46 protein-coding genes, 3 pseudogenes and 1 riboswitch are annotated in these 52,889 nt (G+C 69.5%); of the genes and pseudogenes, 23 read left to right on the forward strand and 26 right to left on the reverse strand.

Annotated features, from left to right (window positions below; translation table 11 throughout):
• On the forward strand, positions 1-1,235 hold a 1,235-nt coding region (locus tag ABZT02_RS42515), incomplete at its 5' end, for a cytochrome P450 (protein WP_356027987.1).
• A 4-nt stretch (positions 1,236-1,239) separates the two neighbouring features.
• Here ABZT02_RS42515 and ABZT02_RS42520 read toward each other — a convergent pair.
• Entirely contained in the window at positions 1,240-2,205 is a 966-nt protein-coding gene (locus ABZT02_RS42520; RefSeq protein WP_356027989.1) for a helix-turn-helix domain-containing protein, read from the reverse strand.
• Between the two features lie 92 nt (positions 2,206-2,297).
• Between ABZT02_RS42520 and ABZT02_RS42525 the strand changes: the two genes are divergently transcribed.
• Positions 2,298-2,522: a hypothetical protein gene (locus tag ABZT02_RS42525; protein ID WP_356027992.1), complete on the forward strand. Its 225-nt coding sequence runs from the start codon at positions 2,298-2,300 to the stop codon at positions 2,520-2,522.
• Here ABZT02_RS42525 and ABZT02_RS42530 read toward each other — a convergent pair.
• The 8 genes from ABZT02_RS42530 to ABZT02_RS42565 all read right to left on the reverse strand — a co-directional run bounded on the left by ABZT02_RS42530 (position 2,489) and on the right by ABZT02_RS42565 (position 12,712).
• Positions 2,489-2,983 carry a hypothetical protein gene (locus ABZT02_RS42530; RefSeq protein WP_356027994.1) on the reverse strand — a complete coding sequence of 165 codons (495 nt, stop codon included), beginning with the start codon at positions 2,981-2,983 and terminating at the stop codon, positions 2,489-2,491. The genes ABZT02_RS42525 and ABZT02_RS42530 overlap by 34 nt on opposite strands.
• 103 nt (positions 2,984-3,086) lie before the next feature.
• Entirely contained in the window at positions 3,087-5,144 is a 2,058-nt protein-coding gene (locus ABZT02_RS42535; RefSeq protein ID WP_356027996.1) for a putative Ig domain-containing protein, read from the reverse strand.
• Positions 5,145-5,482: 338 nt separating this feature from the next.
• Positions 5,483-6,490, reverse strand: coding sequence for a ribonucleotide-diphosphate reductase subunit beta (locus ABZT02_RS42540; RefSeq protein WP_356027998.1), 1,008 nt, complete (start codon positions 6,488-6,490; stop codon positions 5,483-5,485).
• Positions 6,491-6,546: 56 nt separating this feature from the next.
• A complete protein-coding gene (locus tag ABZT02_RS42545) occupies positions 6,547-8,913 on the reverse strand; it encodes a ribonucleoside-diphosphate reductase subunit alpha (protein WP_356028001.1) in 2,367 nt (788 codons plus the stop codon).
• Positions 8,914-9,060: 147 nt separating this feature from the next.
• Positions 9,061-9,143, reverse strand: a riboswitch (cobalamin riboswitch).
• A 77-nt stretch (positions 9,144-9,220) separates the two neighbouring features.
• Positions 9,221-9,724, reverse strand: coding sequence for a GNAT family N-acetyltransferase (locus ABZT02_RS42550; protein WP_356028003.1), 504 nt, complete (start codon positions 9,722-9,724; stop codon positions 9,221-9,223).
• A 104-nt stretch (positions 9,725-9,828) separates the two neighbouring features.
• Positions 9,829-11,454, reverse strand: a complete 1,626-nt coding sequence (gene mctP / locus ABZT02_RS42555; RefSeq protein ID WP_356028006.1) for a monocarboxylate uptake permease MctP — start codon at positions 11,452-11,454, stop codon at positions 9,829-9,831.
• Positions 11,451-11,702: a DUF3311 domain-containing protein gene (locus ABZT02_RS42560; RefSeq protein WP_356028009.1), complete on the reverse strand. Its 252-nt coding sequence runs from the start codon at positions 11,700-11,702 to the stop codon at positions 11,451-11,453. The genes mctP and ABZT02_RS42560 overlap by 4 nt, the downstream gene beginning before the upstream one ends.
• 245 nt (positions 11,703-11,947) lie before the next feature.
• Complete coding sequence (locus tag ABZT02_RS42565; protein WP_356028011.1) at positions 11,948-12,712, reverse strand: GntR family transcriptional regulator; 765 nt, start codon at positions 12,710-12,712, stop codon at positions 11,948-11,950.
• A 306-nt stretch (positions 12,713-13,018) separates the two neighbouring features.
• Here ABZT02_RS42565 and ABZT02_RS42570 point away from each other — a divergent pair, with 306 nt between their 5' ends.
• The 4 genes from ABZT02_RS42570 (at position 13,019) to ABZT02_RS42585 (ending at position 18,100) form a co-directional block, all read left to right on the forward strand.
• Complete coding sequence (locus ABZT02_RS42570) at positions 13,019-14,302, forward strand: extracellular solute-binding protein (RefSeq protein WP_356028014.1); 1,284 nt, start codon at positions 13,019-13,021, stop codon at positions 14,300-14,302.
• A gap of 479 nt (positions 14,303-14,781) precedes the next feature.
• Positions 14,782-15,768 (forward strand): sugar ABC transporter permease, encoded by a 987-nt coding sequence (locus ABZT02_RS42575; RefSeq protein WP_356028016.1) that lies wholly within the window; start codon positions 14,782-14,784, stop codon positions 15,766-15,768.
• Positions 15,765-16,607, forward strand: coding sequence for a carbohydrate ABC transporter permease (locus ABZT02_RS42580; protein WP_356028019.1), 843 nt, complete (start codon positions 15,765-15,767; stop codon positions 16,605-16,607). The genes ABZT02_RS42575 and ABZT02_RS42580 overlap by 4 nt, the downstream gene beginning before the upstream one ends.
• Before the next feature lie 8 nt (positions 16,608-16,615).
• Positions 16,616-18,100 carry a glycoside hydrolase family 3 protein gene (locus ABZT02_RS42585; protein ID WP_356028021.1) on the forward strand — a complete coding sequence of 495 codons (1,485 nt, stop codon included), beginning with the start codon at positions 16,616-16,618 and terminating at the stop codon, positions 18,098-18,100.
• 67 nt (positions 18,101-18,167) lie between these two features.
• Here ABZT02_RS42585 and nagB read toward each other — a convergent pair whose 3' ends face one another.
• Positions 18,168-18,953: a glucosamine-6-phosphate deaminase gene (nagB, locus tag ABZT02_RS42590; protein WP_356028023.1), complete on the reverse strand. Its 786-nt coding sequence runs from the start codon at positions 18,951-18,953 to the stop codon at positions 18,168-18,170.
• Positions 18,954-19,231: 278 nt separating this feature from the next.
• Between nagB and ABZT02_RS42595 the strand changes: the two are divergent.
• A pseudogene (locus ABZT02_RS42595) lies at positions 19,232-19,542 on the forward strand (glucosamine-6-phosphate deaminase); the annotation flags it as partial.
• Between the two features lie 165 nt (positions 19,543-19,707).
• On the opposite strand, the gene ABZT02_RS42600 reads toward ABZT02_RS42595, so the two are convergent.
• A complete protein-coding gene (locus ABZT02_RS42600; RefSeq protein WP_356028026.1) occupies positions 19,708-20,460 on the reverse strand; it encodes an SDR family oxidoreductase in 753 nt (250 codons plus the stop codon).
• A gap of 93 nt (positions 20,461-20,553) precedes the next feature.
• Here ABZT02_RS42600 and ABZT02_RS42605 point away from each other — a divergent pair, with 93 nt between their 5' ends.
• Both ABZT02_RS42605 and ABZT02_RS42610 read left to right on the forward strand, forming a co-directional pair.
• Complete coding sequence (locus ABZT02_RS42605; protein ID WP_356028028.1) at positions 20,554-21,195, forward strand: TetR/AcrR family transcriptional regulator; 642 nt, start codon at positions 20,554-20,556, stop codon at positions 21,193-21,195.
• 376 nt (positions 21,196-21,571) lie between these two features.
• Positions 21,572-23,047 (forward strand): PAS domain-containing sensor histidine kinase, encoded by a 1,476-nt coding sequence (locus tag ABZT02_RS42610; protein WP_356028031.1) that lies wholly within the window; start codon positions 21,572-21,574, stop codon positions 23,045-23,047.
• Between the two features lie 204 nt (positions 23,048-23,251).
• On the opposite strand, the gene ABZT02_RS42615 is transcribed toward ABZT02_RS42610, so the two are convergent.
• The gene (locus ABZT02_RS42615) at positions 23,252-23,509 is read right to left on the reverse strand and encodes a WhiB family transcriptional regulator (protein ID WP_006142322.1); all 258 of its coding nucleotides are present in this window, start codon (positions 23,507-23,509) and stop codon (positions 23,252-23,254) included.
• Positions 23,510-23,830: 321 nt separating this feature from the next.
• Positions 23,831-24,799 (reverse strand): diacylglycerol kinase family protein, encoded by a 969-nt coding sequence (locus ABZT02_RS42620; protein WP_356028033.1) that lies wholly within the window; start codon positions 24,797-24,799, stop codon positions 23,831-23,833.
• 170 nt (positions 24,800-24,969) lie between these two features.
• Here ABZT02_RS42620 and ABZT02_RS42625 point away from each other — a divergent pair, with 170 nt between their 5' ends.
• Positions 24,970-25,419 carry a hypothetical protein gene (locus ABZT02_RS42625; RefSeq protein WP_356028036.1) on the forward strand — a complete coding sequence of 150 codons (450 nt, stop codon included), beginning with the start codon at positions 24,970-24,972 and terminating at the stop codon, positions 25,417-25,419.
• A gap of 405 nt (positions 25,420-25,824) precedes the next feature.
• Here the strand turns inward: ABZT02_RS42625 and ABZT02_RS42630 are convergent, their stop codons facing one another.
• From ABZT02_RS42630 to ABZT02_RS42640, 3 genes are all read right to left on the reverse strand, one after another.
• Entirely contained in the window at positions 25,825-26,970 is a 1,146-nt protein-coding gene (locus tag ABZT02_RS42630) for an RNA polymerase sigma factor SigF (protein ID WP_356028039.1), read from the reverse strand.
• Positions 26,971-26,987: 17 nt separating this feature from the next.
• The gene (locus ABZT02_RS42635) at positions 26,988-27,401 is read right to left on the reverse strand and encodes an anti-sigma regulatory factor (protein WP_004925829.1); all 414 of its coding nucleotides are present in this window, start codon (positions 27,399-27,401) and stop codon (positions 26,988-26,990) included.
• A gap of 260 nt (positions 27,402-27,661) precedes the next feature.
• Positions 27,662-27,922 (reverse strand): UBP-type zinc finger domain-containing protein, encoded by a 261-nt coding sequence (locus ABZT02_RS42640; protein ID WP_355751043.1) that lies wholly within the window; start codon positions 27,920-27,922, stop codon positions 27,662-27,664.
• Between the two features lie 85 nt (positions 27,923-28,007).
• Between ABZT02_RS42640 and ABZT02_RS42645 the strand changes: the two genes are divergently transcribed.
• Entirely contained in the window at positions 28,008-29,606 is a 1,599-nt protein-coding gene (locus tag ABZT02_RS42645) for a Na+/H+ antiporter (RefSeq protein ID WP_356028042.1), read from the forward strand.
• 26 nt (positions 29,607-29,632) lie between these two features.
• Here the strand turns inward: ABZT02_RS42645 and ABZT02_RS42650 are convergent, their stop codons facing one another.
• Together ABZT02_RS42650 and ABZT02_RS42655 are read right to left on the reverse strand one after the other, a co-directional pair.
• The gene (locus ABZT02_RS42650; protein ID WP_356028044.1) at positions 29,633-30,526 is read right to left on the reverse strand and encodes a pyridoxal-phosphate dependent enzyme; all 894 of its coding nucleotides are present in this window, start codon (positions 30,524-30,526) and stop codon (positions 29,633-29,635) included.
• A gap of 22 nt (positions 30,527-30,548) precedes the next feature.
• The gene (locus ABZT02_RS42655; protein WP_356028046.1) at positions 30,549-31,139 is read right to left on the reverse strand and encodes an N-acetylmuramoyl-L-alanine amidase; all 591 of its coding nucleotides are present in this window, start codon (positions 31,137-31,139) and stop codon (positions 30,549-30,551) included.
• Between the two features lie 312 nt (positions 31,140-31,451).
• Here ABZT02_RS42655 and ABZT02_RS42660 point away from each other — a divergent pair, with 312 nt between their 5' ends.
• The 3 genes from ABZT02_RS42660 to ABZT02_RS42670 all read left to right on the forward strand — a co-directional run bounded on the left by ABZT02_RS42660 (position 31,452) and on the right by ABZT02_RS42670 (position 35,063).
• The gene (locus tag ABZT02_RS42660; RefSeq protein WP_356028049.1) at positions 31,452-32,858 is read left to right on the forward strand and encodes a family 2B encapsulin nanocompartment shell protein; all 1,407 of its coding nucleotides are present in this window, start codon (positions 31,452-31,454) and stop codon (positions 32,856-32,858) included.
• Positions 32,859-33,025: 167 nt separating this feature from the next.
• A complete protein-coding gene (locus ABZT02_RS42665; protein WP_356028052.1) occupies positions 33,026-34,288 on the forward strand; it encodes a family 2 encapsulin nanocompartment cargo protein polyprenyl transferase in 1,263 nt (420 codons plus the stop codon).
• A 169-nt stretch (positions 34,289-34,457) separates the two neighbouring features.
• Complete coding sequence (locus ABZT02_RS42670; RefSeq protein ID WP_356028054.1) at positions 34,458-35,063, forward strand: GNAT family N-acetyltransferase; 606 nt, start codon at positions 34,458-34,460, stop codon at positions 35,061-35,063.
• Positions 35,064-35,128: 65 nt separating this feature from the next.
• Here ABZT02_RS42670 and ABZT02_RS42675 read toward each other — a convergent pair whose 3' ends face one another.
• The gene (locus ABZT02_RS42675) at positions 35,129-35,725 is read right to left on the reverse strand and encodes a TetR family transcriptional regulator (RefSeq protein ID WP_356028056.1); all 597 of its coding nucleotides are present in this window, start codon (positions 35,723-35,725) and stop codon (positions 35,129-35,131) included.
• A 117-nt stretch (positions 35,726-35,842) separates the two neighbouring features.
• Here ABZT02_RS42675 and ABZT02_RS42680 point away from each other — a divergent pair, with 117 nt between their 5' ends.
• The 5 genes from ABZT02_RS42680 to ABZT02_RS42700 all read left to right on the forward strand — a co-directional run bounded on the left by ABZT02_RS42680 (position 35,843) and on the right by ABZT02_RS42700 (position 38,744).
• Positions 35,843-36,427 (forward strand): dihydrofolate reductase family protein, encoded by a 585-nt coding sequence (locus ABZT02_RS42680; protein ID WP_356028059.1) that lies wholly within the window; start codon positions 35,843-35,845, stop codon positions 36,425-36,427.
• Positions 36,428-36,485: 58 nt separating this feature from the next.
• Positions 36,486-36,683, forward strand: a complete 198-nt coding sequence (locus ABZT02_RS42685; RefSeq protein WP_356028061.1) for a hypothetical protein — start codon at positions 36,486-36,488, stop codon at positions 36,681-36,683.
• A 94-nt stretch (positions 36,684-36,777) separates the two neighbouring features.
• Positions 36,778-37,191 carry a YciI family protein gene (locus tag ABZT02_RS42690; protein ID WP_356028063.1) on the forward strand — a complete coding sequence of 138 codons (414 nt, stop codon included), beginning with the start codon at positions 36,778-36,780 and terminating at the stop codon, positions 37,189-37,191.
• A gap of 14 nt (positions 37,192-37,205) precedes the next feature.
• A complete protein-coding gene (locus ABZT02_RS42695; RefSeq protein ID WP_356028066.1) occupies positions 37,206-38,402 on the forward strand; it encodes a sigma-70 family RNA polymerase sigma factor in 1,197 nt (398 codons plus the stop codon).
• Between the two features lie 9 nt (positions 38,403-38,411).
• Complete coding sequence (locus ABZT02_RS42700; RefSeq protein ID WP_356028068.1) at positions 38,412-38,744, forward strand: DUF952 domain-containing protein; 333 nt, start codon at positions 38,412-38,414, stop codon at positions 38,742-38,744.
• 222 nt (positions 38,745-38,966) lie between these two features.
• On the opposite strand, the gene ABZT02_RS42705 is transcribed toward ABZT02_RS42700, so the two are convergent.
• Genes ABZT02_RS42705 through ABZT02_RS42715 form a run of 3 tightly spaced genes read right to left on the reverse strand, consistent with a single transcriptional unit; the run spans position 38,967 to position 40,586 of the window.
• Complete coding sequence (locus ABZT02_RS42705; protein ID WP_356028070.1) at positions 38,967-39,713, reverse strand: VOC family protein; 747 nt, start codon at positions 39,711-39,713, stop codon at positions 38,967-38,969.
• A gap of 54 nt (positions 39,714-39,767) precedes the next feature.
• Positions 39,768-40,181 (reverse strand): VOC family protein, encoded by a 414-nt coding sequence (locus ABZT02_RS42710; RefSeq protein WP_355751004.1) that lies wholly within the window; start codon positions 40,179-40,181, stop codon positions 39,768-39,770.
• A gap of 9 nt (positions 40,182-40,190) precedes the next feature.
• Positions 40,191-40,586, reverse strand: coding sequence for a helix-turn-helix transcriptional regulator (locus ABZT02_RS42715; RefSeq protein WP_356028073.1), 396 nt, complete (start codon positions 40,584-40,586; stop codon positions 40,191-40,193).
• A 195-nt stretch (positions 40,587-40,781) separates the two neighbouring features.
• On the opposite strand from ABZT02_RS42715, the pseudogene ABZT02_RS42720 reads away from it, so the two are divergent.
• The 4 genes and pseudogenes from ABZT02_RS42720 to ABZT02_RS42735 all read left to right on the forward strand — a co-directional run bounded on the left by ABZT02_RS42720 (position 40,782) and on the right by ABZT02_RS42735 (position 44,637).
• Positions 40,782-41,014: pseudogene (locus tag ABZT02_RS42720) on the forward strand (hypothetical protein).
• 25 nt (positions 41,015-41,039) lie between these two features.
• Positions 41,040-41,912, forward strand: coding sequence for a polyphosphate kinase 2 (gene ppk2, locus ABZT02_RS42725; RefSeq protein WP_356028076.1), 873 nt, complete (start codon positions 41,040-41,042; stop codon positions 41,910-41,912).
• 149 nt (positions 41,913-42,061) lie between these two features.
• Positions 42,062-43,837 carry an aminotransferase class I/II-fold pyridoxal phosphate-dependent enzyme gene (locus ABZT02_RS42730; protein WP_356028078.1) on the forward strand — a complete coding sequence of 592 codons (1,776 nt, stop codon included), beginning with the start codon at positions 42,062-42,064 and terminating at the stop codon, positions 43,835-43,837.
• Positions 43,834-44,637: a phosphatidate cytidylyltransferase gene (locus ABZT02_RS42735; RefSeq protein WP_356028080.1), complete on the forward strand. Its 804-nt coding sequence runs from the start codon at positions 43,834-43,836 to the stop codon at positions 44,635-44,637. The genes ABZT02_RS42730 and ABZT02_RS42735 overlap by 4 nt, the downstream gene beginning before the upstream one ends.
• Positions 44,638-44,893: 256 nt before the next feature.
• Here ABZT02_RS42735 and ABZT02_RS42740 read toward each other — a convergent pair whose 3' ends face one another.
• The 4 genes and pseudogenes from ABZT02_RS42740 to ABZT02_RS42755 all read right to left on the reverse strand — a co-directional run bounded on the left by ABZT02_RS42740 (position 44,894) and on the right by ABZT02_RS42755 (position 52,850).
• On the reverse strand, positions 44,894-45,127 hold the full coding sequence (locus tag ABZT02_RS42740; protein ID WP_356028083.1) for a hypothetical protein: 234 nt from the start codon (positions 45,125-45,127) through the stop codon (positions 44,894-44,896).
• Positions 45,128-45,331: 204 nt separating this feature from the next.
• On the reverse strand, positions 45,332-51,478 hold the full coding sequence (locus ABZT02_RS42745) for a DNRLRE domain-containing protein (protein ID WP_356028085.1): 6,147 nt from the start codon (positions 51,476-51,478) through the stop codon (positions 45,332-45,334).
• Positions 51,479-51,942: 464 nt separating this feature from the next.
• Positions 51,943-52,228: pseudogene (locus tag ABZT02_RS42750) on the reverse strand (RNA-binding protein).
• Between the two features lie 121 nt (positions 52,229-52,349).
• Positions 52,350-52,850: an NUDIX domain-containing protein gene (locus tag ABZT02_RS42755; protein WP_356028088.1), complete on the reverse strand. Its 501-nt coding sequence runs from the start codon at positions 52,848-52,850 to the stop codon at positions 52,350-52,352.
• Positions 52,851-52,889: the final 39 nt, after the last annotated feature.

A 52,889-nucleotide genomic window follows, 5' to 3' on the forward strand; every position in this document is an offset into this window, starting at 1 on the left:
TGCGGCGGCACGGCGATGTCGTACGCCTCAGGCTCGGCCCGAAGACGGTGTACGCGCCCACCACCCCCGAACTGACCGGAGCCGTGGCGCTCAACCCGGACTTCATCATCGCCGGTCCGCTGTGGGAGTCCCTGGAGGGACTGGTCGGCAAGGAGGGCGTGGCCACCGCGAACGGCCCGCAGCACCGGCGGCAACGGCGCACCATCCAGCCCGCGTTCCGGCTCGACGCGATACCTGCGTACGGGCCGGTCATGGAGGAGGAGGCGCAGGCGCTGGCCGAGCGCTGGCGGCCGGGTGAGACCGTCGACTGCACCTTGGAGTCCTTCCGGGTCGCCGTGCGCATCGCGGCCCGCTGTCTGCTGCGCGGCGACTACATGGACGAGCGCGCCGAGCGGCTGTGCGTCGCTCTCACGACCGTCTTCCGGGGCATGTACCGGCGGATGGTGATACCCGCGGGGCCGCTGTACCGGCTGCCGCTGCCGGCCAACCTCGCATTCAACCGCGCGTTGGCCGATCTGCATCTCGTGGTCGACGAGATCGTCGCCGAACGCCGGGCATCCGGTCAAAAGCCGGACGATTTGCTGACGGCATTGCTGGCGGCGAAGGATGCGAATGGCGACCCCATCGGGGAACAGGAGATCCACGACCAGGTCGTCGCGATACTCACCCCCGGCGGCGAAACGGTCGCGTCCACGATCATGTGGCTGCTTCAGGTGCTCGCCGAACATCCGGAACACGCGGACAAGGTGTGCGCGGAAGTCGAATCGGTCACCGGTGGCCGTCCTGTGGCATTCGAGGACGTCCGGTCGCTCAGGTACACGAACTATGTGGTGGTCGAGACCATGCGTTTGTGGCCCGCGGTATGGATTTTGACGCGGCGGGCGGTACGGGACACAGAACTCGGTGGCTATCGCATTCCGGCCGGGTCCGACATCGTCTACAGTCCGTACGCGATCCAGCGCGATGCGAAGTCCTTCGACGACAGCGCGGTCTTCGACCCCCTGCGCTGGAGTCCCGAGCGGGCCAAGTCGGTTCCGAAACACGCCATGAGCCCGTTCAGCACCGGCAATCGCAAGTGCCCTAGCGACCACTTCTCGATGGCCCAGCTGACGCTGCTCACGGCGGCGCTGGCCCGGAAGTACCGCTTCGAGCAGGTGGCCGGCTCGGACGACACCCCCCGCCCCGGCATCACCCTGCGGCCGAACCGGCTCCTGGTGCGGCCGGTGGCCCGGTGACGGGTCAGGCGGCCGCCTCCGGGCCCTGGAAGGTGCGCCGGTAGGCGTTCGGAGTGGTGCCCACCGCGCGCAGGAACTGGTGACGCAGCGCGGCAGCCGTGCCGAAGCCCGCGCGGCCCGCGATCGCGTCCACCGTCTCGTCCGTCGCCTCCAGCAGCCGCTGGGCCAGCAGCACCCGCTGGCGCAGGATCCAGCGGTAGGGAGTCGTACCCGTCTCCTGCTGGAAGCGGCGGGCGAAGGTGCGCGGGGACATGAGCGCCCGCTCGGCGAGCTGCTCGACGGTGACCTCCTCGTCGAGGTGCCGCTCCATCCACACGAGCACCTCGCCGACGGTGTCGCACTTCGACGCGGGCAGCGGCCGCTCGATGTACTGCGCCTGGCCGCCGTCCCGGTGCGGCGGTACGACCATGCGCCGGGCGATCTTGTTGGCGACCTCGGTGCCCTGCTCCTTGCGCACGATGTGCAGACAGGCGTCGATGCCGGCGGCGGTGCCGGCGGAGGTGATCACCGGGTCCTCGTCGACGTACAGGACGTCCGGCTCGACCGTCAGGCGCGGATACGCGCGCGCCAGCTCCTCCGCGTGGTGCCAGTGCACGGTGCAGCGCCGGCCGTCGAGCAGTCCGGCGGCGGCGAGCACGAAGACGCCGGAGCACACGCTGAGCACCCGGGCCCCGCGGTCGACCGCGCTGCGCAGGGCCTCCAGCAGCTCGGGCGGGAAGTCCCGCGTCTCGTAGCGGGCGCAGGCCGGCACGGTGATCAGGTCGGCCGACTCCAGCCGCTCCAGGCCGTGTTCGACGTGCAGGGCGAAGCCCGACCGCGAGGTCAGCCGGGGCCCCTCGGCCGAGGCGACCGCGAAGTCGTACACGGGCAGCCCGTCATCGCTGCGGTCGGTCCCGAAGACCTCGCAGACGACACCGAGCTCGAAGGGGTTCACACCGTCCAGGACGACTGCGGCCACGTTTTTCAGCATGCTGCCAGTGTGCCCCAGGGCTGGCAGTAAATCGAGGGTGTGCGGCAGTCCTGCCACTGTTTGTCAGGAGTCTGCGGCGCGACAGTAGTGACATGACTACCGCACAGACACAAGGACTGATCGGAATGCTGCTCGTTCTCGGAATCCTCGTCCTGCTGGTGCTCCCGTCGGTGATCGGGATCGTGCACGACCGTCGCGTCGACCGGCAGATCCGCGAGGCCGAGCAGGCCCGCCGGGAGAACGAGGGACAGCTCACCAAGGCGCTGCGTCCCGCGCGGCAGCGCTACTTCACCAGCACGGTGACCCACCACTCCTGAATGCCCTTGCACGAGACCCGGCCGGTCTCGGTGGCGCACAGCGGACGTGTCGAACTGAGCCGCACGGTGCCCGCCGAGACCGCCTTGTACGCGGCGTTCGCGTCCCCCGGTAGCAGGACTATTCCGCTGTTGGTCGCCTCCAGACCACTGCCCTGGACGGCGACCGGCTTCCACGGGCGCCCCTTGGTGCCGTCCAGGGAGATCCGGACCGTGTCGCCCACCGCCAGGCAGACCGTGTCACCACTGTCGGCCGCGTCGAGCTCGGACCCGGAGGCGCAGCCGGGCGAGGGCGCCGCGGATGACGGCGCGGCGGTTGACGGCGCGGCGGTTGACGGCGACGGCGACACGGTGCCGTCGCCGTTGCTCCCGTCGCTGCCGGCTTGGCTGCCGCAGCCCGCGCTCGCGAGCAGCAGGGTCAGCGCGGCGAGCGCGAGGGTCGTGTGACGGTTCGTACGGCGCATGAGGGCCTCCTGTTCCCCTTGGACGTATGACCCGTACACCTGGATCCAGGCCGGGCCCCGGTCGCGAAAGCGGCGACCGGGGCCCGGGGTCATGCGGAGGAGGTCAGCCGGTCGTCACGGCGGTGTCGTCGAGGACGAAGCTGGTCTGGAGCGAGGAGTCCTCGACACCGCTGAACTTCAGGGTGACGGTAGAGCCGGCGTACGAGGACAGGTCGAAGGACTTCTGGGCGTAACCGGACGCCGCGTTGACGTTGGAGTAGGTGGCCAGGGTGGTCGAACCGGCGGTGACCGTCAGCTTGTCGTAGGCGGTGCTGCCGGTCTCCGCGGTGTCGATGTGCAGGTAGAAGGTGAAGGTGGCCTTGCAGCCGCTCGGCACGGTCACCGACTGGGACAGCGTGTCGGTGTGCGCGGAGCCGTACCCGTCCAGCCAGGCGTAGTACGAACCGGCGTGCGCCGACTCGTCACTGGAGTTGGTGATGACGCCGCTGGAGGAGGTCCAGGTGGTGCTGCCCGACTCGAAGCCCGGGTTGCCGAGCAGCTGGGACGAGGTGCAGGTGCTGCTGCTGGAACCGACCGTCCAGGTGAAGGAGGCCGAGCCGGAGGCGCCGGTCGAGTCCTTCGCGGTGACGGTGACCTGGTAGGTGCCCGCGGTGGACGCCGTACCGGAGATCTTGCCGGTCGAGCTGCTGATCGACAGCCCGGTCGGCAGGCCGCTCGCGCTGTAGGTGAGGGTGGCGCCCGCGCTGTCGCTCGCGCTGATCTGCAGGCTGACCGAGCCGCCGGTCGTCGTGGACTGGCTGCCCGGGTTGGTGACCGTCACCGTGTTGCCGGTGCTGGTGCCCGTGGTGAAGGCGGTGGTGCCGTTGGGGGTGCCCCAGCCGGTCGGGCCGTCGTAGCCGGTGGTCGCGGTGCAGAAGTACGAGGGGGAGCAGGAGCCGTTGTTGCCGCTGGTGACGTCGTACAGGTTGCTCGTGTGGCTGTAGGGGTACTTCGCCGGGTAGTCGCCGGAGCCCGGGGTGCCCGCAAGCGCGTAGACGCCCGCGATGATCGGCGACGAGGCGCTCGTACCGCCGTAGACGGCCCAGCCGGAACCGCCGTAGGTGTCGTACACGGCCACGCCGGTGGCGGGGTCGGCGACGGCGGAGACGTCGGCCTCCATGCGCTTGCCGCAGCCGGTGTCGGTCTGCCAGCTCGGCTTCGGGTCGTAGGCCGAGCAGCCCGAGCCGGTGCCCTCGGTGGAGCTGGTCTTCCACACGGACTCGGTCCAGCCGCGGGAGTTCGAGGACGTGGAGAGGGCGGTTCCACCGACCGCGGTCACGTACTGGGAGGTCGCCGGGTACTCGGCACCGTAGGCGGAGTCACCGGCGGAGACGGTGATGGCGACACCGGGGTGCTTGAAGTACGAGGTGTCCTCGCTGGTCTGGGAGGAGGCCTCGTCGCCGCCCCAGCTGTTGGACACGAACTTGGCGCCGAGCGTGACGGCCTCGTTCTCGGCGATGCCGAGGTCGGAGTCGTTGGCGGAGTTGGCCTCGACGAGGACGATGTTGCAGTTCGGGCAGACGGCGCTGACCATGTCGATGTCGAGCGCTTCCTCGCCGGCCCAGCCCGTGTCGTTGGTCGGCAGCGAGGTGGTGGAACCGGTCTGGCTGACCTGCTTGAAGCATCCGTTGGCGACCGTGCACGCCGACAGGCCGTAGGTCGAGCGGTAGGTCGCCAGGTCGGCGGCCGCGTTGGGGTCGTTGTACGCGTCGACCACGGCGACGGTCAGGCCCGTGCCGCCCGTCGAGGGCAGGTTGTAGGCGCTGTGGAGGTTGGCCGGGCTGAGCCCGGAGGGAGTGGCGGCGGCGACCGCGGAGGCCAGCCGTTGCTTGATGTCGGTCCGGCGCTGGGCGAAGCAGGACGCCTGACCGGGGGCCGCGGTGGCACACAGGTGCGTGGTCGGCACCTTCTGGCCGGCCTTGCCGGTCGAGTGGAAGGCCTGCCGGCCGGGAGAGGTGAGCGCGGTGGAGTTCTGGGTGACGCGGGAGGTGGGCGCGGCGGCGGGCGCTGCCTGCGCCGGCACCGAGACGAGTCCCGCCAGGCCGAGGGCGAGGGCGGGTATGGCGGTGGTCAGGAGTCTTCGCAGGTTCCGTCCGGACGTACCGGTGCGTGTCTGAAGCATGGGGTACTGCCTCCGTCGTGGGAGTGGGGTTCTCGACGCGGGTGGCAGGCCTTTGACGCGCGTAGCGGCGGCGGTGCGCGATGCCGTCATGGGCATGACACTTCTACCGTCCTGTGCATGCCGTGTGTGGGCATGACAGGACGGCCAGAACGTAACCGGGCCGGACGAGACCGGAACAGGTGCCTCAGTAGAACTTTGCCGCCCCATAGGTGGTCCATGGACGGCCGATGGAGGACCGATGGAGGGCCCATGGACGGCCCATGGCCGGTCCATGGCCCACTCCCGGCACGGCCAACTCGGGCCGCTGCCGTCGCCGTTGTCGCGGTTCCGCGGTCTCCTCAGAAGTCCTCGTCCAGGTCGACCGTGCCCTCCACGGCCACCTGGTAGGCGGACGGACGCCGCTCGAAGAAGTTGGTCAGCTCCTGGACGCCCTGGAGCTCCATGAAGGAGAACGGGTTCTCCGAGCCGTACACCGGGGCGAAGCCGAGGCGCGTCAGGCGCTGGTCGGCGACACACTCCAGGTACTGCCGCATCGACTCCGTGTTCATGCCGGGCAGTCCCTCGCCGCACAAATCGCGCGCGAACTGCAGTTCCGCCTCCACGGCCTCCGCCAGCATGTCGGTCACCTGCTGCTGGAGCTGCTCGTCGAAGAGCTCCGGCTCCTCCTTGCGGACGGTGTCGACCACGTCGAAGGCGAAGGACATGTGCATGGTCTCGTCGCGGAACACCCAGTTGGTGCCGGTGGCGAGGCCGTGCAGCAGGCCCCGGCTGCGGAACCAGTAGACGTACGCGAAGGCGCCGTAGAAGAAGAGACCCTCGATGCAGGCGGCGAAGCAGATCAGGTTGAGGAGGAAACGGCGGCGGTCGGCCTGGGACTCGAGGCGGTCCAGCTTCTCGACCTCGTTGATCCACCGGAAGCAGAACTCGGCCTTCTCGCGGATGGAGGGGATGTTCTCCACGGCGTCGAAGGCCGCCGCCCGGTCCGCCGGGTCGGGGAGGTAGGTGTCGAGCAGCGTCAGATAGAACTGGACGTGCACGGCCTCCTCGAAGAGCTGCCTGCTCAAGTACAGGCGTGCCTCGGGGGAGTTGATGTGCTTGTACAGCGTCAGCACCAGGTTGTTCGCCACGATCGAGTCGCCCGTCGCGAAGAACGCCACCAGGCGGCCGATCAGATGCTGCTCGGCGGCGCTGAGCTTCGCGAGGTCGGAGACGTCCGAGTGGAGGTCGACCTCCTCGACGGTCCAGGTGTTCTTGATGGCGTCCCGGTAGCGCTCGTAGAAGTCCGGGTAGCGCATGGGGCGGAGGGTCAGCTCGAAGCCCGGGTCGAGAAGGTTCTTGGCAGTCATATCTGTCGGCGCGAAGCGCTGTCCTTCAGGGGCGGTGGTCGGGCGACGGGTGGGCATTACTGGCAGGCCTCGCAGGACTCGGGGTTTTCCAGGGAGCAGGCGACGGCGTCCGTCTCCTGTTGTACGGGGACCGTCGCCTGTGCGGCGCGGGCGATGCGGGTCGCCGGGCGCGAGCGCAGGTAGTACGTCGTCTTCAGCCCGGACTTCCAGGCGTACGCGTACATCGAGGAGAGCTTGCCGATGGTCGGCGTCTCCAGGAAGAGGTTCAGGGACTGGGACTGGTCGAGGAACGGGGTCCGTGCCGCCGCCATGTCGATCAGACCGCGCTGCGGGATCTCCCAGGCCGTGCGGTACAACGCCCGTACGTCCTCGGGGATCCACGCGAAGTCCTGCACCGAGCCGTTGGAGTCGCGCAGCGCCTCACGGGTGCGGGCGTCCCAGACTCCGAGCTCCTTCAGCTCGGCCACCAGATACGAGTTGACCTGGAGGAACTCCCCGGACAGCGTCTCGCGCTTGAACAGGTTGGAGACCTGCGGCTCGATGCACTCGTACACCCCGGCGATCGAGGCGATGGTGGCGGTGGGCGCGATGGCGAGGAGCAGGGAGTTGCGCAGTCCGGTGGCGGCGATACGGCCGCGCAGGGCCGCCCACCGCTCGGGCCAGGTGAGTTCGACGTCGTAGTGGTCGGGGTGCAGGACACCCTGTGCCGTACGGGTCTTCTCCCAGGCCGGCAGCGGACCGCTCCGCTCGGCGAGGTCGGCGGAGGCCTCGTAGGCGGCGAGCATGACGCGCTCGGCGATCCGGGTGGAGAGCCGCCTGGCCTCGGGGGAGTCGAAGGGCAGGCGCAGCTTGAAGAACACGTCCTGCAGGCCCATCGCGCCGAGCCCGACGGGACGCCACTTGGCGTTGGACCGCCCGGCCTGCTCGGTCGGGTAGAAGTTGATGTCGACGACCCGGTCGAGGAAGGTCACGGCGGTGCGGACGGTGGCGTCCAGCCGCTCCCAGTCGATGTCACCGGCCCTAGTGTCGACGAACGCCCCCAGGTTCACCGACCCCAGGTTGCAGACCGCCGTCTCCCCGTCGTCCGTGACCTCCAGGATCTCCGTGCAGAGGTTGGAGGAGTGGACCGTGTGCCCGGGCAGCGCCGTCTGGTTGGCCGTGCGGTTGGCGGCGTCCTTGAAGGTCATCCAGCCGTTGCCGGTCTGCGCGAGGGTGCGCATCATGCGGCCGTAGAGGTCACGGGCCGGGATGGTCCTGCGCGCGAGACCCTGCGCCTCGGCCTTCCGGTACGCCGCGTCGAACTCGTCGCCCCACAGGTCGACCAGCTCGGGCACGTCGGCCGGGGAGAACAGCGACCACTGCGCGTCGGCGTTCACCCGGCGCATGAACTCGTCCGGGATCCAGTGCGCGAGGTTCAGGTTGTGCGTACGGCGGGCGTCCTCACCGGTGTTGTCCCTGAGCTCCAGGAACTCCTCGATGTCGGAGTGCCAGGTCTCCAGGTAGACCGCGGCCGCGCCCTTGCGCCGGCCACCCTGGTTCACGGCGGCGACCGAGGCGTCGAGGGTCTTCAGGAACGGGACGATGCCGTTGGAGTGCCCGTTGGTGCCGCGGATCAGCGAACCGCGGGAGCGGATGCGGGAGTACGAGAGACCGATGCCGCCGGCGTGCTTCGAGAGGCGGGCGACCTGCTGGTAGCGGTCGTAGATGGAGTCGAGCTCGTCCTTCGGGGAGTCGAGGAGGTAGCAGGACGACATCTGGGGGTGCCGGGTGCCGGAGTTGAAGAGGGTGGGGGAGGAGGGGAGGTAGTCGAGGCGGCTCATGAGGCCGTAGAGCGCGGCGACTTCGTCGAGTGCGCGGGAGGTGTCGTCCTCGGCGAGACCGGCGGCGACGCGCAGCAGGAAGTGCTGGGGCATCTCGATGATCTTGCGGGTGATCGGGTGCCGCAGGAGGTAGCGGCTGTGCAGGGTGCGCAGGCCGAAGTAGCCGAAGCGGTCGTCCGCCTCGGTGTCGACCAGCGCGTCGAGCCGCTCGGCGTGGATCCGCACGAACTCGGCGGTCCGGTCGGCGATGAGGCCCTCGCGGTGGCCGACGGCGATGGAGCCGGTGAACGAGGTGACGCCCTGTGAGGCGGCCTCGGCGGCGATGGAGACGGTCAGCAGCCGGGCCGCCAGCCTGCTGTACGCGGGGTCCTCGGAGATGAGGCCGGCCGCCGCCTCGGTGGCCAGCTCGCGCAACTCCGCGACCATCTCGGCGGAGGCTCCCCGCGCGGACCGGCCGCGCAGCGCGGCGGCGGCGACCCGGCCGGGGTCGGCGTCGGGGAGGTCGGCGGTCAGCGCGGTCAGGGTCCGCAGCAACGCGGTTCCGGGACCGTCCTCGTCCACCAGGGTGGTCGCTGAAGCCGGGTCGGCTGGCGCGATGGTCACGTGGGGCTCTCCCTCGCTGGGCACGGGGGCCTTGCGGAGGGCAGGGGGCAGCACACGAGCGCGCACGGCGTCGCGTCCACCGGCCCACTCCACGAGGCCCGGACGTCATCACACCCGGGCCGGGATGGCACGGGCGTGCTGTCGACAGGTCCTCGGACTGACTCTCATGTGCGCTTATGCACGCATGAGTACACCGTTGCGGGACAGTTCCGGATTCGCACCGGATTCCCCTGCGGCGACAGCGAGCATGAGCATACATCTTGTGTCGGGTTGCGGTGACGCCCCCAGATGTTGTGTCGCGCCGGTTTCAGAGGGTCAACTCATAGGTGAGGAGAGTGAAGTCCGGAGCCTCCGGTACGGGGTGCCAGTCGCGCTCCGGGGCGCGGGTGAAGCCGAGGCGTTCGTAGAGGCGGTGGGCCGTACGCATGGTGGGCTGGGTGCACAGGACGAGGCTCTTGCCCGCGGCGGTCGCCCGCTCGACGCAGGCCTGTACGAGGGCCTGTCCGACGCCTCTGCCGCGGGCCGCGTGGGACACGGCGAGCATGCGGATCTCCGCCTCTCCGGGGCGGGCGAGTTCGGCCATGGGGCTGCCGGAGGGTACGAAGGTGACTCCGCCGAGGAGGTGGTCGTCAGCTGTGGCCACCAGGACCTCCGCGGTTTCCGCGCGCTTGGCCACGTCCTTGAGCTCCGCCAGGTACCAGTCTTTCTCGCCGCCGAATGCCAGGAGGCCGTCGTTCAGGTAGGCATCCGCGGTGATGTCGCCGAGGGGTGCGTAGTCGGTGGGTTCCGCTGGGCGGATCAGGATGTCCATGTGGGTGAGTGTGCAGGAAAGCGGGCCGCCGAGGGTCGTGCTCTCGGTGGCCCGCTGCGGGTTGTGCGTGGTTGCTCGCGCAGTTCCCCGCGCCCCTGGGTGGGTCAGTGCGATGTCCCTGCCGTCGCCGGCGGAAGCTCCACCTCGACCCCCGGGTCGCCCGCGTCCGCCGTGTAGTCCTCCGGGCTGGTCTCGTCGATGCCGTCGGGGGCCTTCAGCGCCTTCAGGACGAAGGTCAGGACCACCGTGACGACGACGTTGAGCACGAACGCCGTCAGACCGATGTAGCCGATCTCGCCGATGCCCGGGATCTCCTTGGACGAGCCGCCGAAGTGCTTCTGGGTCGGGGAGGCGACGCCGTACGCGGCGACCGTGCCGTAGACCATGCCGACCGCCCAGCCGGCGAGCAGCGCCCAGCGGTGGAACCAGCGGGTGAACAGGCCGCCGACCAGGGCCGGGAAGGTCTGCAGGATCCAGATTCCGCCCAGGAGCTGGAAGTTGATGGCGACCGTCTTGTCCATGGTGAGGACGAAGACCAGGGCGCCGACCTTCACCAGGAGCGAGACCAGCTTGGAGACCTTCATCTCCTGGGCCGGAGTGGCGTGCGGCTTGATGAAGTCCTTGTAGATGTTGCGGGTGAAGAGGTTCGCGGCCGCGATCGACATGATCGCCGCCGGTACCAGGGCGCCGATGCCGATCGCCGCGAACGCCACGCCCGCGAACCACGCCGGGAACATGTTCTCGAACAGCTGGGGGATGGCGAGCTGGCCGTTGGTGACCTTCACACCGGCCGCGATCGCCATGAAGCCGAGCAGGGCCAGCAGACCCAGCATCAGCGAGTACAGCGGCAGGATCGTGGTGTTGCGGCGGATCACCTCACGGCTCTTCGAGGAGAGCGTCGCGGTGATCGAGTGCGGGTACATGAAGAGCGCCAGCGCGGAGCCCAACGCGAGCGTGGCGTACGTCCATTGGCCTGGCTCGGCGGGGGCCAGCGCGCCGCGCGGCTTGCCGGTCGCCGGGTTGGTCTGGCTGAACGCCTCGCCCGCCTTCGTGAAGATGTCGTCGAACCCGCCCAGCTTGATCGGGATGTAGATGATCGCCACCGCGATGACGATGTAGATCAGCGTGTCCTTCACGAACGCGATCAGCGCGGGGGCCCGCAGACCCGAGGAGTACGTGTAGGCCGCGAGCACGCCGAAGGCGATCAGCAGCGGGAGGTCCTTCACGAACCAGTTCGTGTCCTGGCCGCCGCCGACGCCCATCACGTCGAGGACCGCCTGGATGCCGACCAGTTGGAGCGCGATGTACGGCATCGTCGCCAGGATGCCGGTGACCGCCACCGCCAGCGACAGACCCTTCGAGCCGAACCGGCCGCGCACGAAGTCCGAGGTCGTCACATAGCCGTGCTTGTGCGAGACCGACCAGAGGCGGGGCAGGAACGTGAAGATCAGCGGGTAGACGAGGATCGTGTACGGCACCGCGAAGAAGCCGGCCGCGCCCGCCGCGTAGATCGCCGCGGGCACCGCGACGAAGGTGTACGCCGTGTAGAGGTCGCCGCCCAGCAGGAACCAGGTGACCCAGGTGCCGAACGAACGGCCGCCCAGCCCCCATTCGTCGAGGCTGTCGCTCTCGGCCCGGCGCCAGCGAGCGGCCAGGAAGCCCATGACCGTGACGGCCAGGAAGAAGATGATGAAGACGGTGAGTGCCACGCCGTTGACGCCGTCGTTCACTTGGCACCTCCGTGGCGGGCGCGCTGGTCACGCTGCCAGAGCTTGTACGCGGTCATCGTCAGCGCGGTGGAGATCAGCACCCACAGCATCTGGTACCAGTAGAAGAAGGGGATCCCGATGAAGGCCGGATCCACCTTGGCGTACGAGCCGACCCACAGCATCGCCACGAACGGGGCGATCAGGCAGACGGCGATGACCACCCGTACCGGTGTCACCACCGGTGGTCTCACTTCAGGTGCGTCCGACATTCCCTGGCTCCGTCCCCTCGCTGATCACCTGTAACGCGCAGGCAATGTAGGTCACCGTGTCACGTGAGCGGAAGACCTCGTCCGCATATCGGTATGTCGATTCTGTGAAGCATCCATCAGGGGGCGACGAGGGTTTTGGATGACGGTGGTTCGGGCGTTCGCGGTAGGCACGAGGCGGTCCTCCCGTCCAGGCGGAGTCGGGAGGACCGTAGAGCAGGAAGCGTGGTTGCGCTACAGGGCGTGCATCAGTCGACCGGCCGCTTGAGGCGGGCCACGAACTTGTACCGGTCGCCCCGGTACACCGACCGCACCCATTCCACCGGCTCGCCCGTCTTGTCGAACGAGTGGCGGGACAGCATCAGCATCGGCAGGCCCACGTCGGTGCCGAGCAGGCCGGCCTCGCGGGGGGTGGCCAGGGAGGTCTCGATGGTCTCCTCGGCCTCGGCGAGATGGACGTCGTAGACCTCGGCGAGCGCCGTGTAGAGGGACGTGTACTTGACCAGTGACCTGCGCAGGGCCGGGAAGCGCTTGGCGGAGAGGTGGGTCGTCTCGATGGCCATCGGCTCGGCGTTGGCCATGCGCAGCCGCTCGATGCGCAGCACCCGGCCGCCGGCGGTGATGTCGAGGAGCTCGGCGAGACGGTCGTCGGCGGTGATGTAGCCGATGTCGAGCAGCTGCGAGGTGGGTTCGAGGCCCTGGGCGCGCATGTCCTCCGTGTAGGAGGTGAGTTGCAGCGCCTGCGAGACCTTCGGCTTGGCGACGAAGGTGCCCTTGCCCTGGATGCGCTCCAGCCGCCCCTCGACCACCAGCTCCTGAAGGGCCTGGCGCACGGTGGTGCGGGAGGTGTCGAACTCGGCGGCGAGCGTGCGCTCGGGCGGTACCGGCGTACCGGGCGACTGCGTCTCCGTCATGTCGAGCAGGTGCTTCTTCAGGCGGTAGTACTTGGGCACGCGCGCGATACGGACGCCTGCCCCGCCCTCGGTCTCCGCACTGCTGACGTCGCTGCTCATGGTCTGCCTTCCCGGCTCCGGATGCGGATCACATCGTGATCCCTTCTGTATACCGTCGCCACCCCTTTTGGTCTAGTCCACAGAGGTGAGTGGTCTAGCGGACGAGAGTACTCCGCCGCCGCGGTTTTCGCTGGCTTCTTTACTAATGGTTCCTGCATATGTAGGTCGCATAACGGCTGGTCAGGGCCGTTTCGAGCACCCTTGACAGGCTTCGTGGTCTGGTCCAAGCTCCCCCTACTGGTCTACACCATTGGTCCAGGTCCCGGCCTGTGGGCGGGAGGTGTGGGCATCCCTGAGGAGGGTGGCGTGAAGCGCAAGCTGGCAGTCGCGATCGGTATCGCGGGCATGATGGTCTCCGTCGCGGCATGTGGGGGCAGCGACAGCGGAAGTTCGGACAACAGCGGCGCGGACGCCAAGGAGCTGACCGTCTGGCTCACCGTCGACGCCCAGAACAACTGGCCCGGGCTGGTGAAGGCCGCGGACGCGGCGGTCCAGAAGAAGCACCCCGGCATCAAGATCAACCACGAGTACTACGGCTGGCCCGACAAGAACACCAAGCTCGACGCGGTCCTCGCCACCGACAAGGCCCCCGACGTGGTCGAGATGGGCAACACCGAGATGCTCGGCTACATGGTCAAGGGCGCCTTCGCTCCCCTCGACACGTCGAAGTTCACCAACTCGTCCGCCTGGCTCGACGGCCTCAAGGCCTCGGTGACCTACGACGGCAAGACCTACGGCGTCCCGTACTACGCGGGCGGCCGCGTCGGCAACTGGCGCAAGGACGTCTTCGCCTCGGTCGGCGTCAAGTCCACGCCGAAGACCTACGCGGAGCTCACCGCCGCGCTGGACAAGGTCCAGAAGAAGGAGGGCGACAAGTTCTCCGCCTGGTACCAGCCCACCCGTGACTGGTACGCGGCCATGTCCTTCGTCTACGACGCCGGCGGCTCCATCGCGGTCGAGTCGGGCGGCCAGTGGAAGGGCAACCTCTCCTCGCCGGAGTCCGTCAAGGGCCTGACCGCGTTCAAGAACGTCGTCGACAAGTACATGCACGGCGACAAGACCAAGGACGAGTCCGACCGCTACATCGTCTACGGCCAGGGCAAGTCCGGCATGATCTTCGGCGCGGCCTGGGAGGGGGCCACCTCGGCCGACCCGAAGAACGACAAGACCGGCAAGCTCAAGGACAACCTCGAGAACTTCGTGATGCCGGGTCCGTCGGGCAAGAACATGCCCGTCTTCCTGGGCGGTTCGGACCTCGCCGTCCCGGTCAAGTCCAAGGCGCAGGCCGTCGCCGCCGAGTGGATCAACGCCTTCACCGGTCCCTCCGGCCAGAAGGGCCTGATGGCCAAGGGCAACCTGCCCAACAACAAGACCGACCTCGCCACCCTGAAGAACGACCCGGCGACCGCGGTCCCGGCCACCGCGGCCGAGTCCAACTGGTTCGTCCCGATGGCGCCGGGCTGGGGCCAGGTCGAGAAGGCGCAGGTCCTGCAGACCATGCTCCAGAACATCGGCACCGGCAAGAAGTCGGTGGAGGCGGCGGCCAAGGAGGCCGACGCGGCGATCGACAAGGTCATCAACACCAAGTGACCGCAGGCAGGGCCTCGTTGAGAGCGACGGGGCCCTGCTTCCCGTACGGCCGTGCGGGGTTCGGCCTCCGCACCACCCGGGCGGGGCTCTGCTTTCCGTACGGCCTGTGCGGGGCCGGACCCACGTAGTACCGGTGCGGGGTTCTGATTCCCGTACCACCCGTGCGGGGTCCCGCTTCCCGTACGGCCGTGCGGGTTTCGACTCCCGTACCACCGGTGCGGGGCGCTGCTTCCCGAGCCGGCTGTGTGGGGTGCGACCCCGGTACCACCGTGCGGGGGTCGCCCTCCGCACCACCCGTGCGGGGCCCCGCTTCCCGTACCAGCCGTGCCGGCTTCGGCCTCCGCACCACCCGCGCGGGCTTCGGCCCCGTGCGTCGTGGGGCGGGCTTCCGACCCGTACGTCCCGTGCGGGTCCCGACTCCGCACGACCCGTGCGGGCTTCGCTTCCGTACGACCAGAAGGATCGCTGAGGAGCGCGCGATGAGTGCCGCAGACACGACCACCCCCGCCAAGGCGCCGCCGCCGATGTCCGTACCGCCGCCGCCCACGCCCCCGCCCGCGCCGCCCAGCAGAAAGCGTGCCTTCAGCGGCACTCCCTGGCTGCTGCTCGCCCCCTGTCTGCTCGTCCTCGCCCTGGTCATGGGCTATCCGCTGGTTCGTCTGGTCACGCTGTCCTTCCAGAAGTTCGGGCAGTCCCAGCTGTGGGGCTTCCTGCCGGCCCAGTGGATCGGCCTCGACAACTTCACGGGCGTTCTGAACGACGGCGAGTTCTGGGCTGTCGTCGTGCGGACCATCGTCTTCGCGGCCGGCTGCGTGATCTTCACGATGGTCGCGGGCATGCTGATCGCCCTGCTGCTCCAGCGGGTCTCCGGCTGGGTGAAGACCCTCGTCAACATCGCCCTGGTGGCCAGCTGGGGCATGCCGATCATCGTCGCCACCACCGTGTTCAAGTGGCTGTTCGACGCGGACTACGGCGTTCTCAACGCGCTGCTGAGCAAACTGCCCGGGGTCGACATGATCGGCCACAACTGGTTCGCGAGCGGCCCCCAGGGCCTGGCCGTGATCATGCTCCTGGTGGTCTGGGGTGCCGTGCCCTTCGTCGTGATCACCCTCAGCGCCGGTCTCACCCAGGTCCCCGCCGAACTGGAGGAGGCGGCCCGGCTGGACGGCGCGGGCGCCTGGGGCGTCTTCCGGTATGTCACCCTGCCGATCCTCAAGCCGATCATCGTGATGCTCACGACCCTCTCGGTCATCTGGGACATGGGCGTCTTCCCCCAGGTCTTCGTCATGCGCAACGGCCACCCCGAAGCGGAGTTCCAGCTCCTGACCACCTACTCCTACGACCGGGCCTTCGTGGTCAACGACTACGGGCAGGGCTCCGCGATCGCGCTCATCACCGTGCTGCTGCTGCTCGGTGTGGTCGCCGTCTACATGCGCCAGATGCTGAAGATCGGAGAGGTCGAATGAGCACCCTCGCCCCCGGCACGCCCCGCAGGTCGAAGTTCGGCTGGAACCTCCTCGGTCTCCTCGTCTTCCTCGCGGCCGGCTTCCCCGTCTACTGGATGGTGAACACGGCGTTCAAGCCCGCCAAGGACGCCATCGACCCGGACCCGAGCCTGCTGCCGACCGGCCTCACGCTGGACAACTTCCGGCGTGCGCTGGACATCGCCGACTTCTGGGGCCCGGTCGGCCGCAGCCTCATCGTGTCCCTGTCGGTCGTGGCGATCGGCATCGTGGTGGGCACGCTGGCCGCGCTCGCCATCTCCCGCTTCGACTTCCGCGGCCGCAAGGTCGTGATCGTGGCCATCCTGGCGGTCCAGATGGTCCCCCTGGTCGCGATGATCATCCCGGTCTTCCTGCTGCTCAACGACCTCGACCAGTACGACAAACTGTCGGGCCTGATCATCACGTACCTGACCTTCATCCTCCCCTTCACGGTGTGGACGCTGCGCGGCTTCATCGTCAACATCCCGAAGGAACTGGAGGAGGCGGCGATGGTGGACGGCTGCTCCCGCACCAGCGCCTTCATCCGCGTGGTCTTCCCGCTGCTCGCCCCCGGCATGGTCGCCACCTCGGTCTACGCCTTCATCCTGGCCTGGAACGAGTACCTGTACGCCCTCATGCTGCTCAGCCAGAAGAACCAGACCGCGACCGTCTGGCTCGGCAACTTCACCACCAAACACGGCACCGAATACGCCCCGATGATGGCCGGTTCCACCATGATGGCCGTGCCGATCGTGGTCCTCTTCCTCCTCGTCCAGCGCAAGATGGCCGCGGGTCTCACCGCGGGCGCCGTGAAGGGATAACGCCCCCGATGACGACTATCGCCAGCGGCACAGACACCTTGACGCGGGACGCCCTGACCGTCCTCCAGCCCGGCTTCACCGGCACCACCGCCCCCGACTGGCTGCTCCGCCGCCTCGGCGAGGGCCTCGCCTCGGTCGGCCTGTTCGGTCGCAACATCGCCTCACCGGAACAACTGGCCGCCCTGACGGCCCAGTTGCGCGCCGAACGCGACGACGTCCTGGTCGCCATCGACGAGGAGGGCGGTGACGTCACCCGCCTGGAGGTGCGCACCGGCTCGTCCTTCCCCGGCAACCACGCCCTCGGCGCGGTGGACGACCTGGAACTGACACGAAAGGTGGCCGCGGAACTGGGCCGCCGCCTCGCGGCCTGCGGGGTCAACCTCAACTGGGCCCCCTCGGCCGACGTGAACTCCAACCCGTCCAACCCGGTGATCGGTGTCCGCTCCTTCGGCGCCTCCGCCGACCTGGCCGCCCGGCACACGGCGGCCTATGTCACCGGGTTGCAGTCGGCGGGCGTCGCCGCCTGCACCAAGCACTTCCCGGGCCACGGCGACACCGCGATCGACTCCCACCTCGCCCTGCCGCGCATCGACGTGGACGAGTCGGTACTCCTCGAGCGGGAACTGCGGCCCTTCCGCGCGGCCATCGCCGCCGGCACCCGCGCGGTGATGACCGCCCACATCCTGGTCCCCGCCCTGGACCCGGACCGCCCGGCAACGCTGTCCCCCAAGGTGCTGACCGAGCTGCTGCGCGGCGAACTCGGCTACACCGGGCTCATCGTCACCGACGGCATGGAGATGCAGGCCATCGCCGGCACCTACGGCATCGAGCGCGGCAGCGTCCTGGCCGTCGCCGCCGGCGCCGACGCGATCTGCGTGGGCGGCGGCCTCGCCGACGACGAGACGGTACGACGCCTGCGCGACGCCCTGGTCTCGGCGGTCCGCTCGGGCGAACTCCCCGAGGAGCGGCTCGCGGAAGCGGCGGAACGCGTCCGCACGCTGGCCCACTGGACGGCCGCCGGCGCGGCCGACGCACAGGTGCCGGCCGACGAGGAGGTGGGACTGCGGGCGGCCCGAAGGGCGTTGCGCATCACCGGCGCGGACGGCTTCACCCCCCTCACCACGGCGCCCTACGTCGCCGCCCTCACCCCGGTGGCCAACGTGGCCGTAGGCGACGAAACACCCTGGGGCGTCGCCGCCGAACTCGCCCGTCTGCTCCCCGGCACGGAAACCGGCAGCTTCGCGGGCGAGGACGCGGGCCTGGCCGCCCTGGCCGCGGCCGGTCCCCGCCGCATCGTGGCCGTGGTCCGCGACGAACACCGCCACCCCTGGATGGGGGTGGCCCTGGACACCGTCCTCAGGACCCGCCCCGACACGATCGTGATCGAAATGGGTCTCCCTCAGGCCCCCGCCCGAGGAGCCCTGCACATCGCGACCCACGGCGCGGCAAGGGTGTGCGGCAGAGCGGCGGCGGAGGTCATCGCGGGGGAGTAGGTCCTACGACAAGACAGGTGCCGGTCCCCCTTCGAGGGGACCGGCGCCTGTCTTGGCCAGGGCCGCCCTAAATCCCCTGCCAGTCAGGCTTGTTGACAAACGTGTGCCGGAAGTAGTCCGCCAGCTTCAACTTGGAAGCAGCCCCCTCGTCCACGACCACCGTCGCATGCGGATGCAACTGCAGCGCCGACGCGGGACACACCGCGGCGACCGGCCCCTCCACCGTCGCCGCCACCGCATCGGCCTTGCCCTCACCCGTGGCGAGCAGCACCAGATGACGGGCCTCGAGAATCGTCCCGATCCCCTGGGTGATCACATGGTGAGGCACCTGCGCGATGTCCCCCTCGAAGAAGCGCGCGTTGTCCACCCGCGTCTGCTCGGTCAACGTCTTGATCCGGGTCCGCGAGGCCAGCGAGGAGCACGGCTCGTTGAACCCGATGTGCCCGTCCGTCCCGATCCCGAGCAGCTGCAGATCCACGCCCCCGGCATCGGCCAGCGCCGAGTCGTACGCCTCACACGCACCGGGGATGTCCTGAGCCGTTCCGTCCGGCCCGATGAAGGAGGCCATCGGAATCCCCAGCGGCTCCAGCACCTCGCGCCGCAGCACCGAGCGGTACGACTCGGGATGCTCGGCCGGCAGCCCCACATACTCGTCGAGCTGGGCTATCCGTGCCCGCGAGGCGTCCACGGCACCGGACCGCACCTTCGCGGCCAGGGCCTCGTAGATGGGCAGCGGGGTGGAGCCGGTCGCCACACCGAGCAGGGCGTCGGGCTTGCGCCGGAGCAGCTGGGCCATGGCCTCGGCGATGAGCTCGCCACCCGCCTTGGCATCCGGAACGATGACAACTTCCACGCTGGGCCTGCCGATCTGAGGGAAACGGTCTGATCTGTAGAAACGGTCTGAACAGAGAGGGCTCGACCGGACCCCGGTGCGGCCCATGTGGTTTAGACCAATCTAACAGAATCGGGTTCCACGGCCCAGGTCTCCGACTGCCGTCACCGCGCCCCCTGGCGGACAGGTGCCAGTTCGCGCGGGAGAGCGGAAGAGGGAGCGGAACAGGGCGGGCCACGACCACCCTCACGACACCCGGCCCCCTGAGCGAACGCCCCGGCCGGATCGTGGCCCGCGAGATGGCCGAACAGCCCGCCGTTCTGCGCCGCATCCTGGCCGAGGGTGCCCCGGCCGTCCGCAAGGTCGCCCAGGAGATCGCCGACCCCGCACCCCGCTTCGCCCTGCTCACCGCCCGCGGCACCTCCGAGAACGCGGCCCTCTACGCCAAGGACCTCTTCGAAGTCCGCCGCGGCCTGCCCTGCGGCCTGCCCTGCGCCTGACCTCCACGTCGACGACCACCGCCTACGGTGCCCGTTCCGACCTCGCCGACGTCTTCGTCGTCACCGCCGGCCAGTCCGGCGGCTCCCCGGACCTGGTGGCCTCGACCCGGGTTTTGTCCTGCCGACCGACGGCGTGCCCGGGGAGGTCCAGCCCGTCCTGGAGATCATCCCCCTCCAGCTCCTGCCCACGAGTCACCATCGCCCACGGCCAGGACCCGGACGCGCCGGGCGCCCTGGCGAAGGCGACAAAGGCGCACTGATCCCCGCGGGACGGCTCACGGCATCGAACCTCCCGTGGCATCTACCCAGCTCCCGGTCACCCACCGCCCGTCGTCCGAGGCCAGGAAGGCCACCACGTCCGCGACGTCGGCAGGTGTCCCCACCTGTCCCAGCGCCGAAAAGGCCTCCGCCTGCGCCCAGCCGCCCTCGGTGCGGTGCAGCAGCTCGGCGGTGTTGTCGGTGTCGATCAGGCCGGGTGCCACCGAGTTCACCCGGATACCCCGGGTGCCCAGGACCTTGGACAGATCGCGGGAGAACACGTCCAGCGCGCCCTTCGTCATGGCGTACGCCATGTTGTGCGGCATGGCGGCGGTACGGGCGAGCCCCGACGAGACGTTGATGATCCGGCCGCCGTCCCGCAGGCGTATCGAGCCCTGCTTGACCAGGAAGAACGGCGCCTTCACATTCACCGCGAAGAGCCGGTCGTACTCCTCTTCGTCGATCTCCTCGATGGGGCGTGAGGAGCCGATGCCCGCGTTGTTCACCAGGATGTCCAGCCCGTCCGCGTGCCGGTCGAACTCCTCCCAGAGACGGTCGACGGCCTCGGGTGCCTCCAGCTCGGCCCCGATCGTGAAGGCGCGGCCGCCGGCCGCCTCGATCGAGGCGACCGTCTCCTTCGCCGCCGCCTCACTCCTGCCGTAGTGCACCGCCACCCGCGCGCCGTCCCGCCCGAGGCGCTCGGCGATGCCCCGCCCGATACCCCTGCTCGCCCCCGTCACGAGAGCCGTCCTGCCCGTGAGTGCGCCCATGTCGTCGTCCCTCATTTCTCTAGCGGTCGATACAGAAAAAACCGTACAGGCTCTCCACGACCTTTCTCTAGTACTCGCTATACAATTCACTCCATGGTGGGCAGCGAGGAGACGGAAGCGCAGGTCAAGCCTGCGGTCAGAAGAGCGAAACCCCGTGGACGCCCTCGGTCCTTCGACCGTGCGACCGCTCTGGAGAAGGCGATCCTGGCCTTCTGGGAGCACGGATACGAGGCCACGTCCGTCTCCGACCTGACCCGCGTCATGGACATCGGGGCCCCCAGTCTCTACGCGGCCTTCGGTGACAAGCGGTCACTGTTCGAGGAGGTCGTGAGGGAGTACGGGGTCCGGTACGGCTCCTTCGGTGACCGTGCCCTCGCCGAGGAGCCCACCGCCCGGGCCGCGGTGGAGCGGATGCTGAGGGAGGCCGCCGCCGAGTACACGGCCCCCGGCCATCCGCACGGCTGCCTCGTCATCCATGCCGCCACCAACTGCTCCACCCCGGAGGTCGAGGAGTCGCTGCGTGGTCGGCGCAACGCGAACATTGCCGCCCTCGAGAGCCGTATCGGCGCCGACATCGCCGCGGGGGAGCTGCCGGCCGGAACCGACGCCGCCGCGCTGGCCCGGTTCACCGGGGCGGTGATCCAGGGCATGTCCCAGCAGGCGCGGGACGGCGCGAGCCGGGAGGAGTTGGAAGCGGTCGCGGAAATTGCCGTGACTATCTGGCCCCGCACATGAACCCACACGCGTTAGGCTGCGTGGTGGATGCTAGGGGGTCCGACCAGTTGGCTCCCCTGGGGAAAGCTCCAACAACAAACAGGCTCCAACGCATGGACACACCTAGTGGTCTAGTCCACAATTGAACCGTGACTTCCGTCTTCCCCGCACAGGAAGGCGGACCGAGGAACCGGAGCTCTCTGCCCTGACTGCCCCGGGTCCTCATCCTCGGCCGACGGGACCGCACACCCCACGGCCGATATTGCTCCGGGCTGCGGTGCCGGGAAGGCTGAGGGTCCTTCCCAGGCGCCGCGGCCCGCGGGTGTTCCCGGGCTCAGGATCCGGCGGCGCGCGGTGTTTTTAGGTCACCCACATACCCCCAGGTACGCTCGCACACGTGCCCTCCATGAACGAACTGGTCCGCCAGCACACCGCCCTCGATGACTCCGACCTCGAGTGGCTGCATCTGCTGGTCTCGGAGTGGCAGTTGCTCTCCGACCTCTCCTTCGCCGACCTCGTCCTGTGGGTCCCCACCCACGACGGCACGCGCTATGTCTCCGTCGCCCAGATGCGGCCCAACACCGGCCCCACCTCCTACCAGGACGACATGGTCGGCCACCTCGTCCCCCGCGGCCGCCGCCCGCTGCTGGACGCGGCGCTCGACGAGGGCCGGATCGTGCGCGAGGGCGACCCGGAGTGGCGCGAGGAGGTCCCGGTCCGCGTCGAGTCGATTCCGGTACGACGGGAGGGGCGCGTCCTCGGTGTCATCGCGCGCAACACCAACCTGCTGACCGTCCGCACCCCCAGCCGCCTCGAACTGACCTATCTGCAGAGCGCGTCCGACCTGGCCCAGATGATCGCGGCCGGCTCCTTCCCGTTCCCCAACCAGCAGATGGACATGGACGCGGCCCCCCGCGTCGGCGACGGCCTGATCCGCCTCGACGCGGACGGCATCGTCCAGTACGCCTCCCCGAACGCCCTGTCCGCCTACCACCGCATGGGCCTGGCCTCCGACCTCGTGGGCCAGCACCTCGGCCGGACCACCGCCGAACTCGCCCCGACCCGCGGCCCGGTGGACGAGGCGCTCGCCAAGGTCGCCAGCGGCTGGGCGCCCCGTGAGTTCGAGATCGAGGCGCACGACGGGGTCATCCAGTTCCGGGCGATTCCGCTCAAACCCAAGGGCACCCGCATCGGTTCACTGGTCCTGCTACGGGACGTGACCGAACTGCGCCGCCGTGAGCGGGAGTTGATCACCAAGGACGCGACCATCCGGGAGATCCACCACCGGGTGAAGAACAACCTCCAGACGGTGGCGGCCCTGCTCCGTCTCCAGGCCCGGCGCATCGAGTCCGACCGCGGCCGGGAAGCCCTCGAAGAGGCGGTACGGCGCGTCGGCTCGATCGCGATCGTGCACGAGACGCTGTCTCAGAACCTGGACGAGCGGGTGGAGTTCGACGAGATCGCCGACCGTGTGCTCGCCATGGTCGCCGAGATCTCCCCGGGCAAGGTCACCGGCCGGCGCACCGGACGCTTCGGCATCCTGGACGCCGAGGTCGCCACCCCCCTGTCCATGGTCCTCACGGAAATCCTCCAGAACGCCCTGGAGCACGGCTTCCGCGAGGGCGAGACAGGCACGGTCGAGGTCTCGGCCGTCCGCGGCGGCACCACCAAGGAGGCCCGCCTCCTCGTCACCGTCCAGGACGACGGTGTCGGTCTGCCCGACGGCTTCGACCCGCACACCGGGGGCAACCTGGGTCTGCAGATCGTACGGACCCTGGTGGAGGGCGAGTTGGGCGGTACGTTCGACATGGTCCCGGCATCGGAGGGCGGTACCCGGGTGATCCTGGACGTGCCGGTGCGGGCGCACAAATAGGGCCGCGCACGGTCCGGACGAGAGTAAGGCCGCGCAGGGTCCCGGGGCGCAGCAAAAAGCCCCGGACCGTTCAGGGGTCCGGGGCTCAAATGCTCGTTGCCAGCGTGTGCTGCGCATCGGGGGTACTGCGCGCTGCGGCTCGGGGGCGGGAGAAGCGTACGCGGTGTACGCGCCGCCAAGCTCAGGCTGTTTTAGGGGCGGGTGTCAGGCAGAAGCCTGACGGGCCCGGTTGCGGGCGGCACGGCGCTTCATGGCGCGACGCTCGTCCTCGCTGAGACCACCCCAGACGCCGGAGTCCTGGCCGGACTCGAGCGCCCACTGCAGACACTGATCCATAACGGGACAGCGACGGCAGACGGCCTTGGCTTCCTCGATCTGCAGCAGCGCAGGACCGGTGTTGCCGATGGGGAAGAAGAGCTCGGGGTCTTCCTCGCGGCAAACGGCGTTGTGACGCCAGTCCATGGCTGCTACCTCTCCTTGGTATTACGTGCAAGTTGCTTGTGAATGTGAACGCTTTCACGAATCCCTCAACAAGTGAAGGGCCGATCGCCGAGTCTTCCCCGGCGTGGTCCTGTGGATTGAAGAGGGGTTCCGGTGGTCTGTGGACGCTGGTGTTGCGGGCTGTCCCGACCGCCACGTAGAGACTCGCAAACCTCAGCGGCGGATACAACCCCTTCCGGAAAGTTTTTTTTGATTCCTCGGTGTCGACTAGGTCACAGCCGTACTTCCATGGGGTGGACCCTGGCCTAAACGTTCGAGTGAAAGGACTTTAGCCCCTTCTGCTCACACAATCACACGCAGTGCACGGCGTACGCCTGTGAACGTCACGCTCGTACGCAGTCCGAGGTGGTCGCCGTCCATCTGGAGGGGCAGGGGCACCTTCGAATGCAAGGTGAACTGGTCCAGGTCGTGCAGGGACACGGCGTGCTTGCCACGCGGGCCGCGTTCGGGGGACGAAGTGAGCAACTGGGTGCCATATCGGGTGATCGCGGGCGTCGTCATACGGCTGAGACCGAGTATGTCGAGGCCTTTATCGAACGACGCCTTAGGTGACGCGTACATCGGGTGATTGCCCAGGAAGGTCCACGGAGAGGTGTTCGAGACTATGGAAAGGACCAGATCGGTCACCGGCTCCGCGTCCGGCCGCTCCACGGTGATCGTCCCGTGCCGGCGGTGCGCCTCACCGAAGAACTGGCGCAATGCCTGACGGACGTAGAGAGCGTGTGTGGATTTCCTGCCCCGCTCCCGCTGCTGCTCCACCCGGCCGACCACACCGGCGTCGAATCCGAGCCCCGCGTTGAAGGTGAACCAGCGTCCCGGCACGGCTTCGTCCTCGGTGCCGGGCGTGCCCGTGGTCAGCCCCAGGCCGACGGTGCGCTCGCTGCCCTCGCGCAGGGCGTCCAGGAGGGCGCCGGTGGCCTCGACCGCGTCGTTGGGCAGGCCGAGGGCGCGGGCGAAGACGTTGGTGGAGCCGCCGGGGACCACGGCGAGGCCGGGGAGGTGCTCGGGCGCGGGGCCGGCGTGCAGGAGGCCGTTGACGACCTCGTTCACGGTGCCGTCGCCGCCCAGGGCCACGACCAGGTCGATGTCCTTGCTCTCCGCCGCCTGCCGGCCCAGGTCGCGCGCGTGGCCGCGGTACTCGGTGGTGACCGCTTCGAGTTTCATCTCGCTCGCGAGCGCGTGGATCAGGACATCGCGCGTACGTGCGCTTGTGGTGGTTGCCGCCGGATTGACCACGAGAAGTGCACGCATGGGTTGCAGCGTACCTACTGGGTGGTACCGGGCACAGGTCGAGGTAGGGATCACGTAAGACTTCGACGCGTGAACCTTGCCACGGAGGCGTGGGGCAACCTGCGCGCGGGGGTGTGCGTTGCCCGCGCCTGACCCGCGGCGGCTTCGGGGGCGAGGGCTACCCTTCAGGGGTGAGCAGCGAGCAGACCCCCACCACTCCCGAGACCGCCGGTCCGCGCCCGCGGCGCCTGACGTACGCCGCCGCCCTGGCCGCCCTGGAAGGGCTGGCGCTCGTCGCGGGAGGCGTCTGGATGCTCGTGGAGGGCCTGGCCGGCGACCCGGACGACCGGCAGTCGGCCGTCACCGGTGGCATCACGCTGATCGTCCTGGCGCTGCTGCCGCTCCTCGCCGCACGCGGGCTGCTCGGTCGGCGCAGCTGGAGTCGGGGCCCGGCCGTCATCACCCAGATCATGGCCCTGCCCGTCGCCTACAACCTTCTCCAGGCCGACAGTGTGGCGCTCCCGGCGGGCATCGCCCTCGCGGTCGTCGCGGTGGCCGCGCTGATGCTGCTGATCAACCCGGCGACGACCCAGGCGCTCGGAATCAGGGGGCCGGGACGGGCACAGGACGGCAAGCAGTAGCCGTTGGTGTGTGGGCCGCTGTCGGCTCCGAGTGCCGACCGGGTGCTGCGGGCCGAGTCGGCGGGCAGGGGCCGTAGGTCTTACGGCGCTTGTCCGGTCGGGGAGAGCAGTCGCAGCCGCTTCCATGTGCGAGCGGCGAGTGAGGGGCCGGTAGGCCGTAGACCGTAGCCGTCGGTCCGGTGCACCGCTGTCGGTCGTCTGCCGTGGTGGGCCGCGGGACCTGAGGGGCCGACGGCGACCGTACAGCTGTGAACCCTGGCCCCGGAACGCCGGTTCGGGTCGTAGGGCGGAGACGCTCGGCGACGTCCGGCCTGAGGCCGCGCCCGGCGGCGAGCGGTGGCCTCGGCCGGGCAGGGGATGTCGTCGGCCCGGAATGCGTGCCGCTGCCCAGGGCGGGCCCTGGGCCTACTCCTCCACCAGCAGCTTCTCCCGGAGCTGGGCCAGGGTGCGGGCCAGCAGGCGGGAGACGTGCATCTGGGAGATGCCGACCTCCTGCGCGATCTGCGACTGGGTCATGTTGCCGAAGAAGCGGAGGAGAAGGATTCGCTTCTCGCGGGGCGGGAGATCCTCGAGCAGCGGCTTCAGGGACTCCCGGTACTCGACGCCCTCCAGCGCCTCGTCCTCCGCGCCGAGGGTGTCCGCCACCGCCGGGGACTCGTCGTCCGTGTCGGGGACGTCCAGGGACAGCGTGGAGTACGCGTTGGCGGACTCCAGGCCCTCCAGGACCTCCTCCTCCGAGATGGCCAGCTTCTCGGCCAGCTCGTGGACCGTGGGGGAGCGGCCGTGCTGCTGGGAGAGCTCCGCCGTGGCCGTCGTCAGGGCCAGGCGCAGTTCCTGCAGGCGCCGGGGCACCCGGACCGCCCAGCCCTTGTCACGGAAGTGGCGCTTGATCTCGCCCACCACGGTGGGGGTCGCGTAGGTCGAGAACTCCACCCCGCGGTCCGGGTCGAAACGGTCGACCGACTTGATCAGACCGATGGTGGCGACCTGGGTCAGGTCGTCCAGCGGCTCGCCGCGGTTGCGGAAGCGGCGCGCGAGGTGCTCGACGAGCGGCAGGTGCATCCGGACCAGCCGGTTGCGCAGCTCCGCGTACTCCGGGCTGCCGTCCTTCAGCGCGCGCAGCTCGACGAACAGGGCCCGTGCCCCGCTGCGGTCGTGTGGATCGTGCCGCGGGACCGGCGTGTTGTTCGCGCCCGCCGCGCCGTCCTCTGCGTTTCGCTCGTGCTCGCTCATCGTCCCGCCCGTCGCCCTTCCACGAGCCCTCGCCTCCGTCGGCACCGGGACGACCCCGGTCCTCCCTGCCGGAGGCGCACCCTGCACGGCACCGTTCCGATCACGCCGGCCGTCGTCCAGGAAGCCGGTCGCCGTCGTGTCGACGACGTCCTCCTCCGGATGCGGCCGGGGCTGCTCGGGGATGCCGTCGATGCCGTCCGCCATGCGACGGGAACCGCCGGAGCCGTCGTCGCCCAGGCTGTCGGCGCCGCTCGGGCCGACAGGACGGTGCCCGCCCTCGGCCGGCAGCTCCCGTGTGCCGCGCTCTTCGTCCCGCACCGGCCCGTCCCCGTTCCTCACGCCGGCCCGGGTCCCGCGCCGCGCTGTTTGTAGAGGCTGATCGAAACGGTCTTGTCCTCGTCCACGGCCGACGAGACCTTGCCCGCGAGGGCCGAGAGGACGGTCCAGGCGAAGGTGTCCCGTGACGGTGCGTGACCGTCCGTGGTCGGGGCCGAGACGGTGACCTCCAGCGAGTCGTCGACGAGTCGGAAGACACAGCTGAGCACCGAGCCGGGCACGGCCTGCTGGAGCAGGATCGCGCAGGCCTCGTCCACTGCGATGCGCAGGTCCTCGATCTCGTCGAGGGTGAAGTCCAAACGGGCTGCGAGGCCGGCCGTGGCCGTCCGCAGCACCGACAGGTAGGCACCCGCGGCCGGCAGCCGGACTTCCACGAAGTCCTGGGTCGCGGGCTCGCCTGCGATCTGGGACACCCTCACCTCCAAGGTGGTACAAGCTTTACGGGGGCCGAGGGTCGCCCCCCGGAGTAACGCGACGTGTGGTTCAGCGGTGACGCTATCGCGCTCTCGACTTTCCTGTCCCCGGGACCCCAACCCCTTGCCGTCACTCACAGTAAAACTGTGGACACGCTCCGTGTCTAGGGGTTTGCGGCTCCAATTGGGAAGAACGCGCGCCGGGTTGACGTACCCAGACGTCAGACGGTCGAACCGTCCTGGAACCCGGGGGTCCAGGGTCACACAAGGACGTGGTCCACGAAGCACCAACGCCAGTTCTCACCCGGTTCGTGGGTCCGCATGACCGGGTGCTCGGAGTCCTTGTGGTGCTTCGTCGCATGTTGTCCCGGCGAGGAGTCGCAGCAGCCGACGTGACCGCAGGACAGGCACAGGCGCAGTTGTACCGGGTGGGTACCGTCCCTCAAGCACTCCGGGCAGGTGTCGCTGAGCGGCTCGGGCTCCGGGTGCGGCAGCGCGTCCGCGTGCGTGCACTGTTTCATGATTGCCAGGTTACGACGGCCGCGCGGACGGTCGCGCGAAAAAAGAGGGCGGGCGCACGACGATGAGCGAGGGCGGGCGAGGGCCATGGACGTGATGCCACTGCTGTTGCTGGTGGCAGGGAGCGCGGGGATCGCCGCGGCAGCCCGGCGCACCCCGATTCCGGCGCCGCTGCTGCTGGTCGCGGCCGGCCTGCTGATCTCGTACGTCCCGGGAGTCCCCGAGTACACGCTCGACCCGGACGTCGTCCTGCCCATCATCCTGCCGCCGTTGCTGCACTCCGCGGCCACCGACAGCTCCTATCTCGACCTCAGGGCCCAGATGCGGCCCGTGGCGCTGCTGTCGGTGGGATACGTGCTCTTCGCGACCCTCGCCGTCGGCTGGGCGGCGTACCAGATCGTGCCGGGTCTGTCGCTGACCGGGGCGCTCGTGCTGGGCGCGGTGGTGGCGCCGCCGGACGCGGTCGCGGCGACGGCGGTGGCACGCCGCGTGGGGCTGCCCTCCCGGATCACGACCATCCTCCAGGGCGAGTCCCTGGTGAACGACGCGACCGCGATCACCGCCTACCGGGTCGCGCTCGCGGCCGCGATCGGAGAGGGGGCCACCTGGGCGGGCGGCATCGGCGAGTTCCTGCTCGCGGCGGTGGGCGGGGTCGTGGTCGGGCTGGTGCTGATGGTGCCGATCCACTGGCTGCGGACCCACCTCAAGGAGCCGCTGCTGCAGAACACGCTCTCCCTGCTCATCCCGTTCGTCGCCTATGCGGCGGCCGAGCAGTTCCACGCGTCCGGGGTGCTCGCGGTGGTCGTGGTCGCCCTCTTCCTCGGACACCGCGCGTGGGAGGTCGACTTCGCGACGCGCCTCCAGGAGGAGGCCGTCTGGAAGATGGTCGCCTTCGTCCTGGAGTCGTCGGTGTTCGCCCTCATCGGGCTCCAACTGCCCGTGGTGCTGAAGGGCCTCGGCGCGTACGAGGGCGGTCCCGCCGCCTGGTACGCGGTCGCCGTCTTCCTCGTGGTCGTCGTGTCGAGGTTCGTGTGGGTCTATCCGGCGACCTTCCTGCCGTACATCCTCTCCGCGCGGATCCGCGCGCGGGAGGACAACCCCACCTGGAAGGGGCCCTTCGTGATCGCCTGGGCCGGGATGCGGGGCGTGGTCTCGCTGGCGATCGCCTTCTCGATCCCGGAGCACCTGCACGACGGCGAGCCGTTCGAGGGCCGCAACCTGATCCTCTTCCTGACCTTCACGACGGTCATCGGCACCCTCGTCGTCCAGGGCGTCACCCTGCCCCCGCTGATCCGCCTGCTGAAGCTCCCCGGCCGCGACCAGCAGGCCGAGACCCTCGCCGAGGCCAACGCCCAGGCGCAGGCCTCACGGGCCGCCGAACGGCGCCTGGACGAACTCCTCTCCGACGAGCGCAACGCCCTCCCACCGCCCCTGGCCGACCGCCTGCGCATGGTCCTGGACCGCCGCCGCAACGCCGTCTGGGAACGGCTCGGCCAGTCCAACCCCCTCACCGGCGAGACCGTCGACGACACCTACCGCCGGCTGTCCCGCGAGATGATCGGCGCCGAGCGCGCGGTGTTCGTGAAGCTGCGGGACCACCGCTACATCGACGACGAGATGCTGCGGACACTGCTGCGCAGGCTGGACCTGGAGGAGGCCGCGGCGTACCGGGAGGCGGCCGAGTAGGGCCGGCCGAACAAGCGGGGCGGACGTCAGGGAAAGGGGCGGCCGGTGATCACGGCCGCCAGTGTCGTCCCGCGCGGGAAGGCGCCCTCCTCGGTGAGGGCGACAAGGCCGTAGAGCAACTTGGCGACATAGAGACGTTCCACGGGGACACCGTGGCGGTGCTCGAAGTCCTCGGCGAAGGTGTCGAGTTCGGGGGGTGTGCGGGCGTAGCCGCCGAAGTGGAAGCGGTCGTCGAGCGTCCAGTCGCCGCGTCGGGCACCGAAGGCACGGCGTTGCAGGGACTCTATGTCGGCGGTCAGGAAGCCGCCCTTGAGAACGGGGACGCCCAGGCAGCGCTGGTTCGGGGCCAGTCCGGCCGCCAGGCCCGCCAGGGTGCCGCCGGTGCCGCAGGCGATCGCCACGACGTCGGCCCGCCCCGACAACTCCTCGCCGAGTGCGCGGCACCCTTGTACGGCCAGGGGGTTGCTGCCGCCCTCCGGGACGACGTACGCGTCCTCGGCGTCCGCCGCGCGCAGCACGCGCGCGAGGGTGTCCGGTTCGGTCTTGCGGCGGTACGTCGGCCGGTCGACGAAGTGCAGTCGCATGCCGTCGGCCGCACACCGGGCGAGGGAGGGGTTCAGGGGGCGGTCGGCGAGTTCCTCACCGCGGACGACGCCGACCGTGGGCAGGGCCAGGAGGCGGCCCGCGGCGGCCGTGGCGCGCAGATGGTTGGAGTACGCGCCGCCGAAGGTGACGACCGTACGGTCGGCCGTCGCGGTGAGGTTCGGCGCGAGTTTGCGCCACTTGTTGCCGACGAGCTCGGGGTGGATCAGGTCGTCGCGCTTGAGGAGGAGGCGCACGCCGTGCCGGGCGAAGCGCGGGTCCGACAGCTCCTGCAGGGGCGAGGGCAGGCGGGGGCGCAGGGTGTCGAGGCCGGTCACGCCCCCATTGTGACCTGCGGGGTCACTTCAGGCGCTCCCGGATCCGGCCGCGCAGCCAGGCCATCGTGAAGCCCCGCGGATCCACCTTGCCCGGCTGCCACTCCAGGTGGCCGATGACCGACCGTTCCGTCCAGCCGTGGTGGCGGCACACCGCCGCCGACACCTGCTCGATCGCCTTCAGCTGGGCGGCCGGCCAGGGATCCTCCCCGTCGCCGAGGTTCTCGCACTCGAAGCCGTAGAAGTGGCGGTTGCCGTCGGTGTTGGCCTCGTTGTCGAGGGGGAGCGCCTTCTCCGCGATCACCGCCCGCAGGACGTCGTCGTCGCCGAGACCGGCGTGGTTGGCGCGGCCGTAGCCGACGAGATGGACCGTGCCGTTCTTGGTGATGACTCCGTGGCACAGGGGGCCAGGCAGGCCGGTGTAGCCCTTGCGGCACAGCTCCACCGTCGCCGCGCTGCCCTTGGTCACCGTGTGGTGGATCATCACGCCGTGCACCGGTCCCCAGGCGCCGACGTGGTTGCGGTTGTGGTGCTCCCAGTCGCCGACCTCGACGACGGTCGCGCCCTCCGCCCGCAGGACGGCAAGGAATCTGTCCGCGGACATGGGTGAGGCCATGGCTCCCTCCTTCGCGTCGCGACCAGCCACCGACCGCGGCCGGCCCCTACCGGTGCTTGTACCGAAAGTGGCGGACTCCGACTCCTGGCTCGTACAGCGTGCGAGCTGATTCGGACAGTCAAATTCCGTTCTTCGAAGTCGAATTGACTGGACGTCAGTGGATAGGAAGCGCGCATATGCCCATCCCCGCGGTGATCCATTCCCCCTCTTTCGGGTAATAGCACCGGCACGCTCGGTGAGGAAGGCTTGCTCTTGCACATCGGTGCCGGGGCGCAGATCGCGTCCGGGCATGTACCGGGAGGGCAATTCCTTATGTCGGTAGGCGAAGAGGTCCGCACCGAGCAGGACCGGCCGCAGCAGAGCCTCGGCACAGCGGCCGCGCGGAACCTGGCCACCACCACCAAGTCCGCGCCTCAGATGCAGGAGATCAGCTCCCGCTGGCTGCTGCGCATGCTGCCCTGGGTGAACGTACAGGGCGGTACGTACCGGGTGAACCGGCGCCTGAGCTACGCCGTGGGCGACGGCCGGGTGACCTTCGTGAAGACCGGGGACCGGGTCGAGGTGATCCCCGCCGAGCTGCGCGAGCTGCCGGCCCTCAGGTCGTACGAGGACGACGAGGTGCTCTCCGAGCTCGCCCAGCGCTGCCAGCAGCGGGAGTTCACCCAGGGTTCGGTGATCGCGTCCTTCGGCGCCCAGGCCGACGAGGTGTATCTGCTGGCGCACGGCAGGGTGGAGAAGGTCGGCACCGGCCCCTACGGCGACGACGCGGTCCTCGGGGTCCTGGCCGACGGCGCCTACTTCGGCGACCAGGCGCTCCTCGACCCGGACGCCATCTGGGAGTACACCGCCCGCGCGGCCACCGCCTGCACGGTCCTCGTGCTGCCCCGCCAGGACGTCGACCAGGTGGCGGAGCGCGCCGAAGCTCTGGGCGAGCACCTCCGGGAACAGCGCGCGATCCCCTCGCAGCGCACCAACAAATACGGCGAGAAAGAGATCGACCTCGCGGCGGGCCACGCGGGCGAGCCCGACATCCCGCACACCTTCGTCGACTACGACGCCCGGCCCCGCGAGTACGAACTGAGCATCGCCCAGACCGTCCTGCGCATCCACACGCGCGTCGCCGACCTCTACAACCAGCCGATGAACCAGACGGAACAGCAGATCCGGCTGACCGTCGAGGCCCTCAAGGAGCGCCAGGAGCACGAGCTCGTCAACAACCGTGAGTTCGGGCTGCTGAACAACTGCGAGTACGACCAGCGACTCCAGCCGCACGACGGTGTGCCCAGCCCCGACGATCTCGACGAACTGCTCAGCCGCCGCCGGGGCACCAAGCTGCTGCTCGCCCACCCGCGCGCGATCTCCGCGATCGGCCGTGAGCTCAACAAGCGCGGACTGGTCCCCGAGACCATCGACATGGGCGGCAACCGCATCCCCACCTGGCGCGGGGTGCCGATCTATCCGTGCAACAAGATCCCGGTCACCCCGGAGCGGACCACCTCGATCATCGCCATGCGTACCGGTGAGGCCGACCAGGGCGTCATCGGCCTCCAGCAGGCCGGTATCCCGGACGAGATCGAGCCGAGCCTGTCGGTGCGGTTCATGGGCATCAACGAACAGTCGATCATCAAGTACCTGGTGACGGCCTACTACTCGGCGGCCGTGCTGGTGCCGGACGCGCTCGGAGTCATGGAGAACGTCGAGATCGGCCGCTGGAGGTGACGTTCCCGAGCCGGGGAGCCGTGTCCCCGCCCACCGGGGCGGGCACACCCCGGTCGGACACCGGCGTGGGGGCATCCCGGTCGACCTCCGGGGTGGAGGCACCCCGGAGGAGCGGGCCCGCCCACAGCGGAAGCGCCACCGTCCGCGGACTGACCGAGGGGGGTCCCATGGCCGAGTTCACGACGGGTACGCAGGCACTGGCGACCGAGAGGACGGAGGCGCCGGCCGCCGGGGGGACCGGGGGCGGGGCACCGGCCGGAGAGACGGGCCGGCTCGACGGGGCCGAGGCGCGTCCGCTGCACGAGCCCGACACGATGGCCGAGACCCATCCGCGTCACGGGCCCGACGTGCCGCCCCAGGGCCGCCCGCTCCACGGACCCGACGCCCGGGCCGAGGCGCGTTCGGCAGACGGGCACGAGGCCGCGGTGATCCTGGAGCGGGCCCGGGCGTCGGTCGACCCCGAGCTGCGTTCCGCGCTGGAGTCGCTGCCCGGCTCCCTGCGCCGGGTCGCGCTCTACCACTTCGGCTGGGAGCACGCCGACGGCACTCCGGCTGCGGGCAACGCGGGCAAGGCGATACGGCCCGCACTCGTCCTCACCGCGGCCGCCGCTCTCGGCGGGGACCGGGCACGGGCGGCGGCCGTCCGGGCCGCCGTGGCGGTGGAGCTGGTGCACAACTTCACGTTGCTGCACGACGACGTGATGGACCGCGACACCACCCGCCGGCACCGCGCCACGGCGTGGACCGTGTTCGGCGACCCCGACGCGATCCTGGCCGGGGACGCCCTCCAGGCGCTGGCGCTGCGGCTGCTGGCCGAGGACCCGCACCCCGCGGCGGGACCGGCCGCGGCCCGGCTCGCGGCCTGTGTCGTCGAACTGTGCGAGGGCCAGCACGAGGACACCGCCATGCAGGAGCTCGGTCCCGGCGAGGTCACCCTCGACCAGGTGCTCGTGATGGCGGAGGCCAAGACGGGCGCGCTGCTCGGGTGTGCCTGTGCGCTCGGCGCGCTGTACGCGGGCGCGTCCGCCGAGGATGTCGGGGCGATGGACGCGTTCGGCCGGGAGGCGGGCCTCGCCTTCCAGCTCATCGACGACGTGATCGGCATATGGGGCGACCCGAGCCGCACCGGCAAACCGGTCGGCGCGGACCTCGCCGCCCGCAAGAAGTCCCTCCCGGTGGTCGCCGCGCTCACCTCCGGTACGGCCGCGGCCGCGGACCTGGCCGAGCTGTACGCGGCGCCGTACGCCGAGGAGGACCTGGTGCGCACGGCCCTGGCCGTCGAGGAGGCCGGCGGCCGTGACTGGGCGCAGGCGCAGGCCGCCGACCGGATGGCCCGGGCGATGGATCAACTGGCCCGTGCGGTGCCCGATCCGGAGGCGGCGGGCGGGCTGCTCTCCCTCGCGGAGTTCGTGACGCGGCGCAGCGCCTGAGGACCCCGGGGCGCCCGGCACCGCGCGGTTCCTGATCCCGCGCGGCCTCCGGGGGTCCCGGCCGACGGGTCCCGCACATCCCCACGGTGTGCGGGGCCCGCTTCCGCATGCTCACCGGATAGTCTCAACACCCTTGTGACCAACGGTGGTTGAGATGAAGGGGTGGGGCATGGGCGTGGCGATACGGACCGCCGGCAGCAGCGATCGCGAACTGGTGACGCGACTGCTGGACTCGGCTTTCCAGGACGATCCGGTCAGCGGGTGGATCTTCCCGGGGGAGGAGTACCGCCGTACGACGCATCCCCGGTTGATGGCCGCGTTCGTGGACATCGTGATGGCCGAGGGGCGGGTGGACGTCACGGAGGACGGGACCGCGTGCGCGCTGTGGCTGCCGGTGCCGGCGGACGGGGGCGAGGAGATGGACGGCGAGGACGGGTTCGCCGCACTGCGTGAGGCTCTCGATCCGGGCAATGAGCGCATCGAGCTGATCGGGCGGCTCACGGCCGAGGTGCATCCGGCCGGGCGGGCCCACGAGTACCTGTGGATGATCGGCGTGGCTCCCGAGCGGCAGGGGGAGGGGCTCGGGACCGCGCTCATCGGGTCGGTGCTGGAGCGGTGCGACCGGGAGGGGGTGCCGGCGTATCTGGAGGCGAGCAGTGCGCGGAGCCGGGGGCTGTACGAGCGGCTCGGGTTCGAGCTCGTGGAGCGGCCGCTCGACCTGCCTGACGGGCCGCAGATGTGGCCGATGTGGCGCGAGCCGCGCGCTTCGCGATAGTGCCGGAGGGGGCGTCGCACGGCGCGGCCGGGGCGAAGCCGGCCGCGTGGTCCCCCGCCCCCTGACTAGCTCGGCGGGGCCGGGACCACCGTCTCCACGATCCGTTCCACCAGGCCCTCCGGAACTCCCACCCCCGGCAGTACTCCCTCCAGCGCCCCGGGCAGCGTCAGGTGTTCGAGCAGCAGTCCCAGCATCGCCAGATAGAGCACCGTGACCGTCTCGTCGCCGCCCGGCAGGCCCGCCTCGCGGTGGAACCGGATGCCCTCCTCCAGGTCCGCTCGGACCGACGTGGTGAAGGACGCGCGGAGTGCGGGGCGGCGGGTGGCCTCCAGGCGCATTTCCAGAAGGGCCAGATAGCCCGTGTGGTCGTGGGTCGCGCGGGCCATCAGGTCGTGCATGAAGGCCGCGACCAGGGAGCGGTCCTTCGGCCGGGTCAGCAGTTCGGCGAACTTGTCCGGGTCGGGAGCCAGCCGGATGTGCAGGCGGGCGTCGATCTGCCTCAGCAGGTCGTCGCGGTCCGTGAAGTAGTTCGAGGCCGTCCCCACCGGGACGCCCGCCTCGGTGTCGACCGCGCGGAACGTCAGACCGCGCGCCCCCTCGCGGGCGAGCACATCGACCCCCGCGTCCACGAGCGTGGCCCGGCGTTCCGGATTGCTGGCCATGCGGAATCTCCCTTCCCAGTTGCACCCGGCGTCGGAAACGCCTTGCAACCACTACAGGTGAAGTACTACAACTGACGTGGTTCACATGCCGAGCGCAGCCTACGAAAAGAGACCCGCTTGCGAAAGCTCACGTACTTCATCGCCTGCACGATCGACGGCTTCATCGGGGACGAGAGCGGCGACGCCTCGTTCATGTACCGGTTCGTCGACGAGGAGTTCCTCTCCTACCTCAAGGCCGAGTTCCCGGAGACCATCTATGCCCAGGGTCGCAGGGCCCTCGGCATCCACGACCTGGAGCACCGGAGGTTCGACACGATCGTCCAGGGCCGCGGCAGCTACGAGGTGGCCCTGAAGGAGGGCGTCACCAGCCCCTATGACCACCTGCGCGAGTACGTCGCCTCGCGCACCCTCACCGAGTCGCCCGACCCGCACGTCGAGATCATCGGCGACGACCTGATCGCCAAGGTGCGCGAGCTGAAGGCGGAGGACTGCGAGTTCGACATCTACCTGTGCGGCGGCTCCAAGCTCGCGGGCGAACTCCACGACGAGATCGACGAACTCGTCATCAAGACGTACCCCGTGGTCCTCGGCACCGGCATGCCGATGTTCGGTTCCGGCTTCGCCCTCACCGAGTTCACACTCGACGAGGTCCGCGTCTTCGACAACGGCGTCGTGGTGCGGACGTACGGCAGGACGAGCTGACCGCAGCAGAGGCCGACAGCGGCAGGCGCCCGCGGCCCCTTCGTCCTACCCTGAGGACATGGGCAGCGACGAACGCGTCTGTCCCGTCTGCGGACAGCCGGTCGAGACAGTCGTACGGCGTCACAAGACGCTGGGTGCGTGGGTCCCGGTATGGGCGGACGGCCCGTGCCGCAACCCCGAGTGTGAGGCGCACGCCGGCCAGGCCGCCGAGTCCGGCGAGGACCACGGCGGCGCACCCGCCGGAAAAAGTTCCTGAATCCCTGTCGAGAATCCGTCCCCGGCTCCGACGTCCCCTGTGAAAGCCGCCCGCACCGGGCGGCCGAGCCGACCGAAGCCGAAGGAGCGGAATCATGAAGTACCTGGTCATGGTGCAGGGAACGCAGGCCGACTACGACGCCATGCGCGGCAAGGGCTCCGAGCACTCCCCGGCCTGGAGCGAGCAGGAGATCCAGACGATGTACGCCTTCATGAGCGCCGTCAACGACGACCTGTCCGAGACCGGCGAGATGCTCGACGGCCAGGGCCTCGCCGAGCCCGCGAAGGTCCGGCACGTCAGCCGGGGCGCGGACGGCAAGGCCGTGATCACCGACGGCCCGTACAGCGAGACCAAGGAGCTGCTGTGCGGCTACTGGGTGCTGGAGTGCGAGAGTCTGGAGCGCGTCACGGAGATCGCCGAGCGCATCGCCCAGTGCCCCCAGCCCGCCGGTGCCCCCGAGTACCCGGTGGTGATCCGGCCCATCCTGGACGGCGCCGGGGACATCTGAGAACCGTGCGAGCGATGACCCCGACCGAGGACCTGCTGCGCCTGCACGCGCCGCAGGTCCTCGGCGCGCTGGTCAGGCGGTACGGCCGTTTCGATGCCGCCGAGGACGCCGTACAGGAGGCACTGCTGGCCGCGGCCGGGCAGTGGCCGGCCGCCGGGGTGCCCGACAATCCGCGCGGGTGGCTCATCAAGGTGGCCTCCCGGCGGCTGACCGACGTGCTGCGCGCGGAGGAGGCACGGCGGGCGAGGGAGGAGAAGGCGGCCGCGCTGAGCGTGCGGGACACCGCCCTCGCCGACCGCGCGCCGCGCCCCGACGACACCCTGTCCCTGCTGTTCCTGTGCTGCCATCCGCAGCTCACCCCGTCCGCGCAGATCGCGCTCACCCTGCGTGCGGTCGGCGGTCTGACCACGGCGGAGATCGCCCGGGCGTACCTCGTCCCCGAGGCGACCATGGCCCAGCGGGTCAGCCGGGCCAAGCAGAAGGTCCGGGGCGTGAGCTTCGGGCGGCCCGACAACTGGGCGGAACGGCTGCCCGCCGTCCTGCACACCCTCTACCTGATCTTCAACGAGGGCCATACGGCGACCTCCGGCCCGGCCCTCCAGCGCCGCGACCTCGCCGGAGAGGCGATCCGCCTGACCCGCACGGTCCACCGTCTGCTCCCCGACGACTGCGAGACCGCGGGCCTGCTCGCCCTGATGCTCCTCACCGACGCCCGCCGCGACGCCCGCACCGGCCCGGGCGGCGACCTGGTCCCCCTCGACGAACAGGACCGCGGCCGCTGGGACAGGGCGGCGATCGAGGAGGGCGTCGCGCTGGTCACCCGCGCGCTGGCCCGCCGCCGTGCCGGGCCCTATCAGATCCGCGCGGCCATCGCCGCCGTACACGACGAGGCGCCCGCGCCGGAGGCGACCGACTGGCGGGAGATCCTCGGGCTCTACGACGTTCTCGTACGACTCGTTCCGGGGCCCGTGGAGCGACTGAACCGGGCGGTCGCGGTCGCGATGGTGCACGGTCCCGAGGCCGGTCTCGCGGAACTGGACTCGCTCACCGACGAGTTGGGGCACCGCCTGGACGCCGTGCGCGGACATCTGCTGGAGCGGGCCGGTTCCTCCGAGGAGGCGCGTGCCGCGTACGAGTCGGCGGCCGCCAAGACCCTGAGCCTGCCCGAGCAACGCTATTTGCACCGGCGGGCGGCACGGCTGAGGCCTTAACGTGACGGCATGTCCACAACGAACCTCATCGTGCACCTGACCGAACGCTCCCTCTGGGAGGAGGCCCGCGCCCGGGGCACGTACGAGATCTCGACGCGCGGCCGCACCCTCCAGGAGGAGGGATTCATCCACTGCTCGACGCGCGAGCAGCTGCCGGCCGTCGCGGCCTTCCTCTACGGCTCCTACGACGGCCCCGACGACCTGGTGCTCCTCGTCATCGACCCCGCTCGCCTCGACGTCCCGCTGAAGTACGAGGCCCCCGAGCCCGGCGCCGAGGAGTTCCCGCACGTCTACGGGCCGATCCCGGTGGACGCGGTCGTCGACGTGGAGCCGTGGGAGTGAGCGGTCGCCGTCGGGTGTGGGCGTGGGCCGTGGCGGTCTGGGCGGCTCTCGTGGTCGTCACGGGCGGGCTGACGCTGTGGCTGCAGGACTCGGCGGAGCCGCCGGGGCAGTCCAGCTGGGAGAGGAGCGGTCCGCGCCCCGCGCTTCCGGAGGGGTGGGAGAGCATGTGTCCCAGCCTCACCGCCGACCCCGGGGCAGGTCCGACGATCGTTGCCTGCGCGTTCATCTCATCCGGTTAGGCAGTCCGCCCGTCTCCGGGTCGCGCCCTGTCAGGCAGTACAGGCCGCCCGCCGGGTCGCGCAGCACCGTCCAGTTCCGGTGCCGGGCGACGAACTCGGCACCCAGGCGCTCGTGTTCGGCCCGTGTCGCCTCGATGTCCGCGCAGGCCAGGTCGAGATGTGCGGAGGCGGGGCGTTCCTCGTCGAGGCGCTGGAGGAGGATGCGGACCGGGAGGCCGGCCGGTGGCTGGAGGACATGGAACTCGGGGAGCGAGCCGGAGCGCGACTCCCAGTCGGGCAACAGGGCGGCCCAGAAAGCGACTTCGGTGTCGTAGAGGGAGGGCGGGATGTCGAGGCAGACCTGGTCGAGTCGGCTGCCGCGGATCACCGGCGGGCGGGTCGACTGTCCGCGCCAGGGGTCGGCGCAGAACAGCCGGCCGGCGGGGGAGCGGAGCACGACCAACGTGCCCTGGTCGGCGACCACGTGTGCGCCGAGCGCCTGGGCCGCCTTCGCGAACTTCCGTACGTCGTCGACGCAGAAGTCGAGATGGGCACCGCCGGGCCCGGAGGCGACGGCCTGGACCTTGACGCAGGCGTCGGCTCCGCCGAGCGGCACGAGGGTCACGAACTCCCGCCGCTCACCCCGGAATTCGGACAACCGGGTGCCGGTGGCACTGGTCCAGAAGTCGCAGGCCTGAGCGAATCGTGCCGCGGGCCGGTCGACGAAGGCGTACGTCCAGCGGGTAGTCATGCGGTGATCGTAGGCTCCTCCACCTCGCCACCTCTTCTGAATTCGGCGCCTTCTCTACTTCGGCACCTCCATGAACCGCAGCATGTTCCCCGCCGGATCCCGGAACGCACAGTCCCGCACCCCGTACGGCATGTCCGTGGGCTCCTGGATGACATCGGCCCCCGACTCCCGCACCCGGGCGAACAAGGCGTCACAGTCGGTGGTCGTGAAGTTGACCCCCCGCAACAGCCCCTTGGCCAGCAGTCGCGCCATCGCCTCCTTGTCCGCGGGGGACGCGTCCGGGTCCGCGGCCGGCGGCTCCAGCACGATGTCCACGTCCGGCTGGAGCGGCGAGCCGACCGTCACCCAGCGCATGCCCTCGTACCCGACGTCGTTGCGCACCTCCATGCCCAGGACGTCCCGGTAGAACGCGACCGCCTTGTCGTGGTCGTCGACGGCGATGAAGCAGTTCTTGAGTTTGATGTCCATGGCTTCACGTTAGGCCCGTCGGGGCCGGGTGTGCCTGCGGACCACGCACGGCGGGATCCCGGCGATCTCCTCATGGGGGCGTGCGCGGTAGGCGCTCGGCGTCTCGCCCACCAGTTCCGTGAAGCGCGAGCTGAAGGAGCCGAGGGAGGTGCAGCCCACGGCCATGCAGACCTCGGTGACGGAGAGGTCACCCCGCCGCAGCAGCGCCTTCGCGCGCTCGATGCGCCGGGTCATGAGATAGCCGTACGGCGTCTCCCCGAAGGCCGCGCGGAAGCTGCGCTGGAAGTGGCCCGGTGACATCAGCGCGGTGCGGGCGAGCGCGGTCACGTCGAGCGGCTCGGTGTACTCGCGGTCCATGCGGTCCCGCGCCTGCCGCAGCCGGACCAGGTCCTCGATGCTCACCATCACGCCAGCATCGCATGATGCTCACCAGCTGGGCGCGGGGACCTGGAAGGGGCTTTGCCCGGCGTTCTCCTGCCGTACGGAAGCGCTTGCTCCCATGAGAGGCATGGACCACATCACGTTCCTCGTGGCGGTCGTCAGCGTCACGGCCCTGGCCTTCGACGCACGGCCCCCTGAGCCTCTTGAGGAGTTCCTGTCATGAGCATCGACTGGACCGCCCTCGGCCAGGTCACCGCGGTGAGGGTCGGCGTCACCATCGCCGTGGGGGTGGTCTTCGCCCTCGGGTACTCGGGCTCGCCCGCTTCGAGGGGGCGCGGGAGGATGGCGGTGGTGGTACGTCCACGCTCGGCATCGCCCAGACCGGCCTGTGCCTCGCCTGCGCGGCGGTGGCGGCGTACGGCATCTGTCTGATCGTGCCGCAGTTCCACTGAACCACCGAGATGAGAGGGGAGCAGGATGACCCCCCTGCTGAACGACCTGAAGGTCGACTACACCGACCCCGACGACCCCGTGCTCATCCGCCCGGACGGCAGCCCGATCGACACCTGGCGGGAGAACTACCCCTACGCGCATCGCATGGAGCGCAAGGAGTACGACTGGCACAAACGGCTCCAGCAGATCGAACTGCTCAAGCTCCAGAGCTGGATCAAGGAGACCGGGCGCCGGCTCGTCATCGTCTTCGAGGGACGGGACGCGGCCGGCAAGGGCGGCACCATCAAGCGCTTCACGGAGCACCTGAACCCCCGTGGGGCCCGCGTGGTCGCGCTGGAGAAGCCGAACGAGCGCGAGCGCGGGCAGTGGTACTTCCAGCGGTACGTCGAACATCTGCCGACCGCTGGTGAGATCGTGCTGTTCGACCGGTCCTGGTACAACCGGGCCGGTGTGGAGCGGGTCATGGACTTCTGCACGGACGACGAGTACCGGCGCTTCATGCGGCAGGCCCCACTGTTCGAGCGGATGCTCGTCGACGACGGCGTGGACCTGCTGAAGTTCTGGTTCTCGGTCTCCCAGGGCGAGCAGCGCACCCGCTTCACCATCCGCCAGATCGATCCCGTACGGCAGTGGAAGCTCAGCCCCATGGACCTCGCCTCCCTGGACCGCTGGGACGATTACACCGCCGCCAAGGTCGCCATGTTCCGTGAGACGGACACCCAGTTCGCGCCCTGGACGGTGGTCAAGAGCAACGACAAGAAGCGGGCCCGAGTCGAGGCCATGCGCACGGTGTTGGCCCGCTTCGACTACACCGACAAGGACGAGGAGGTGGTCGGCACGCCGGATCCGCGGATCGTGGGCGAGGCGGCGGGGCTGCTGGAGGCGGGCGAGGCCTAGGGGCATGCCGAGAGCGGGCCGAGTGCCGAAGCACACGGGGAGCGAGAGCGCCTGAGTACCCGTACTCAGGCCGGTCGTGGTGCTCGGCTCTGGCGCGGGCGATGCGGGTTTTCCATGATGCAACCCACCCGCGTCGAAAGAGGTGCCCCATGGTTCGAGACCTGCAGCTGCGCTCAGCCACTCCGGAGGATCTCGACTGGATCCACGAACTGCGACACCGGGTGTACGCCGAGGAGTTGGGCCAGCATCCGCCGGATCCGGCGGGGCGGCTGCGCGACGGTCTCGACGGTGACAACGTCTATCTCGTCGCGGCGCGCGGCACGACCCGCATCGGCTTCGTCAGCCTGACCCCGCCCTGGCTGGGGCGGTTCGGACTGGACAAGTACCTGACCCGCGACGAACTGCCGGCGCTGGCCGGCCACGACGTGTTCGAGGTGCGCATCCTCACCGTCGAGCCGCGCTGGCGCACCACCACGGCGGCCCCCCTGCTGATGTACGCGGCGCTGCGCTGGATCGCCTCTCGCGGCGGGCGCCGGGTGGTGGCGATGGGGCGTACCGAGGTCCTCGACATGTACCGGGCCGTCGGCCTGCGCCCGGTCGGCCGTACCGTCCGCAGCGGCGCGGTGACGTTCGAGGTGCTGACCGGCGGTGTGCCCGAGCTGACGAGGCGGGCGAGGGAGCGGTACGGCAGCGCGCTGGAGCGGCTGCGGTCGGTGGTGGACTGGCGCCTTGACATGCCGTTCGCGCCCCGGCCGGACGGCTGCGAGCACGGCGGTGCCTCGTTCACCGCCATCGGTACGGACTTCCGCACCCTGCACCGGCGGCACGACATCGTCATGGCCGATGTGCTGGACGCCTGGTTCCCGCCTGCCCCCGGAGTGCGGGCGGCCCTCGTGGACGACCCGGAGTGGGCCGCCCGTACCTCGCCGCCGTCCGGTGCCGAGGGCCTGTCGGCGGAGATCGCCGCGGCCCGGGGTCTGCCGCCGGACACGCTGGCGGTGGGCGCCGGTTCGTCCGACCTGATCTTCCGGGCGTTCGGCCGCCGGCTGACCCCGCGGAGCAGGGTGCTGCTGACCGACCCGTGCTACGGCGAGTACGCCCACGTCACGGAGCGGGTGATCGGATGCCGGGTGGACCGGTTCCCGCTGCGCCGCGAGGACGGCTGGCGGATCGACCCGGACCGGCTGTCCGCGACCGTCGGCTCCGGGCGTTACGACCTCGTGGTGGTGGTCAACCCGAACAACCCGACGGGGAGGCACGCACCGGCGTCCGGGCTGCGCGCGTCGATCAAGGCCGCGCCGGACCGTACGCACTGGTGGATCGACGAGGCGTACCTGGGCTACGTCGGCCCGGACGAGTCACTCGCCGGCCTCGCCGCGACCGACCCGCGGGTGACCGTCTGCACCTCGCTGTCGAAGATGTACGCGCTGTCCGGCATGCGGGCCGCGTACGCGGTGGCCGAACCGGCCACAGCGGCGGAGCTGCGCCGATGGACTCCGCCCTGGCCGGTCAGTCTCCCGGCCCAGCTGGCCGCCGTGGCGGCGCTCCGCGACCCGGAGTACTACCGCGAGCGCTGGCTCGCCACGCACGCCCTGCGCCGGGAACTGGCCGCGGACCTGGCCGCGGCGGCGCCGGACGTGACGGTCGAGGAGTCCGTGGCGAACTTCCTCTCGCTCACCCTGCCGCCGGGCGGACCGAGCGCAGCGCAGCTGGTGGACGAGTGCCGCCGGCACGGCGTGTACCTGCGCGACCTGTCGCCGTTGTCGCCGCGGTACGAAGGACGCACCGTGCGCATCGCGGTCCGCGACAGCGCCGAGAACACGCGCATCGTGGCGGCGTGCCGGGCCGCCCTTGACGTGCTCCGGCCCGGGCCGGAGACCGGGCTCGCGGCGCAGCCGATGGCCGCCACGGGAACCGCTCGATGACCACCGTGCCCGCGCTGGCGCCCTACCTCGGTGGGGCGCTGGCCCTGAGCGGTGTCGCGGTGGCGGCCTCCAGGCACCGCGAGCTGATGGTCCGGTGGTGCGCCTGGGCGGTCGGGGTGCCGCTGGTCACCGGGGCGTTCTGGTGGGGCGAGCCGGGCATCGCGGCCGTCGCCGTCGTGGTCGGGGTGATCGCGGTGCTGGAGTTCGGCGGGCTGATGCTGCTGGGCCGGGTGGACCGCGCGGTGCTGGCCGCGGCGGTGACCGGGGTGGTGCTGACCGCCTGGCTGGCGCCCGGAGAGGTGCCGCGGGCGCTGGCGGTCGGGGCACTCGCGGTGGCCGCGGTGCCCTTGGTGAGCGGCGACGCCGACCACGGTCTGCGCCGGCTCGGCGCCGGGCTGCTCGGGCTGGCCTGGCTGAGCGTGCCGGCCGCGCTGGTGCCGCTCGGGGCGAGCGGGCTGGCGCTGTTCGTGGCGGTCTCGGTCGCCGACATCACGGCCTACTTCGCCGGGCGTCACCTGGGCGGGCCACGGCTGTCGCCGCTGTCACCGGCCAAGCGGTGGAGCGGAACCCTGGCCGGCGCCGCGGCCGGACTCGGCGTGCTCGCCGTGCTGTCCGCGCTCAGCTGGCCGACGGCGGTCGCGGTGGCGGTCGGCGGGCCGGCCGGGGACCTGCTGGAATCCATGATCAAGAGAGGTGCGCGGGTCAAGGACGCGGGCCGCTGGCTGCCCGGCTCCGGCGGCCTGCTGGACCGGATCGACTCCCTGCTCGTGGCACTGGCCGTACTGCTCGTGCTGAGCTGACGGGCAGTGCCCTTGAGAGGATCACGGAAACGAAGAAGGGGCTCGTCCGCATGCAGCGGGCCGAGCCCCTTTCCGTACGCTCGTCGAACTAGGCCTTCTTGGTCTCCTAGTAGTGGGCCGGGTCGGCGACCTGCGGGGATGTTTCCTGTGGGTCGCTGACCTGGCCTTTTGGTGATTGGTGGCGATGGGGTGCGACGGTCTTGAGTGGGTGTCCTGCGGACTGTGTGCGGACTGGTCGCCGGGTTTCGGAGTGGCTCTACCCCTCGGTTTCCTCTCCGCCTTCGGCCTCGTCCGGGCCCCAGTTGGTTTCCTTGATCTCCGTCAGCAGTGCCTTGCGCTCCCGACGGGACAAGGACTCGCCATTGACACTGTGCATGCCCCACGGAATGGGGCATGGCCCGTCGTGGCCCGGGTCGGGGCACAGCACCTCGACGATCCGGTCCATCAGTTCTTCGTGCTGTGCGGCCGTTGCGATGAGCGCGATCTTCACTTGCCAGAGTTTGGGCTGCTCCGGAGTGTCCTGGGTCGGGTCAGGCAAGACTGTTGTCCTCTGTCCATGGGCGGGGCGGGATAGCACGCTTCCACGGCCCGGTACCGGTAGCCGCGGAGGAGGACGGTGCCTCCCGGGACACCCATCCCGAGAGGCACCGCTGGGGCTGGGCTACGCGTCATAGGCGCGCGTCAGCCGGTTGGGTCAGGGACTGCAGCCGCACCAGCTGCCGTAAGTGCCCCTCCATACTTCGCTGTGGAACATCATGCCCCACGAGTAGTGATTGGCGCGTCGCATCCAGTTGGGTGCGTTGTGCATGTGAATGTGGCGCGGGCTGTAATTGCCGTCCCACCACTGACGTAGCCCGCTCTTGGTGCAGTCGTAGGCCCGGCAGTGGCGGGGATAGCAGCCGCGCGGAGCTTGTTGCCCTGCGTCCCGCTTCGCGTCTCTGGCGGCGGTTTCCTGGCTGTGGCCCGACCCTGCCCCGTAGATGTATCCCGTGCAGTGTGCTCCCCGGCCGGCCAGCTGGCACTTGGCTTTGCACTTCCACTTGCGGCCGTCGAGGTCGTTCTTGTTGACGGGGTCGCCCGGGTATCCGTAGCGGTTGTCGCCGCCGCCGAAGACCGGGTCCACAGAAAGGAAGCGTCCGGTTGTCGGGTCGTACAACCGGATGCCCATGAGCATGTCGCCGGTGATCGTCTCTCCGGACCGCTGCCGGACCCCCAGCCAGCCGTACCGGGAGGCCGTCGCGTCGGCGCGTGTGTTGCCGTATTCGTCTGTGTCGAGCGCGATCGGTGCCACGGACGAGTCGAGGGGTAGTTGCAGCGCCACGTCGCCATGAACCGTGGAGAGCTGCAAGACCGTGTCGCCGGCAGCGCTGGTCGTGGCGGCCAGTCCTCCTTCCAGTGCAGAGACATTGCGGGTGACGGCGCCAGTCGCGTTGTCTTCCACGATCCACCGTGGGCTGTCGGAGTCGCAGTCGTAGTGGTTCGTTTTGCTGCCGACCTGGGTCCAGGTCCCCGACGTCTTGTCCTCCACGGTCCAGGTGCGGAACCGCAGTGCGGAGTCGATGTTCCAGGTCTGTCGTTGGGTGCCCGTCGTCAGTTGTCGCGCGATGTCGTTCGCGAAATAACCAACTGTGATGGAACCTGGCAGCGTGGTGGTACGGCTGAAGGCGTCGTAGGCGTAGCCCGTGGCGACGACGCGGTCGGCCGAGTCGTACGTTGTGGTGACAGCTGATCCACCCGAGGTCGGGCAGTCCGCGCCCGGTCCGCCCGCCACCGTGTTGAGTGTCTTGCGGTTGGTGCGGGCGTCAAAGCCGTACGCACGGCGGGTGCAAACGGTGTCTGCGGTGTCCTGGACCTCCGTCAGGCGGCCTGCCGCGTCGTAGGCGTAGTTCTGGTCGGACCAGCCCGCGTTGCGGGTTGTCTGGTCGTGGACGGACTCGGCGACGCTGTTGCTGTAGACGAGCGCTCCGTCGCTGTCGCGAGTGTAGGTGCGCTCGACCGGCGTACCTGTGGTGTCGGTGCGTATGGCCAGGGAGTATCCGCCAGGCAGCTTCTCGCCGACCATGAGCCCGTCGGGATCGTAGGTTCCTGTGAAGGATCCGGCGGCGGAGTCAGTGATCTTGGTGACTAGTCCGCGCGGTTCCGCGGTCTGGTCGTACGTGTAGGTCTGGGTGGAGGGCACACTGTCGGTGACCTTCACCGGCCGGTCTAGGCGGTCGTACTCGGTGGTCGTGGTACCACCGTCGGCGTCCTTGTACGAGATGAGGCGTCCGAGAGTGTCGTAACCCTTGGTGATCGTCCCGCCGGACGTGGAGGTCACGGAGATGACGCGCCCCGTGGAGGCGTCGTACGTGGTCGTGGTGGACGGCACGGCCTGGCCCAGGCCGCCGCTCACCGTGACGATCGAGGCACGACCGGCAGTGTCGTAGGTCGTGGTGGTGGTGCGTGTGGTGCTGTTGGCCGTGTTGGTGATCGATGCGGTGTTGCCCCAGGAGTCGTACTCGTAGGTGCTGGTGGCCATTTGGCTGGGATTGCCGCCGCCGCCTGTGATGGCGCCGCCGGGCCCTGAGGAGCAGAGCAAGTCGGCCCACTCGGGGCGGCCGGCGCAGGTGCCGGTGCCGGTGGCGGACCAGAAGGTGGTCACCTGGGTGGCGGTGTCACTCTCGGCCGCGCCGGGAGGGATCTGTTTCGTCACCTGGCCCTTGTCGTCGTACTGGTAGCTGGTGGTGAGGGCGAGACCGGTCGGGTCCTGGATTTTCTTGAGCGGTACGCCGCGTGTCCAGTCGTAGACGGTTTGCGTGACCCGGGTGTCGCCCTGGACGGTGGGGTGCTCTCGCACCTGGACCCCGAGGGTCGTGCGGGTGATCTGGTCCCGCACGTTAGCCGTGCCGTCGGTGGGACGGTCGGTGTCGTATTCCTTCACGGTCCAGCTCCGGCCAGTCACGGAGGTACCGGCCGAAGCCAGGGTGGTGGTACCGGACTTGAGATCGGAGGTGAGGTCTATGCGTCGCAGCGGACCGAACTCCTGAAGTTCACGGACGCCCGTGTCGTTGTAGACGGTGATCGTGGACAGGAGCAGGGCACGCTCCGCGGAGCCGAGCTGTCCGATGCCCAGGTCCGCCTGGACCGTCTTGTTACCGGCGGTCAGTCCCAGGGCGACCGACCGGTTGGCTGCAGTGAGTTCTCGGACGGTGTTGCCGAAGCGGTCCGATTCGGCGGTGGAGATGTGTCCGCCCGGGGTGGCCTCGTTCACCGTGTGGCCGGACGCGTCCAAATAGCTGATGGTGGCGCGACCGTAGGCTGTGGCTGCGAGACCAGCACCGGTTGAGGAGCTGGGTACCGAGTCGGCAGGAAAAACAGCGGTGGCGTCCGTCGGCGCGTCCGTTTGGGCCCACGCCTTCACATCGCTGGCGCTCATCTTGTAGGGGGCTGCTGTCCCGGTGAGAGGGACGCCATAGACCAGCGTAGTCACGGCGCTGCCGTCGACCGTGTTGGTGGTGCCCTGCTTGAGCGCGGGGCGCGATGCGTTGAGCAGCATTCCTTCCCCTGCGACCGCCGTGTCACCGGCCTTGCCGTAGGTGAAGGTCCATGGCTGCTCGGTGGTCGACTGGTATCGGACGACCCGTCCGGATGCGTCGTAGGAGTACTGCGTCTGGGTGTCTTGGCTCAGCCTCGGGTTCCACTGCTGGCGCAACTGCCCATTGGTGTCGTATCGGTAAGTCGCGACGGACAGTGCCGTCGACGATGTTCCGCCCTTGCCAGTGGCGTACAGCCGGACGTCCTTGACCTGTCCTGTGTAGTCGCCGAAGGCCGTCTGAGTTGCGGTGGTCGAGGTCGCGTAGACGAACTCCAGTACGCGGCAGCCCTTTGTGGTGGGTGTGGACAAGCAGGTGGCGTTGTCGACCGCAGAGGTCGGAGCCACGATCCGCACCGGTCGTGCCAGGGTCTTGCCGCCTTGGACGACCGTTTCGGATTTGATGGTCGTGCTGGTCGTGGTGAGGCCGTCGAGGCGCGAGGTGGTGACCTGCCAGGCGTCCATGGCGGGGTCGGGCTTGGCGAACTCGGTGATGACGCCTTCACCGTCGCGGAGGGCGAACGAGGCACTCACGCTGCCGGTCAGGGTGAGATCCGCCGCCCCGGGCTCCGGTATCCAACCGGTGCGGCCCGCGTTCGCAGTGAAACCGACCTTGGTGCCGTCGGTCTTGATGAGGGTGACGGCTGTGTCGGACACGCGGCGGAGGAAGGAGTAGTCCGACTCCGTGAGCTCTGCGGTGACCCCGGAAACCCAGGCGGAACCGAAGATCGGGACCTGTCCTTCCTGTTCGGCGCCCTCGGTGGGTGTACGGGAGGAGGCGGTGCGGGTGACGGTCATGCCGTAGTAGGCCACGTCGGAGGCCGAGAGGTGGTAGTCGCCGGTGAGGAGATTGACCGAGCCGGGGCCGATTTCCTGTACTGCAGCGGTGTCGGCATTGCGGTCGACGACCACGGTCAGTGGCCCGCTGCTGCCGGAGGCACTGTTCGGGCCGGTGAAGTCGGCCTTGATCTGCACTGTGCCGTCCGGATTGACGGTAGCGGCCGCGTCCCAGACCAACTGTGCGTTCTTGCCGTTGGTCAGCGGCACCGGCCATGCCGTCAGCGTGTCGCCGCCAGAGGTAACGTTCCCGAGCGGGATCTTCACCCAACTGTCCGCCTCGGAACGGCGCCAGGAGAAGGAGACGCTGCTGTACTTGCCTGAGTCGGCCTCGGCGGTCAGCGGCAGTCGGCGCGCGGTGCGGTCGCTGTCGGAGGGTTCGATGAAACCGCCCGGTCCGGCGTGGAAGGTGTACTCGATCGGCTCGGACTTGTTGTCCGCCTTGTCCACCGCGCGGACCTGCAGGGTGTGCGTGCCGTCCTTCGGAGGGGTGACGCTGATGGCCTTGGCGGCCGTCGACCCGCCGGTGGATATCTTGGTCCAGGTCACACTGTCCAGGGACCATTCCAGCCAGTTGTGGTCCGAGGCGGGCGGAGTGACGGTGAAGGTGCCTGCCTGGCCCGCACCCTTGACCCAGGAACTCGACGGATAGTCCGTGGAGACGATCTTCGTCGGAGCGGACGGGGCGCTGGTATCAACCGTGAACGTCTTCCATGCCGACCAGCCGGTGTTGTAGTGCGAGCCGTCGTACGGGCTGGTGCGGAATTTGTACGTCTTGCCGTTGGCCAGCAAACCGGAGGGCACGGTCACGGAGGCGACCTGCCCGGAAGGCACGTACTTCGACACGATGACGTCGCCGACCTGGGTGTCGGTGGCGGAGTCGAAGATCTGAAAGGTGCCGTTGACCTTGTCGCCGTCGGAGTCGACGAAGGTGTCCCGCAGCGTGGGCGTCACCGTGTTGACCGTGTAGGCGCCGCTGTAGGAGAAGTACGGCGGGCCCGCCTCCTGCTTGGTGCCGGTGCGCGGCCGGTAGTTGTAGTTCACCACCAGCTTCGGCGGATTGGAGGCGGCGTTCGCGGAGTTGACCCGCTTCCACTGTGCGACGACCGACTCGCTGGTGGCCCGGATACCCATATGACCACGGGTGGCCTTGGCCGAGGCCCACTCCTGGGCCAGGGTTGTCACGTCGGCGTTGATCCAGCCGTCGGGCTGCGTGGTGCAGCCGACGTTGCCGCGGGTCTCGGTGGAGGTGGCCTTCTTCGTTGTCATCGTCGGACGGTTGGTCCACCGGCTTGAGGTGGACGCCGCCGGGGACGACCAAACCTCCCACGGGTAGAGCTTGCAGTCGGTGTTGCCCGAGTGGAAGTTCCACAGGGACAGCTTTGCGTCCAGGACCAGCGCGTCCTGGATGGGCGAGGTGTTCCAGGAGACGAAGGACTGCGCCGTGCGCGGCGTGCCGTCGGCGTTCGTGGTTCCTGGGTTGCCGAGGTCCAGTTCGGTGTCGGCCGACCAGTCGACGGTCTCACCTTGCTGGACGTAGGTGTCGAAGACGTTCGACAGCGAGGACGTGGACGGGTCGACGGTGACCGGGTACTTGGTCTCCGGATCGGCGAGGAAGCCGGCGTCCGGGGTGACCACCAGGTCGACCGAGGAGCCCTTCTTCACAACCTTCAGGCCGACCTTCGCCTTGTGGGTGTGCTCACCGGACCGCTTGTCGACGGTGGCGTCCCACATGACCGGCGCGGGCATCACGGCCCGCTTCTTGTTCTTCTTGTCGGTGAACTGAACGCTTCCGTCAGCAAGTTGCTTCACCTTCAGGCCCTTGGCCTTGAGTGGCAGCGTGTACGTGTAGCCGCCCTCGGCGGGCTGCTGCTTGATCTCGACGAACTGCTCGAAGCCGGTTCGGGTGGCTTCGACTACCACGTCCGCACCGGGAACGGCGTTGACGTATTCCGCCCGTGTCCCGTCGAGCTTCGGCTTGGGCAGGCCGCCCTTCCACTGGAGGGTGATCTGCTGGTCGCCTTCTCCCAGCGTCACCAGGTCGGTGGCCTTTGTCTGTTGCGCGGCCTTCAGCGACTTGGCGGGCGTGCCGGTGCGGCCGGCGAGTCGCAGGCCCTCTGGGTGTGCGACCGGCTCCACACCTGAGCCGGATTCGCGCAGATCCACGTCGACGTCGACCCATTCGCCGTCCCGCTTGAAGCGGACCGGACCGGCCGCGAACTCGGTGGTGAGGCTGCCGTCCTTGTTCGCCCAGGTCGTCGACGTCTCGGTGCGTTCCGAGAGGGCTTCGATCCGTTTGCCGGAGAGCTTTGCCGCGACTCTGGCAGAGGGTATGTCGGCTGCCTGGGTTGCTGTCGCCTCCTTCGGCGCGGCCGCGGTCTGTGTCGGTAAGACTGCCTCCGAACTCGTTGCGTTGATCAGGGTGATGGCCAAGGCCAAGGCGACTCCGCCCGCTGTCCAGCGGACGTTCCCCTCGAGCCGAGACCGCCCGCGCCGTCGTGGCGCGGGTCTGTGAACCGTCATGATTCTTCGACCTCTCGCATTTTCACTAGCACCACCTACGTGATGCCAATGTGAAGGTATGCGTCAGGTAAAGATCGTAAACGGTGACAAGATTGCAGAAGATGGGCAGGGGGCGCCTGTTTGCCATGGTGATCTGCGTCACCATGGCAGGTCAACTGGTCTGAAAAGACCTGAGTGTTCACTTTGGTGGTCTGGGGAATTCGGCCACCTATGGCTGGAAAAATCCGGCAGTGCACGCTGTTGAGCCGGGTCTGCACGTAGGCGGATACGCGCAATGCGGTGGTCTGAGGGGGGCTTTTGGCTCTGCGGTTGGACGCCAACGCGGGCAGAGAAAAGCCCCGTTCCATCTACGGCATCGCATGTGAGGAAGTCCGTCACTGGGAGAGAGGCGCGATCTCGATGGCCAGGGCGCCGAGCCCTTCCTTCTCGGGTGGGCAGATGACGCGGATGTTGGCTACTGCTGTTCGCGAGTGGAGTTCGGTTGACGTTGGCAGGTCCCTCCCCGTCGAGCAGGGCCTTGAAATCGGGGTAGGCGGTGACACGCTGGACCTTGACCTCGCAGGTCTCATCGGTGTCCTTAATGTGGAAGCGAATGACGGTGCCCGCGGCGACGAGGTCGAAGTACTGTCGGTAGAGGCTGAGTTCGCGGACCCGGGCGATTGCGTCGGTCTTGGAGCGGGAATGCTCTGGGGACTGCTGTGGTCATCATGCGGCCGATCTTGGTTGCCGAGACGAGTGGTGAAGGCCCGCCCCGGCGCCCGTCGGGCCGCACTCGGCGCCTCTACTGCCAGCCGTCGAGGGAGACCTCCGGGCCTCCCGAGAGGTACCGGTGAAGGGCACTTGCGGTGGTGTCCACGAAGTCCTCGGGGATGGTGCTGGCGTCGACCCAGCGGACCTGGGCGTGCTTGCGCGGTTCGCGGTTTTCGGGTTCGCCCGTCCACTCATGGGCGGTGAAGACGACGGTGAGGAATCCGTTGGGGGCTTCGACGCCCCAGGCGCCGTGGATGATGTGGGCGACCTTCAGGGACTCCGGCTTCACGGTCAGGCCGGTTTCCTCATAGAGCTCGCGTACCGCGGTTTCGGTGATGGGTTCGCCGGGTTCGCTCTTGCCGACGGGGAGGTCCCACATGCCCTGGGCGAACTTGGCGTTCTGGCTGCGCCGGAGGAGGACGACTCGGTTGGTGGCCTTGTCGTGGACGATGACCGCGGCGACCAGGAGGGTCATGGATTCGAGGGCGGGCGGCAGGGCTTTGGGCTGGTCGTCGGTGGTCCGCTGAGCCACGGCTTGTGTCCCTTCGTCGGCCGGTTGATGGCAGCTTAG

This window comes from Streptomyces sp. NPDC005402 (assembly GCF_040606575.1).
Lineage (GTDB): Bacteria > Actinomycetota > Actinomycetes > Streptomycetales > Streptomycetaceae > Streptomyces.

Excerpts from the sequence above, each read along its gene's own strand:
- ABZT02_RS42520 (WP_356027989.1), bottom strand. The coding sequence starts at position 2,205 with ATGCTGAAAAACGTGGCCGCAGTCGTCCTGGACGGTGTGAACCCCTTC.
- ABZT02_RS42525 (WP_356027992.1), top strand. The coding sequence starts at position 2,298 with ATGACTACCGCACAGACACAAGGACTGATCGGAATGCTGCTCGTTCTC.
- ABZT02_RS42530 (WP_356027994.1), bottom strand. The coding sequence starts at position 2,983 with ATGCGCCGTACGAACCGTCACACGACCCTCGCGCTCGCCGCGCTGACC.
- ABZT02_RS42535 (WP_356027996.1), bottom strand. The coding sequence starts at position 5,144 with ATGCTTCAGACACGCACCGGTACGTCCGGACGGAACCTGCGAAGACTC.
- ABZT02_RS42540 (WP_356027998.1), bottom strand. The coding sequence starts at position 6,490 with ATGACTGCCAAGAACCTTCTCGACCCGGGCTTCGAGCTGACCCTCCGC.
- ABZT02_RS42550 (WP_356028003.1), bottom strand. The coding sequence starts at position 9,724 with ATGGACATCCTGATCCGCCCAGCGGAACCCACCGACTACGCACCCCTC.
- ABZT02_RS42560 (WP_356028009.1), bottom strand. The coding sequence starts at position 11,702 with ATGTCGGACGCACCTGAAGTGAGACCACCGGTGGTGACACCGGTACGG.
- ABZT02_RS42565 (WP_356028011.1), bottom strand. The coding sequence starts at position 12,712 with ATGAGCAGCGACGTCAGCAGTGCGGAGACCGAGGGCGGGGCAGGCGTC.
- ABZT02_RS42575 (WP_356028016.1), top strand. The coding sequence starts at position 14,782 with ATGAGTGCCGCAGACACGACCACCCCCGCCAAGGCGCCGCCGCCGATG.
- ABZT02_RS42580 (WP_356028019.1), top strand. The coding sequence starts at position 15,765 with ATGAGCACCCTCGCCCCCGGCACGCCCCGCAGGTCGAAGTTCGGCTGG.
- ABZT02_RS42585 (WP_356028021.1), top strand. The coding sequence starts at position 16,616 with ATGACGACTATCGCCAGCGGCACAGACACCTTGACGCGGGACGCCCTG.
- ABZT02_RS42600 (WP_356028026.1), bottom strand. The coding sequence starts at position 20,460 with ATGGGCGCACTCACGGGCAGGACGGCTCTCGTGACGGGGGCGAGCAGG.
- ABZT02_RS42605 (WP_356028028.1), top strand. The coding sequence starts at position 20,554 with ATGGTGGGCAGCGAGGAGACGGAAGCGCAGGTCAAGCCTGCGGTCAGA.
- ABZT02_RS42615 (WP_006142322.1), bottom strand. The coding sequence starts at position 23,509 with ATGGACTGGCGTCACAACGCCGTTTGCCGCGAGGAAGACCCCGAGCTC.
- ABZT02_RS42620 (WP_356028033.1), bottom strand. The coding sequence starts at position 24,799 with ATGCGTGCACTTCTCGTGGTCAATCCGGCGGCAACCACCACAAGCGCA.
- ABZT02_RS42640 (WP_355751043.1), bottom strand. The coding sequence starts at position 27,922 with ATGAAACAGTGCACGCACGCGGACGCGCTGCCGCACCCGGAGCCCGAG.
- ABZT02_RS42645 (WP_356028042.1), top strand. The coding sequence starts at position 28,008 with ATGGACGTGATGCCACTGCTGTTGCTGGTGGCAGGGAGCGCGGGGATC.
- ABZT02_RS42655 (WP_356028046.1), bottom strand. The coding sequence starts at position 31,139 with ATGGCCTCACCCATGTCCGCGGACAGATTCCTTGCCGTCCTGCGGGCG.
- ABZT02_RS42660 (WP_356028049.1), top strand. The coding sequence starts at position 31,452 with ATGTCGGTAGGCGAAGAGGTCCGCACCGAGCAGGACCGGCCGCAGCAG.
- ABZT02_RS42665 (WP_356028052.1), top strand. The coding sequence starts at position 33,026 with ATGGCCGAGTTCACGACGGGTACGCAGGCACTGGCGACCGAGAGGACG.
- ABZT02_RS42670 (WP_356028054.1), top strand. The coding sequence starts at position 34,458 with ATGGGCGTGGCGATACGGACCGCCGGCAGCAGCGATCGCGAACTGGTG.
- ABZT02_RS42675 (WP_356028056.1), bottom strand. The coding sequence starts at position 35,725 with ATGGCCAGCAATCCGGAACGCCGGGCCACGCTCGTGGACGCGGGGGTC.
- ABZT02_RS42685 (WP_356028061.1), top strand. The coding sequence starts at position 36,486 with ATGGGCAGCGACGAACGCGTCTGTCCCGTCTGCGGACAGCCGGTCGAG.
- ABZT02_RS42690 (WP_356028063.1), top strand. The coding sequence starts at position 36,778 with ATGAAGTACCTGGTCATGGTGCAGGGAACGCAGGCCGACTACGACGCC.
- ABZT02_RS42695 (WP_356028066.1), top strand. The coding sequence starts at position 37,206 with ATGACCCCGACCGAGGACCTGCTGCGCCTGCACGCGCCGCAGGTCCTC.
- ABZT02_RS42700 (WP_356028068.1), top strand. The coding sequence starts at position 38,412 with ATGTCCACAACGAACCTCATCGTGCACCTGACCGAACGCTCCCTCTGG.
- ABZT02_RS42705 (WP_356028070.1), bottom strand. The coding sequence starts at position 39,713 with ATGACTACCCGCTGGACGTACGCCTTCGTCGACCGGCCCGCGGCACGA.
- ABZT02_RS42710 (WP_355751004.1), bottom strand. The coding sequence starts at position 40,181 with ATGGACATCAAACTCAAGAACTGCTTCATCGCCGTCGACGACCACGAC.
- ABZT02_RS42715 (WP_356028073.1), bottom strand. The coding sequence starts at position 40,586 with ATGGTGAGCATCGAGGACCTGGTCCGGCTGCGGCAGGCGCGGGACCGC.
- ppk2 (WP_356028076.1), top strand. The coding sequence starts at position 41,040 with ATGACCCCCCTGCTGAACGACCTGAAGGTCGACTACACCGACCCCGAC.
- ABZT02_RS42730 (WP_356028078.1), top strand. The coding sequence starts at position 42,062 with ATGGTTCGAGACCTGCAGCTGCGCTCAGCCACTCCGGAGGATCTCGAC.
- ABZT02_RS42735 (WP_356028080.1), top strand. The coding sequence starts at position 43,834 with ATGACCACCGTGCCCGCGCTGGCGCCCTACCTCGGTGGGGCGCTGGCC.